At 72.7% G+C, this 56,599-nt stretch carries 53 protein-coding genes; 31 read left to right on the forward strand and 22 right to left on the reverse strand.

The genetic code is table 11. The features are described 5' to 3' along the window. The 3 genes from BBH68_RS20035 to BBH68_RS20045 form a co-directional block, all read left to right on the forward strand. The coding region (locus tag BBH68_RS20035; RefSeq protein ID WP_141713030.1) for a thioesterase domain-containing protein at positions 1–1,495 on the forward strand (1,495 nt) is incomplete at its 5' end. A gap of 54 nt (positions 1,496–1,549) precedes the next feature. Next, positions 1,550–2,503, forward strand: a complete 954-nt coding sequence (locus tag BBH68_RS20040; protein WP_065964431.1) for an NAD-dependent epimerase/dehydratase family protein — start codon at positions 1,550–1,552, stop codon at positions 2,501–2,503. 57 nt (positions 2,504–2,560) lie between these two features. Further along, positions 2,561–2,959 (forward strand): nuclear transport factor 2 family protein, encoded by a 399-nt coding sequence (locus BBH68_RS20045; protein ID WP_065964434.1) that lies wholly within the window; start codon positions 2,561–2,563, stop codon positions 2,957–2,959. 71 nt (positions 2,960–3,030) lie between these two features. On the opposite strand, the gene BBH68_RS20050 is transcribed toward BBH68_RS20045, so the two are convergent. After that, positions 3,031–3,651: a malonic semialdehyde reductase gene (locus BBH68_RS20050; RefSeq protein ID WP_065964436.1), complete on the reverse strand. Its 621-nt coding sequence runs from the start codon at positions 3,649–3,651 to the stop codon at positions 3,031–3,033. A 135-nt stretch (positions 3,652–3,786) separates the two neighbouring features. On the opposite strand from BBH68_RS20050, the gene BBH68_RS20055 reads away from it, so the two are divergent. The 5 genes from BBH68_RS20055 to BBH68_RS20075 all read left to right on the forward strand — a co-directional run bounded on the left by BBH68_RS20055 (position 3,787) and on the right by BBH68_RS20075 (position 8,802). Then, a complete protein-coding gene (locus BBH68_RS20055) occupies positions 3,787–4,518 on the forward strand; it encodes a TetR/AcrR family transcriptional regulator (RefSeq protein ID WP_065964437.1) in 732 nt (243 codons plus the stop codon). Positions 4,519–4,540: 22 nt separating this feature from the next. Then, positions 4,541–5,356 carry an AfsR/SARP family transcriptional regulator gene (locus BBH68_RS20060; protein WP_065964438.1) on the forward strand — a complete coding sequence of 272 codons (816 nt, stop codon included), beginning with the start codon at positions 4,541–4,543 and terminating at the stop codon, positions 5,354–5,356. Positions 5,357–5,406: 50 nt separating this feature from the next. Beyond that, the gene (locus BBH68_RS20065) at positions 5,407–6,162 is read left to right on the forward strand and encodes a nucleoside/nucleotide kinase family protein (protein ID WP_065964439.1); all 756 of its coding nucleotides are present in this window, start codon (positions 5,407–5,409) and stop codon (positions 6,160–6,162) included. A 4-nt stretch (positions 6,163–6,166) separates the two neighbouring features. Next, positions 6,167–6,409, forward strand: coding sequence for a hypothetical protein (locus BBH68_RS20070; RefSeq protein ID WP_065964440.1), 243 nt, complete (start codon positions 6,167–6,169; stop codon positions 6,407–6,409). Between the two features lie 170 nt (positions 6,410–6,579). Then, positions 6,580–8,802, forward strand: coding sequence for a hypothetical protein (locus BBH68_RS20075; RefSeq protein WP_065964442.1), 2,223 nt, complete (start codon positions 6,580–6,582; stop codon positions 8,800–8,802). A gap of 96 nt (positions 8,803–8,898) precedes the next feature. On the opposite strand, the gene BBH68_RS20080 is transcribed toward BBH68_RS20075, so the two are convergent. Then, positions 8,899–9,081 carry a DUF6104 family protein gene (locus BBH68_RS20080; protein ID WP_014176503.1) on the reverse strand — a complete coding sequence of 61 codons (183 nt, stop codon included), beginning with the start codon at positions 9,079–9,081 and terminating at the stop codon, positions 8,899–8,901. Positions 9,082–9,269: 188 nt separating this feature from the next. Between BBH68_RS20080 and BBH68_RS20085 the strand changes: the two genes are divergently transcribed. Next, entirely contained in the window at positions 9,270–10,328 is a 1,059-nt protein-coding gene (locus tag BBH68_RS20085) for a methyltransferase domain-containing protein (RefSeq protein ID WP_065964443.1), read from the forward strand. Positions 10,329–10,478: 150 nt separating this feature from the next. Then, on the forward strand, positions 10,479–10,946 hold the full coding sequence (locus BBH68_RS20090; RefSeq protein WP_065964446.1) for a Pycsar system effector family protein: 468 nt from the start codon (positions 10,479–10,481) through the stop codon (positions 10,944–10,946). On the opposite strand, the gene BBH68_RS20095 is transcribed toward BBH68_RS20090, so the two are convergent. Further along, positions 10,908–11,501 (reverse strand): NADPH-dependent FMN reductase, encoded by a 594-nt coding sequence (locus BBH68_RS20095; RefSeq protein WP_079151108.1) that lies wholly within the window; start codon positions 11,499–11,501, stop codon positions 10,908–10,910. The two genes, BBH68_RS20090 and BBH68_RS20095, sit on opposite strands and share 39 nt — an antisense overlap. Positions 11,502–11,533: 32 nt before the next feature. On the opposite strand from BBH68_RS20095, the gene BBH68_RS20100 reads away from it, so the two are divergent. The 4 genes from BBH68_RS20100 (at position 11,534) to BBH68_RS20115 (ending at position 15,476) form a co-directional block, all read left to right on the forward strand. Continuing rightward, complete coding sequence (locus tag BBH68_RS20100) at positions 11,534–12,346, forward strand: DUF4037 domain-containing protein (RefSeq protein ID WP_065964449.1); 813 nt, start codon at positions 11,534–11,536, stop codon at positions 12,344–12,346. A 199-nt stretch (positions 12,347–12,545) separates the two neighbouring features. Beyond that, positions 12,546–13,484 carry an ABC-three component system protein gene (locus BBH68_RS20105; protein ID WP_079151094.1) on the forward strand — a complete coding sequence of 313 codons (939 nt, stop codon included), beginning with the start codon at positions 12,546–12,548 and terminating at the stop codon, positions 13,482–13,484. Next, positions 13,481–13,747, forward strand: coding sequence for an ABC-three component system middle component 6 (locus tag BBH68_RS20110; protein WP_065964453.1), 267 nt, complete (start codon positions 13,481–13,483; stop codon positions 13,745–13,747). The genes BBH68_RS20105 and BBH68_RS20110 overlap by 4 nt, the downstream gene beginning before the upstream one ends. Next, on the forward strand, positions 13,725–15,476 hold the full coding sequence (locus BBH68_RS20115; protein ID WP_065964456.1) for an ABC-three component system protein: 1,752 nt from the start codon (positions 13,725–13,727) through the stop codon (positions 15,474–15,476). Before BBH68_RS20110 ends, BBH68_RS20115 begins: the two co-directional genes overlap by 23 nt. Before the next feature lie 120 nt (positions 15,477–15,596). On the opposite strand, the gene BBH68_RS20120 is transcribed toward BBH68_RS20115, so the two are convergent. Continuing rightward, positions 15,597–16,190 (reverse strand): hypothetical protein, encoded by a 594-nt coding sequence (locus BBH68_RS20120; RefSeq protein ID WP_065964462.1) that lies wholly within the window; start codon positions 16,188–16,190, stop codon positions 15,597–15,599. 387 nt (positions 16,191–16,577) lie between these two features. On the opposite strand from BBH68_RS20120, the gene fxsT reads away from it, so the two are divergent. Continuing rightward, positions 16,578–20,417, forward strand: a complete 3,840-nt coding sequence (fxsT, locus tag BBH68_RS20125; protein ID WP_079151095.1) for an FxSxx-COOH system tetratricopeptide repeat protein — start codon at positions 16,578–16,580, stop codon at positions 20,415–20,417. A gap of 76 nt (positions 20,418–20,493) precedes the next feature. Here fxsT and BBH68_RS20130 read toward each other — a convergent pair whose 3' ends face one another. From BBH68_RS20130 to BBH68_RS20145, 4 genes are all read right to left on the reverse strand, one after another. Then, positions 20,494–24,324, reverse strand: a complete 3,831-nt coding sequence (locus BBH68_RS20130; RefSeq protein ID WP_065964466.1) for a multifunctional oxoglutarate decarboxylase/oxoglutarate dehydrogenase thiamine pyrophosphate-binding subunit/dihydrolipoyllysine-residue succinyltransferase subunit — start codon at positions 24,322–24,324, stop codon at positions 20,494–20,496. A 276-nt stretch (positions 24,325–24,600) separates the two neighbouring features. Next, complete coding sequence (locus BBH68_RS20135) at positions 24,601–25,839, reverse strand: sensor histidine kinase (RefSeq protein WP_245738147.1); 1,239 nt, start codon at positions 25,837–25,839, stop codon at positions 24,601–24,603. After that, positions 25,836–26,576, reverse strand: a complete 741-nt coding sequence (locus BBH68_RS20140) for a response regulator transcription factor (RefSeq protein WP_065964469.1) — start codon at positions 26,574–26,576, stop codon at positions 25,836–25,838. The genes BBH68_RS20135 and BBH68_RS20140 overlap by 4 nt, the downstream gene beginning before the upstream one ends. A 101-nt stretch (positions 26,577–26,677) precedes the next feature. Beyond that, positions 26,678–27,424: a spermidine synthase family protein gene (locus tag BBH68_RS20145; RefSeq protein ID WP_065964475.1), complete on the reverse strand. Its 747-nt coding sequence runs from the start codon at positions 27,422–27,424 to the stop codon at positions 26,678–26,680. A 330-nt stretch (positions 27,425–27,754) separates the two neighbouring features. Here BBH68_RS20145 and BBH68_RS20150 point away from each other — a divergent pair, with 330 nt between their 5' ends. Continuing rightward, entirely contained in the window at positions 27,755–28,528 is a 774-nt protein-coding gene (locus BBH68_RS20150) for a rhomboid-like protein (RefSeq protein ID WP_342673142.1), read from the forward strand. Here BBH68_RS20150 and BBH68_RS20155 read toward each other — a convergent pair. From BBH68_RS20155 to BBH68_RS20175, 5 genes are read right to left on the reverse strand one after another with little or no spacing between them, the layout of a single operon-like run. After that, the gene (locus tag BBH68_RS20155; protein WP_065964477.1) at positions 28,480–29,124 is read right to left on the reverse strand and encodes a hypothetical protein; all 645 of its coding nucleotides are present in this window, start codon (positions 29,122–29,124) and stop codon (positions 28,480–28,482) included. The genes BBH68_RS20150 and BBH68_RS20155 overlap by 49 nt on opposite strands. Beyond that, positions 29,121–30,542, reverse strand: a complete 1,422-nt coding sequence (locus BBH68_RS20160; protein ID WP_141713031.1) for a hypothetical protein — start codon at positions 30,540–30,542, stop codon at positions 29,121–29,123. Before BBH68_RS20160 ends, BBH68_RS20155 begins: the two co-directional genes overlap by 4 nt. Continuing rightward, positions 30,539–31,348: an ABC transporter ATP-binding protein gene (locus tag BBH68_RS20165; RefSeq protein ID WP_174589059.1), complete on the reverse strand. Its 810-nt coding sequence runs from the start codon at positions 31,346–31,348 to the stop codon at positions 30,539–30,541. Before BBH68_RS20165 ends, BBH68_RS20160 begins: the two co-directional genes overlap by 4 nt. Further along, positions 31,345–32,547 (reverse strand): zf-HC2 domain-containing protein, encoded by a 1,203-nt coding sequence (locus BBH68_RS20170; protein ID WP_065964479.1) that lies wholly within the window; start codon positions 32,545–32,547, stop codon positions 31,345–31,347. Before BBH68_RS20170 ends, BBH68_RS20165 begins: the two co-directional genes overlap by 4 nt. Further along, a complete protein-coding gene (locus BBH68_RS20175) occupies positions 32,544–33,143 on the reverse strand; it encodes an RNA polymerase sigma factor (RefSeq protein ID WP_065964482.1) in 600 nt (199 codons plus the stop codon). Before BBH68_RS20175 ends, BBH68_RS20170 begins: the two co-directional genes overlap by 4 nt. 172 nt (positions 33,144–33,315) lie before the next feature. Between BBH68_RS20175 and lon the strand changes: the two genes are divergently transcribed. Both lon and BBH68_RS20185 read left to right on the forward strand, forming a co-directional pair. Next, a complete protein-coding gene (lon, locus tag BBH68_RS20180) occupies positions 33,316–35,736 on the forward strand; it encodes an endopeptidase La (RefSeq protein WP_065964487.1) in 2,421 nt (806 codons plus the stop codon). 134 nt (positions 35,737–35,870) lie between these two features. Further along, positions 35,871–36,464 (forward strand): Uma2 family endonuclease, encoded by a 594-nt coding sequence (locus BBH68_RS20185; protein ID WP_065964488.1) that lies wholly within the window; start codon positions 35,871–35,873, stop codon positions 36,462–36,464. A gap of 97 nt (positions 36,465–36,561) precedes the next feature. On the opposite strand, the gene BBH68_RS20190 is transcribed toward BBH68_RS20185, so the two are convergent. After that, positions 36,562–37,404 carry a lysozyme gene (locus BBH68_RS20190; protein ID WP_065964491.1) on the reverse strand — a complete coding sequence of 281 codons (843 nt, stop codon included), beginning with the start codon at positions 37,402–37,404 and terminating at the stop codon, positions 36,562–36,564. A gap of 256 nt (positions 37,405–37,660) precedes the next feature. On the opposite strand from BBH68_RS20190, the gene BBH68_RS20195 reads away from it, so the two are divergent. Further along, positions 37,661–38,143, forward strand: a complete 483-nt coding sequence (locus BBH68_RS20195) for a MarR family winged helix-turn-helix transcriptional regulator (protein WP_065964745.1) — start codon at positions 37,661–37,663, stop codon at positions 38,141–38,143. Positions 38,144–38,234: 91 nt separating this feature from the next. Here BBH68_RS20195 and BBH68_RS20200 read toward each other — a convergent pair whose 3' ends face one another. Then, the gene (locus tag BBH68_RS20200) at positions 38,235–39,023 is read right to left on the reverse strand and encodes a hypothetical protein (protein ID WP_065964492.1); all 789 of its coding nucleotides are present in this window, start codon (positions 39,021–39,023) and stop codon (positions 38,235–38,237) included. Positions 39,024–39,365: 342 nt separating this feature from the next. Between BBH68_RS20200 and BBH68_RS20205 the strand changes: the two genes are divergently transcribed. From BBH68_RS20205 to BBH68_RS20225, 5 genes are read left to right on the forward strand one after another with little or no spacing between them, the layout of a single operon-like run. Next, positions 39,366–42,431: a nitrate- and nitrite sensing domain-containing protein gene (locus BBH68_RS20205; RefSeq protein WP_065964493.1), complete on the forward strand. Its 3,066-nt coding sequence runs from the start codon at positions 39,366–39,368 to the stop codon at positions 42,429–42,431. Beyond that, on the forward strand, positions 42,428–42,916 hold the full coding sequence (locus BBH68_RS20210; protein WP_065964495.1) for a roadblock/LC7 domain-containing protein: 489 nt from the start codon (positions 42,428–42,430) through the stop codon (positions 42,914–42,916). The genes BBH68_RS20205 and BBH68_RS20210 overlap by 4 nt, the downstream gene beginning before the upstream one ends. Further along, a complete protein-coding gene (locus tag BBH68_RS20215) occupies positions 42,913–43,290 on the forward strand; it encodes a DUF742 domain-containing protein (protein ID WP_065964496.1) in 378 nt (125 codons plus the stop codon). The genes BBH68_RS20210 and BBH68_RS20215 overlap by 4 nt, the downstream gene beginning before the upstream one ends. A 4-nt stretch (positions 43,291–43,294) precedes the next feature. Continuing rightward, complete coding sequence (locus BBH68_RS20220; RefSeq protein WP_065964498.1) at positions 43,295–43,921, forward strand: GTP-binding protein; 627 nt, start codon at positions 43,295–43,297, stop codon at positions 43,919–43,921. Positions 43,922–43,933: 12 nt separating this feature from the next. Next, positions 43,934–45,265, forward strand: coding sequence for a styrene monooxygenase/indole monooxygenase family protein (locus BBH68_RS20225; RefSeq protein WP_065964500.1), 1,332 nt, complete (start codon positions 43,934–43,936; stop codon positions 45,263–45,265). Between the two features lie 12 nt (positions 45,266–45,277). Here BBH68_RS20225 and BBH68_RS43230 read toward each other — a convergent pair whose 3' ends face one another. From BBH68_RS43230 to BBH68_RS20245, 4 genes are all read right to left on the reverse strand, one after another. Next, positions 45,278–46,546 (reverse strand): C40 family peptidase, encoded by a 1,269-nt coding sequence (locus tag BBH68_RS43230; RefSeq protein ID WP_065964503.1) that lies wholly within the window; start codon positions 46,544–46,546, stop codon positions 45,278–45,280. Between the two features lie 172 nt (positions 46,547–46,718). After that, complete coding sequence (locus tag BBH68_RS20235; RefSeq protein ID WP_065964508.1) at positions 46,719–46,985, reverse strand: hypothetical protein; 267 nt, start codon at positions 46,983–46,985, stop codon at positions 46,719–46,721. A 36-nt stretch (positions 46,986–47,021) separates the two neighbouring features. Further along, entirely contained in the window at positions 47,022–47,855 is an 834-nt protein-coding gene (locus BBH68_RS20240) for a TetR/AcrR family transcriptional regulator (protein WP_245738148.1), read from the reverse strand. A gap of 111 nt (positions 47,856–47,966) precedes the next feature. Beyond that, positions 47,967–48,896: an AurF N-oxygenase family protein gene (locus BBH68_RS20245; RefSeq protein ID WP_245738150.1), complete on the reverse strand. Its 930-nt coding sequence runs from the start codon at positions 48,894–48,896 to the stop codon at positions 47,967–47,969. A 154-nt stretch (positions 48,897–49,050) separates the two neighbouring features. On the opposite strand from BBH68_RS20245, the gene BBH68_RS20250 reads away from it, so the two are divergent. Then, positions 49,051–49,980 carry an ADP-ribosylglycohydrolase family protein gene (locus BBH68_RS20250; RefSeq protein WP_079151098.1) on the forward strand — a complete coding sequence of 310 codons (930 nt, stop codon included), beginning with the start codon at positions 49,051–49,053 and terminating at the stop codon, positions 49,978–49,980. Positions 49,981–50,003: 23 nt separating this feature from the next. Here BBH68_RS20250 and BBH68_RS20255 read toward each other — a convergent pair whose 3' ends face one another. After that, complete coding sequence (locus tag BBH68_RS20255; RefSeq protein WP_065964512.1) at positions 50,004–50,708, reverse strand: hypothetical protein; 705 nt, start codon at positions 50,706–50,708, stop codon at positions 50,004–50,006. Positions 50,709–50,798: 90 nt separating this feature from the next. After that, on the reverse strand, positions 50,799–51,677 hold the full coding sequence (locus tag BBH68_RS20260) for a helix-turn-helix transcriptional regulator (protein WP_065964515.1): 879 nt from the start codon (positions 51,675–51,677) through the stop codon (positions 50,799–50,801). 135 nt (positions 51,678–51,812) lie between these two features. On the opposite strand from BBH68_RS20260, the gene BBH68_RS20265 reads away from it, so the two are divergent. From BBH68_RS20265 to BBH68_RS20290, 6 genes are all read left to right on the forward strand, one after another. After that, a complete protein-coding gene (locus BBH68_RS20265; protein ID WP_065964517.1) occupies positions 51,813–52,244 on the forward strand; it encodes a hypothetical protein in 432 nt (143 codons plus the stop codon). A gap of 31 nt (positions 52,245–52,275) precedes the next feature. Then, positions 52,276–52,800, forward strand: a complete 525-nt coding sequence (locus tag BBH68_RS20270) for an RNA polymerase sigma factor (RefSeq protein ID WP_065964519.1) — start codon at positions 52,276–52,278, stop codon at positions 52,798–52,800. Further along, complete coding sequence (locus BBH68_RS20275) at positions 52,797–53,426, forward strand: hypothetical protein (protein ID WP_065964520.1); 630 nt, start codon at positions 52,797–52,799, stop codon at positions 53,424–53,426. The genes BBH68_RS20270 and BBH68_RS20275 overlap by 4 nt, the downstream gene beginning before the upstream one ends. Before the next feature lie 71 nt (positions 53,427–53,497). Then, complete coding sequence (locus BBH68_RS20280; protein WP_245738152.1) at positions 53,498–54,298, forward strand: MerR family transcriptional regulator; 801 nt, start codon at positions 53,498–53,500, stop codon at positions 54,296–54,298. Beyond that, on the forward strand, positions 54,295–54,897 hold the full coding sequence (locus BBH68_RS20285; protein ID WP_079151099.1) for a GyrI-like domain-containing protein: 603 nt from the start codon (positions 54,295–54,297) through the stop codon (positions 54,895–54,897). The genes BBH68_RS20280 and BBH68_RS20285 overlap by 4 nt, the downstream gene beginning before the upstream one ends. 82 nt (positions 54,898–54,979) lie before the next feature. Next, complete coding sequence (locus BBH68_RS20290; RefSeq protein ID WP_065964524.1) at positions 54,980–55,492, forward strand: GNAT family N-acetyltransferase; 513 nt, start codon at positions 54,980–54,982, stop codon at positions 55,490–55,492. 96 nt (positions 55,493–55,588) lie between these two features. Here BBH68_RS20290 and BBH68_RS20295 read toward each other — a convergent pair whose 3' ends face one another. Then, positions 55,589–56,545, reverse strand: coding sequence for a LysR family transcriptional regulator (locus tag BBH68_RS20295; RefSeq protein ID WP_245738154.1), 957 nt, complete (start codon positions 56,543–56,545; stop codon positions 55,589–55,591). Positions 56,546–56,599: the final 54 nt, after the last annotated feature.

Raw genomic sequence — 56,599 nt, forward strand, 5'->3', positions numbered from 1 at the left:
GGGCGCAGCAAGCATCATCGTCAACGGCGTCAACTACTTCAGCCATGAGCTGGAGGCCGTGCTGGAGCAGCTCGACGGCGTGGCCGGCGGCTATGTCGCGGCCTTCCCCACCCGGCGGCCCGGCAGCGACACCGAGCAGCTGGTCGTCGCGGTCGCCCCCGAGACGGCCGAGGACGACGAGGCGGGCCTGTACCGACTGCTCACCGCCGTGCGCTCCACCGTGGTGATGCACTGGGGGTTCCGGCCCTCCCTCATCCTGCCGCTGCCCAAGGAGGCGTTCCCCAAGACCAGCCTGGGCAAGACGCTGCGCCAGCGGATGCGGACGCGCCTGGAGTCCGGCGGCTTCGACGAGGTCATCGCGCGCGTCGCCGAGCTGACCACCCGCAGGCTCGGCGGGTACTCGGCGCCTGAGGGCGAGCGGGAGCGGGTGCTCGCCGAGATCTACGCCGAGATGTTCGAGCTGGCCCCGGACGAGGTCAGCGTCACCGCGAGCTTCTTCGACCTGGGCGGGACCTCGCTGGACATCCTGCGGCTGCGACGCCAGGTGGCACGCCGCCTGGGCGTCGCGGACCTGCCGGTCATCACCGTGCTCACCGCCCCCTCGGTGCGGCAGCTCGCCGCCCGGCTCGGCGAGGGCGGCACGCCCACCGCCCGGGCGTACGACCCGGTCGTCCCGCTGCAACCCCGTGGTGACAAGACGCCGCTGTTCTGTGTCCACCCGGGGGTCGGCGAGGTCCTGGTCTTCGTCAACCTCGCCAAGTACTTCGTCGGCGACCGGCCCTTCTACGCCCTGCGCGCCCGGGGGTTCAACGAGGGCGAGAAGCCGTTCGAGAGCTTCGAGGAGATGGTCGGCACCTACGTCGACGCCATCCGCGCCACCCAGCCGCACGGCCCGTACGCGGTCGCCGGCTACTCGTACGGCGGCGCGGTGGCCTTCGAGATCGCCAAGGCGCTGGAGGCCCAGGGCGAGCGCGTCGACTTCGTCGGGAGCTTCAACCTGCCCCCGCATATCAAGTACCGCATGGACGAGCTGGACTTCGTCGAGACCGCCACCAACCTGGCCTTCTTCCTCGACCTGATCAACAAGAAGCAGTCCCTCGACCTCCCCGGGCAACTGCGCGGGCTGCCCAAGGAGGAGCAGCTCGCGCACCTCCTGGAGATCGCCCCGCCCGGCCGGCTGGCCGAGCTGGACCTGGACCTGGCCAAGTTCACCGCCTGGGCCGAGCTGGCGGGCGGGCTCACCGATCTCGGCCGCACCTACACGCCCACCGGCACCACCCGGTCGATGACCGTCTTCTACGCCATCCCCCTGCGCGGCACCAAGGAGGACTGGCTGAACAACGAGCTGCGCAGGTGGGACGAGCACACCACCGAGGCCAACCGCTACATCGACGTGCCGGGCGAGCACTACACCCTGATGGGGCCCCAGCACGTCGCGGCCTTCCAGGCCATCCTGCGCCGGGAACTCGACCGCGCGCTGGGCGACGGCAAGTAGGCGTGCGTGCAAGGCGAGCGAGGCGTGCACGGCGAGCAAGAGGAGAAGAGCAGGTTGGAAGGCAAGAAGATCCTGGTCACCGGCGGCAGCGGACAGGTCGGCCGCCCGGTCGCCGAGGCCCTGGCCGAGCACAACGAGGTGTGGTGCCTGGGCCGGTTCGGCACCCCGGGCGTCGAGGAGGAGCTGACCGCCCGCGGGATCAGGACGTACCGCTGGGACATGAACGACCTCGGCGGGGCCGCGTACGAGGGGCTCCCCGACGACTTCACCCACGTCATCCACTCGGCGGTGCGGCGCGGCGAGGACGGTGACTTCAACGCCGCGATCGAGGTCAACTCCGTCGCCTCCGGCCGGCTGATGAGCCACTGCCGCGGCGCGGAGGCGTTCCTGTACGTCTCCACGGGCGCGCTCTACAAGCGGCAGACCCTGGACCACGCGTACGCCGAGGACGACCCGGTCGACGGGGTCGCCGACTGGCTGCCCCCCTACCCCGTGGGCAAGATCGCCGCCGAGGGCACCGTACGGGCCTTCGCGAGCGTGCTGAACCTGCCGACCACCATCGCCCGGCTCAACATCGCGTACGGGCCCGGCGGCTATGGCGGGGTGCCGATGCTCTACTTCAAGCGGATGCTGGCCGGCGAGCCGATACCGGTGCCGCTGGAGGGCCAGAACTGGTGCTCCCTGCTGCACACCGACGACCTGGTCGACCAGGTGCCCAAGCTGTGGGCGGCCGCGTCGGTGCCCGCCACGCTGGTCAACTGGGGCGGCGACGAGCCGGTCGGCATGACCGACTGCGTCCGCTACCTGGAGGAGCTCAGCGGCGTCGAGGCCAAGCTGGTGCCCAGCGAGGTCACCCGGGAGACCTACCAGTTCGACCCCGCGCGGCGGCTGGAGATCACCGGCCCCTGCCGGGTGCCGTGGCGCGAGGGGGTGCGGCAGACCCTCGAGGCGCTGTACCCCGAGCACGTCAAGCCGCGCCCGGCCGGGCCCGCCGCGCCCGTCGCCTGACCCCCCTGCCTGACCCCCCGCCTGATCCGCTGCCTGATGCGAGGAGATACGACAACCGTGGCGTCACAGAACATCGAGGCCATCCGGGCGTGCTACGCGGGCTTCCGCGACCGGGACGTCGAAGGGATCCTCTCCGGGATGCACCCCGACGTGGAGTGGGTGCACCCGGACGGGATGGCCAAGTACGGCCTCGGCGGCACCAAGCTCGGCCATGCGGGGATCAAGGAGTTCCTCGCGCACGTCCCGAGCGTGCTCGGCGGGATGAGGCTCAACCCCCGGGAGTTCATCGAGCAGGGCGACCGGGTCGTGGTCTTCGGCACCCGCGAGGTGACCTCCCGCACCGGCACCACCGCGACCCTGGACTTCGTCCACTCCTGGACGATGCGGGACGGCAAGGCGACGAGGATGGAGGACATCTTCGACACCGTCGCGTTCCATGAACTGATCGAGAGCTGAGCCGCGGCAACGAGGAGCGCCTGTGCCCCGCCGTCGGGGCACAGGCGCTCCGTATGTGGTGCAGGGCCGGGTCAGACCGTGGTGACGACCTCGTCGTACTCCAGGCGCGGCAGCCGGCCCATCCAGGCGTCGGGCCCCGGCTTGCCGATGTTGACGACGCACAGCGCCTGGTGCCGGCCGTCCTTGAAGAACTCCTTCGACACCGCCTCGTGGTCGAAGCCGATCATCGGCCCGGCGGCCAGCCCCGCCGCCCGCACGCCCAGGATGAAGTAGCCCACCTGAAGAGCCGTGTTGAACCGCGCGGACCCCTCGCGGACGCCCGGGTCGGCGAAGATGTCCTGCGGGTTCTCCATGAACGGGACCAGCCGGGGCAGCTCCTCGTGGAAGTCCAGGTCCGCCGCGAGGACCGCCACCAGCGGCGCCTTCGCCGTCTTCTCCTGGTTGCGCCCCGTCATGTGCGACACCAGCCGGGCGCGGGCCTCCTCCGAGCGCACCAGGACCACGCGCAGCGGCTGCTGGTTCATCGAGGTGGGCGCGTACTTGACCAGTTCGTAGATGGCGCGGACCTGCTCGTCCGTGACCGGCTCGTCGGTGAACGTGTTGGCCGTACGGGCCTCCAGGAACAGCTGGTTCTGCGCCTCCGGCGCCAGGGTGAGGTGGCGCAGGACGTCGCTGTTCTCCGGTGCGCTCATGGAGCTCTCTCCTCGGGGGTGGGCCTTGGGGCCTTAATTAATTGGACTGGACCGACTAGTCCAGTGCGGTGAAGGAAGGCTAGACTCGCAAGTCCATTGGGGGCAAGAGCGCATCGCAGTCAGGAGGTCGCAGCCTTGCGGACGGACAGCGTGCCGCGGCGCGGCGCGGTGGGCCGGCCGGCGGGCCCTCAGCCCGCCAAGCGCCAGGCCATATTGGAGGCGGCCGTCGCCGTCTTCCTGCGCGAGGGATACACCCGGGCGAGCGTGGACGTCATAGCCGACGAGGCCCGCGTGTCCAAACAGACCGTCTACAACCACTTCGGCGACAAGCAGCGGCTGTTCCTCGCGGCCGTCGAGGGCGAACGGGAGCGGGTCGCCGCCCACTTCACCCCCGACCTCGAACCCGATCTCGAACCCGACACCGACGCCCAACCCGATCCCGACCCTGGCTCCGGCCCCGGTCACGGCTCAGGCCCCGGAGGCGGGGCCGGGGGAGCGGGGGATGTCCGGGCCGCCCTCGTCGTCTTCGGCCACCGGGTGCTCCGGGTGCTGCTCGACGAGCGCGCCTCCGCCCTGCGCCGGCTGGTCATCTCCGAGGTGGCCCGCCACCCCTCGCTGCGCCCCGCCTGCGCGGACGGCGAACCCCAGCAGCTCGTGTCCCACCTCGTCGCCCTCCTCACCCGCCGCACCGAGCGCGGCGAGCTGGACGTCGACGACCCGGCCACCGTGGCCCGCCAGTTCGTCGCCCTGCTCGTCCAGCAGGGCCTGCACCAGTCGATGTACGGCACCCGCCCGCTCCCCGGGCACGAAGCCGCGGCCATCTGCGAGAAGGCCGCCGACCTGTTCGTACGCGCGTACCGCAGGTGAAGTGTGAGGAGGTGCACCACCCATGGACGTGAGCGTCCTCGGGCCGCTGACCCTGCGCCAGGGCGACCAGTCGGCGGTGCCCAGCGCGATGAAGCCGCGCAAGGTCCTGTCCCTGCTGCTGCTCCACGACGGCCGGATGGTGCCCGTACAGTCCCTGATGGCCGAGCTGTGGGGGGAGGGGCCGCCGCGCACCGGGCTGACCACGCTCCAGACCTACGTCCTGCACCTGCGCAAGCTGCTCGCCCAGGCGCTCGGCGTCCCCCCGGCCGCGGTCGCCCGGGACGTCCTCCAGACCAGGCCCGGCGGCTACGCCCTGGTGCTGCGCTACGGCCAGCTCGACGTGCACCGCTACCGCGACCTCGTCGCCGCCGGGGAACACGCCCTGGAGGTCGGCGACGAGCGGGCCGCGGACGCGGCGTTCCGGCGGGCGCTGTCGATCTGGCAGGGGCCGGCCCTGGTCGACGTCACGCCGCACGGGCGTCCCCTTCAGGCCGAGGTCGCGCGCCTCGAACAGTCCCGGCTCACGGTCACCGAGCGCAGCATCGAGACCCGGCTGCGGCTCGGCGGCCACCAGGAGGCGCTGAGCGACCTGGCCTCCCTCGTCGTCGAGCACCGCTTCCACGAGGGCATGCACGGCCAGTACATGCTCGCCCTGCACCGCTCCGGCCAGCGCACCCGTGCGCTCGCGGTCTACCAGCGGCTGCGGCTCGCCATGACGGAGGAGCTGGGGCTCGAACCGTCCGCCAAGCTGCAGCGCCTTCAGCAGGCCGTGCTGGCCTCCGACCCCCGGCTGGACTACGAGGCGGGCGCGCCGGGGCGGGGGCCGGTGGTGGCGTGAGGCACCAGGGCGACAGGCCGCGTGGCGGAGGGCCGGGCGGCCCCGGTGTCGTGGACCCCGCGCACGGCGTCCACGCCGGCCTGATCCCGGACGCCGCGCTGACCGTGTGCCGGCTGCGCGCCGGACACGACGAGCTGACACGGCGGCTCCTCGGGCGCGCGGGATCGACGGTGGCCCTGGCGGACGCGCTGCGGAACGCCGAGGCCATGGACGCGGGCGATCGCGCGGACGGGTGCGTGGACACCAGCGGCCTTTCGGTGGCCGAGGTGGTGGAGCGGGTGCGGGAGGAGACCGGCGGGTGGCCCGCCCTCCCGACCACCGAAAAGCCCTCCCGGGCCTCGTTCCCGGACCTTTCCCCGGGCCCGTCTCCGGACCTCTCCCCGGACCCGTCTCCGCTGACCTCCCCGGTGCCGGTGCCGGTGCCGGCGCCGCTGACCTCCCCGGCACCGGACGCGGGCTCGGCGAGCGCCGCCGGCGGCTCGGTGCTGTGGCTGTGCGGGGCGACCGGCGTGGGGAAGTCGACGGTCGGCTTCCAGCTCTTCCGGAAGGCCCTGGGCGACGGCCGTACGGCGGCGTACCTCGACCTCGACCAGATCGGCTTCTGCGGCCCCACCCCGGCCGACGACCCCCGCAACCACCGGGTGAAGTCCCGCAACCTGGCCGTCCTGTGGGCGGGCGTACCGCGCGGTGGGGGCCCGGTGCCTCACCGTGGTCGGCCATGTCGAGGACGAGTCCGTACTCCAGGCGTACACGGACGCGCTCGCCCCGGCCACCGTGACCCTCTGCCGACTGCACGCCGGGCGTGAGGAGTTGACGCGCCGGATCCTCGGCCGTGGGCGGGGCGGCAGCTGGCCGCAGCCGGGCGACCCGTTGCGGGGGCGGCCCGCCGAGCGGCTGCTCCAAGCGGCCGACGCGGCGGTGGCCGACGCCGCCGCCCTGGAGCGGGCGGCCCTGGGCAGCCGCGTCGACACCGACGGGCGCACCGTGGAAGAGGTCGCGGAAGAGGTCGCCGAGGCGGTCGCGATCCGAGCCCCCTGGCCGCCCCTTACCTAACTGCGGCCGCCCATCGTGGGCGTGCTAGCTTCACCGGCAATCGCTTTATGCGATCTGCCACTTGGTAACTGTGCCACGGGGGAATTCATGCCTGCTCGTCCCGTTCATTCCCTATCCGTAAGACATATCGCTCCGGGCTCGCGTCTCGGCATATCGCTGAAGGGGGAATCATGCTCACGTACCACCAGGTCATGACCATCGATCTGTCCCTCCTCGAGACCGCCGCCAAGCAGTGGGACGAGGCGGCCAAGAAGTTCGAGGCGGTGCGGAAGGCCTACGACAGCCAGGTCAAGTCGGTCGGGCTCGACGGGACCTGGAACGGTCAGGCGCTCTTGGTGGCGCGCCCCGACATGCAGAAGACCGGAGAGCAGTTCGGCGCCGCGCCGAAGGAGGCGCGTGCGATCGCCTCGCTCCTGCGGGACGCGCATACGCAGTTCGTGGAGCTGCGCGGGAAGGTGAAGTCCGCGGTCGCGGACGCGGTGAAGGCCGGGATGAAGGTCTCGGAGGAGGGCAGGGCGACGTACGACTTCTCCAAGGTCAGCCAGGAGGAGGCCTTCTCCCTCAAGCACGACCCGGACCTGCACGCCACCGAGCTTTCATGGACGGAACACATCGCCGCCGCCGTGAAGGCGGTCGATGACGCCGACCAGGGCGTGAAGCTCGCGCTCAAGGCAGCCGCACAGGATCCCGACATCTTCGATGGTGCCGTCAACGGGTTCAACGGCGAGGCCGAAGGCGATATCGAGAAGGTCGAGGCCGAGGAGGCGCAGGAACTCTCGACCAAGCTCAACTCCGGCGAGAAGCTCAGCGCCAAGGAGATGGCCGAGTACCAGCGGCTGTTCCGGGACAACCAGCACGACAAGACGTTCAGCCAGACCTTCCTGGCGGGCATGGGCCCCAAGGGCACCATCGAACTCGCCAACAAGTACTTCGATCTCGCCAAGGGCGACGACAAGGAGAACTTCCGCGCCCTGGAAAAGGGCCTGGCCACCACTCTGGCCACCGCTACCAAGTCCCCCTCCGACCCCTTCTACGACAAGTGGCGGGAGGGGCTCAAAAAGGCGGGCGTCGAGAAGTACGACCTGGACGCGGTGGGCGACAAGATCAGCGTGGGCTACGGGCACGGCCAGCAGGCCCGTGGCTACCAGAGCCTGGTCACCCTCATGAAGCAGGGCGGGGGTTATTCCAGGCAGTTCCTCTCCGATGTGACCGACGACATGATCGCGGCGGAGCGGAAGGACAAGAACATCTGGGACCTCTACGGAGAGTTCAGCGGCAAGGACGACGGCTGGTTCGCCAACGACCCCGTCGACGGCGCCCTCGACATCATGAGCCGTGATCCCAAGATCGCCACCTCGTATCTCGACCCGACGTCGGACGGTGGCAACGACCGGCTGAAGTACCTGCTGCGGGAACGCGACTGGGACGTCAGGAACACCGTGAACTCGACCGGTAAGGTCGAGATCCCGGGCAACGACGCCCCCGACGCGGATGTGCGCAGCGGATTCGGCCGGGCGCTCGAGGTGGCCGCCACGGGTAATGCGCCGGGCACCGACCACGTTCTCGGCTACCACACCGATGCCGAGGCGCGGGTGATGCGCGAAACCATCAAGGTCCTCGACGACGGCCGGAACGGGGCCCATATTCCCGACCAGCTGCGGAAGCCCCTGGCCCATATGCTCGTCGACTACACGCCCGATGTCCATGAGACATTGAAAGGCCGGGGCCTGTACATGGACAAGGACGACGTGTGGAACGACACGGGTGACCCCAAGGGCGCCCATATGGCCGTCGGGAAGGACAGCCTGGCCCGCATCCTGCGCGGTGTGGCGGAGGACGGCGACGCGTTTCGCCAGGTGCACGACGCCGAGAAGTTCTACGCCGCAGGGACGCTTTCCACGACGGACTTCCAGAAGCCTGACGACCGTGCTGCGGTCATCGAGGAAGCATCGCATGTCTTCGGTGTCTACGACGGCATCGGCGCAGACATCGTGAGTGACAACAAGGACCACAGAGTGTCCTGGGTCAACCACTTCCAGACGGGGGAATTCGTCGCCACTGGCGGCATGCAGGCCGGTGTCAGCGCCACTGCGTCCCTGGCAGGAAAGTCCTCTGTCTACGGATTTTCGGCGGACGTCGTCTACCGCATTCTTTACGGGGGCTTCTACGACTGGAAGGAGGACGAGATCGCCGCGGCGAACGCCAAGGCCGCCAAAATCACCGAGGGCCAGTTCACCCTCGGCCAGCAGCACGTGAACCATATGGTCGCGGGGTGGGCCAAGGAGAACGGATACGGTCTGGAGACCGGGCTGTCCAGGCATCTTGTCGGCTCCGGCCAGGAGGAATACGACAGAGGGCGGCGCGAGGCGCTCGACATTTACCTGAAAGGCTGAGCCGCGGGCCCGGCGCGTCCCCGCCGAGTGGGGCGAGGGCGCGCAGGGCGGCGTCGACGGCGGTTACGCGTTCCGGATCACTGCCCGGCTGCCCGGCTACTCGTCCTCGTCCTCGTCGTCGAGCCGGGCCAGCCAGGTCGCGAGCCGCTCCACCGGGACCTCGAAGTCCGGGTTCAGGTCCACGAAGGTGCGCAGCTGCTCGGCGAGCCACTCAAAGGTGATCTCCTCCTCGCCGCGCCGCTTCTCCAGCTCCTCGATGCCGCGGTCGGTGAAGTACAAGGGGGTGCTCCGGGTCGGGTCGGTTCGGGTCAGGTCGGGTCGCGTCGGGTCGACGGCCGTACGGGTGCGTACGGGCCCAGGATAGAGCGGCCTGCGGCCTGTTTCCCGAATACTACGCCTCGCGTACTACGCGCCGCGTAGCATGGAGGGCGAGGCCCTGCCGTTCCCACGGAGACGAGGACAGCCCCATGCGCACCCACGACGCCCAGATGCTGGTGCTCAGCGCCCTGGCCGACGGCCCCCTCCACGGCTACGCCATCAACGCGGCCGTCGAGAAGCTGTCGGGCGAACGCCTCGGCCCCGGCAGCCTCTACGGCGCCCTGGCGCGCCTGGAGGCCAAGGAACTGGTCGAGCCCCTGCCCGGGGCGGGCCGCCAGCGCCCGGTGCGCCTCACGGACAAGGGGCGCGCGGCGCTGGAGCGGGAGCTGCGGTCCCTGGCCGAGGTCACGGAGCGGATGTTCGAGGCCGCCGTGCCCGATCGGATCGGCTATCTGGACCGGCTCGCCGGGACCGCCGCCGCCCGCTCGTACAAGCAGGTCATGCGGGACGCGCTGGCGGCCCGCCCCGGCCACACCGCCCTCGACCTGGGCTGCGGCCCCGGCACCGACCTGGCCGCCCTCGCCGAGGCGGTCACCCCCTCCGGCACCGTGATCGGCGTCGACACCGACCCCGAGGCGGTGGACCGGGCCCGCGAGCGTACGGCGGACCTCCCCGCGGTGGACGTACGGCTCGCGGACGCCCACGCCCTCCCCCTCGCGGACGCGAGCGTCGACCGCGCCCGCACCGACCGCGTCCTGCAGCACGTGGCGGACCCCGCCCGGGTCCTCACCGAGGCGCGGCGCGTGCTGCGCCCCGGCGGACGGCTGGTCATGGGCGAGCCCGACTGGGACTCGCTCGCCATCGACCACCCCGAGCCCGAGCTGTCCCGCGCCTACACCCGCCACATCGCCGACCGGATCGTCCGCAACGGCGTCATCGGCCGCCAACTGCCCCGGCTCGCGGCCGGGGCCGGATTCACCGCCCCCTCCGTCGTCCCGGTCACCTCCGTCTTCCGGGACGCCCGCGCGGCCGACCGGATCCTCGGCTTCCAGCGCAACGCGGAACGCGCGGCCGCGGCCGGATACTTCAGCGAGGAGGCGGCGCGGCGGTTCCTCGACCACCTCGCCACCGGGCCGTTCCTCGCGGCGGTGACGCTCTACGTCGTGGTGGCCGAGGTGCCCGGGCCCGAGGCGAAGTCCGGGTCCTAGCCCGAAGCGTCCGGGCCCGAAGAGTCCGAGCCCGAAGCGTCCGAGCCCGAAGAGTCCGAGCCCGAGCCCGAAACGGAGCGGCGGGACGGGGCGTCCTAACTCCCGACAGGCCGCGAAGGGCCTGCTGAAGCGCACGGGAGGACGCACCCCATGGCCACCACCGCCCCCGACCCGCGACCGGACGCCGCGCGGGAGAGCATCAGCGCGACCGTGGCGTCCCTCCAGGCCGACCTCGCCCGCTCCGAGTCCAAGGCGAGCCTGTTACTGGCCCTGGCCGGGGCCGCGCTGGTGGCGCTGGGCTCCACCGCCCCGGGCCTCCACCCGCGCGTGCCGACCGCCGTGGCCGGCTCCCTCGGCGCCGCCGCGCTGCTGGTCGCGACCGTCCTCCTGCTGCTCGCGGTGCGCCCGAACCTCAGCGGCGACGGCTGGACGAGCTGGAGCCGGATGAGCCACGACCGGTTGCGCGAGCGGCTGGCCTCCGGCTACCAGGTGGAACACGTGAGGTTCATGGCCGAACTCGCCGTGCGGAAGTTCCGTCTCATCCGGATCGCGGTTGACTGCATGCTCGCCGGGCTCGGCCTACTGGCCCTCGCCGCCGTCCTCGCCGTCGCGGACTGAGTCCCGGCGTTTCAGGCCGGCGTCGATCAGCGTCCGGGCGGCCTCGCCGATGCCCTCGCGCACGGCCGGGTCGGTGATCCTCCCCGACTCCGGGTCCACGGCGGCCCGCGGCACCGGCACCCGGACACAGGCCGCCTCGACGATCTCCGCGCCGGTGTACCCGAGGACCGTACGCAGGGCCCGGTGGGCCCCCTCGGCTCCGGTCGGGGACGACGACGCGTTGATCCAGCCCACGGGCTTGTCGACGATCTCCATCCCGCCGACGGTCCAGTCCAGCAGGTTCTTGAACGAGCCGGGCAGGTCCCCCGCGTACTCCGGGGTGCAGAACAGCACCGCGTCGGCCTCCGCGATGATGCCCCGGAGCCTGACGACTTCCGCGGGCAGCGGCTCGACATCGTCGTCCGGGTTGAAGTGCGGCAGCTTCGCCAGGTCCAGATAGGGCACGGGGCGCGTCGTGTCGCCCAGGAGCTCGACCAGCGACAGCACCACCGCCGTGTTGGTGGAGCCATGGCGCGTACTGCCGCTGATCAGCGCGAGATTCGCGGTTCGGGTCACGGCCGCCATGCTACGACCGCGATGATGGGCCGATGAACGAGATCCAGGAGATGGCCGCCCGCCTGGTGGAGGTGGACGGCGTGGTCGGGGTGATGCTCGGCGGCAGCCGGGCGCGGGACGAACACGCGCCGGACTCCGACTGGGACCTCGGCGTGTACTACCGGGGCCCGCTCGACGTGGCGGCACTGCGGGCGCTGGCCGCCGAGGTGACCGGCGGGCCGGTGGAGGTCGCGGGCCCGGGGGAATGGGGGCCGTGGGTGAACGGCGGGGCGTGGCTGGACGTGCGCGGGCAGGCGGTGGACTGGATCCTGCGGGACGCCGACCGGGTGCGCGCGGTGTGGCAGGACTGCCGCGCCGGGCGGCACGAGGTGGGCGTGCAGGCCGGGCACCCGCTGGGGTTCTGGTCGCCCTGCTACGCGGGCGAGGTGGCCCTGGGGCGGGTGCTGGCCGACCCCTCGGGGGAGTTGGGCACGCTGCGCGCCGAGGCCGGGACCTATCCCGAGCCGCTGCGGGAAGCGCTGACCGGGGCGGCGTGGGAGGCGGGTTTCCTGGTCTCGAACGCCGCCAAGTCGGCCCGGCGCGGCGATGTCCTGCACGTCTCGCTGAGCCTCTCCCGGGCCGTCGGCGTCCTCGTCCAGGCCCTCTTCGCCCACCACCGCCGCTGGTGCCTCAACGAGAAGGGCGCGCTGGCGGCGGTGGCCACGATGCCGGACACGCCCCCCGGGTTCGGCGACCGGGCCGGGGCGCTGCTGGGGGCGCTCGGCGGTGGCCCGCCCGAGCTGGTGGCCCGGGTGGCCCTGGCGGGCGGGCTGGTCGACGAGGTGCGGGCGGTGCTGGGCGGGTAGCGGGACGTCGCACGCATGCTCCTGCGAGCCGCGGCGCGGCAGGCCGCCGCGAGTCGCCGGCTCGGGGCGCGGGCCGACTGCTTCCGGGGGCCCCAGGGGCCCAGCCCCCTGCCCCTCGCCTGTCTCATTTCCGATGCCTACTTCTTGTGTGGTGTTGATCACTGCGCGCTAGGCTCTCCGGCGAGACCAAGGGGGGTCGATGCAGTTCGAGCAGCGTATGTACGCTCGCCTGAAGTTCCTGGGGCTGATGGCCGAGTTATATGAGACGGCGTTTGAGGACTTTTTCCACCGGTTGATGTGTGCGCGCTATCCGGACTTCCTCGACGTGCGCACCCATGGCAGGCTCGGTGACCAAGGGGCTGACGGCCTGGCGCTGCATGAGCGCAAGCTGTACGCCTGTTATGCGCCGCAGACGGTGGATGTCGTACAGGTCAAGCAAAAGCTGATGTCCGACCTGGCCAAGGCGTTGGAGAAAAGATCCGGCCAATTCGACACGTTCGTATTCGTCCACAACGACCGGCGGGGTATGCATCCGCGGATCGCGACACTGCTGTCAGAGACGGACGCAGGGCATCCGGACGTGAAGTTCGAGCAGATGGGCACGCGCCGTCTGTGGTACGAGTGCATGCGCCTGGACCAGGAAGCTGCCGAGGAGGTGCTGGGCTGCCAGATTCCGATCCAGCCGGTCATTCACGGCGTGGGGATGGACGATCTGGCGCCCCTGCTGAAGCACCTGCGAGACCAGCGGGTCGCGGCGGACCCTTTGATGCCATTGCCTGATGTGGAGCCGGGCAAGCTCGACTTCAACCGGCTGCACGGCGATGCTCGGCAGGACCTGGTGCGGGGCATGCGCCACAGCCACCTCGTGGACGCCTTCTACGAAGGAGGTATCCGTGCGGTGGAACACGACGAGGTGGCCCAGGGCTTCCGGCTGTATTACGAGCAGGTCCGACAGGAATGGACCGAGCCGGAAGATGTGCTGTGGCAGCTTGAGATGTACGTACTCGGCAACGGTAGCCAGCAGCCACGAGTGCAGCGGGCCGCCTGGGTGATATTGGCGCACTTCTTCGAACGTTGTGACATCTTCGATGCGCCTCCGCCCGGATGGGCCGGCTCCGGCGTCGAGGTGTCGGCATGATCACGCCCACGAAGGGCATTGCACCGGACCGATGTCTGCTTGCCGTGGGAGCGCAGGTGCTGCTTCAGCTCGACGAGCCGCGCTCGGTCAGTCAGGCGTGGGCCCGGCTGAAGGCGTGGCGGTCCGAGCACGGGCATTACGCGCCGGTATCGTTCGCCTGGTTCGTGTTGGCCCTTGATGTGCTGTACAGCATGGGCGCGGTGGAACTGCGCCGTGATGTTCTCGTAGCGAGGAGTGCCGATGCTGCAGCGCTTGAGCGCTGATTACCCGGGCTTCAAGACCGCAACCTTCACTCCCGGGATGAACCTGGTGGTGGCGGACACCACGGCGGGCTCAGCGGATACCGACAGCCGCAACAGCGCCGGCAAATCCAGCCTGATCGAGCTGATCCATTTCATGCTCGGTTCTCGGGTCGACAAGCGCTCACTGATCACAAAGAAAGCCTTACGGAACTTCACTTTCTCCCTGCTGATGAGCTGGCCCCGCGTCGATGAACTGCAAGTCAGACGTAGTGGCCTTCGCCCCGGGGTGGTCGACATCACGCCGGACATCACCGCCCCCGACGAGCCGGGGACGCTCGAGCTCCACCTCGGCGGATCCAGGGAGCTGAGCGCCGAGCGATGGACCCGGCTGATCGAGCGCGACCTGTTCGGTCTGCGTGAAGAACATCCGGGCGTCAGCGGGCGGACGATGCTTTCATTCCTGGCCCGTCGGGTGTCTGCACACGGTTTCAATGAAGCCACCCGCACCTTTTCCCGTCAGGCCGAAGCGGATGCCACCACCAACCTCGCCTACATGCTGGGGCTCGACTGGCAGCTCGCCGACGGGTATCGGCGGCTCGCAGCCCGCAAGGCCACCCGTACACAATTACGCAAAGCCATCAACGACCCGGTGTGGGGGCGTATCGTCGGCTCCCCCGCTGATTTGCGCGGGCAGATCACGCTTGCCCAGGCCCAGGTCGAGCGACTGCAGGCCCAGATCGCGGACTTTCAAGTGGTGCCCGAATACGAACGCGTCAAGGCAGAGGCGGACGGCCTTGCCCGTCGCATCAAGCAGCTCGCCCAGGACGACGTGATCGACCAGAGCAACCTGGAGGAACTGCGCCAGGCCGTCACCGAGGCCGCTGACGTCGAGGTCGACTATCTGGAACCCGTCTACCAAGAGCTTGGAGTCGTCCTCAACGACCAGGTCCGCCGCCGGTTCGAGGAGGTGCAAACCTTCCACCAGTCCGTGGTGCGCAACCGCCGACGTTTTCTCGAGGCGGAGATCGCCGACCTCACCGCTCGTCTGGAAGCGCGGCGCACCGAGCGCGCCCGACTCGGGGAGGAACAATCCCGGCTGTTGCGCGTTCTCAACGACGGTGGCGCGCTGGAGGCGCTGACCGCGCTGCAGCAGGCTCTGGCCCGTGAACAGGCCGCACTGGAGGCGCTGCGACACCGCTACGAAGCCGCCCAGGCCCTCGAAGCCAGTGCCCGACAGATCACCGCCCAGCGCCTGCAACTACAGGAGGCTGTCACGACCGACCTGGACGAGCGCGCCGAGCAGACCACCGAGGCGACTCTGCTGTTCTCCCAGTACGCCCAGCGTCTGTACGGCGAAGGCCGCGAGGCGTATCTCGCGATCGAAGCCGGACCCAGCAGCCTGCAGATCAGACCTCACATCCACAGCGATGACAGCCGTGGCATCGGCAACATGGTCATTTTCTGCTTCGACCTCACCATCGCAGTCCTCGCCCATCGTCATGGCCGTGGCCCGGACTTCCTCATCCATGACAGTCATCTCTTCGACGGAGTCGACGACCGGCAACTCGCGGCCGCACTCACCCTGGCCGCCGACGTGGCCCGTGATGAGGGCATGCAGTACATTGCCACCCTCAATAGCGATGACCTGGACAAAGCGATTCGCCGCAGCTTCGACCCCACGCCGTACCTGCGTGAACCACGACTGACCGACGCGCTCGACAGCGGTGGTCTGTTCGGCTTCCGCTTCTGAGGAATCCGCGCCGTCATTCCCAGCGCGGCCGCGTCACCGACCGGGTGGAACTACGCAGCAGGTTCGGACGGCACCGGGGGCTGGGGCTGCCTGGCTGGCGCGGTGTTCGGGCCGAGAGGCTCAGAAGAGATCCGGGATGTCGTCCAGGCGGCTCAGGAAGCGGCCCGGCCAGGAGTACAGCGCGCCGCCGAACGAGAGGTTGCGGGTGTAGACCCCCTCCATCAGGATCGCCAGCCCGATGTCCAGCCCGTCGAAGCCGCCCTGCGCGGCACCCGTGATGGTGCGCGGGTGCCGCCACGTCGAGCGGGACATCGTGACGACGGCCCCCTCGCGCCACAGTTCGTGGCGGAGTTTGTCGCCGAGCACCCGGTAGCGGTAGGAGCGTCCGGCGAGGGCGATCCGCAGCGCACGGCGGTGCGCCGTCACCGCCAGGTGGCGGCGCTTCAGATCCGCGGTCCAGCCGTCGGCGGTCAGCGTCATCCAGGCGAGGCGGGGGCGGTCGCGGAAGTCGATGCCGGAGAAGGACATGGGGGGAATGCCCTGCCCCGACACCCAGGAGACGAGAGTGTCCCGGACGAGGTCCTCCTCCGCCGGACACGTCAGCTCGACCGGCCCGAAGCCGGGCACCGTCCCGGCCCAGGTGTGGCGGGGCCTCTTCAGGAGACGGCCGGGGGTCGAGCCCTGGTGGACGAGTTCGAAGTGGATGGTGTTCACGCGGTGTTCCCCCTTGCCGGATGTCCTGGTGAGGCTACCTTCCGGTGACTTCGTCCGGTCCGCCGCTCATGGTGACGGAGCGATGCCGGCCACGGCTGATCCGCAAGGGCAGGAGACAGCGCGCCGCGTGAGATGACCGCGCGCTCAGCCCGCTCAGCCCCCCGCACGGTCCAGCAGCCAGCCCACCAGAGCGCGTACGGCGCCGGAGACCGCGGCGGCGGCGAGGGCGAGGAGCGGGCGGGGGGCGGGGCGGTTCGCGGGAGGCACGGTGGCGGGTCCTTTCGGTGCGGCCGGTCGGTTTGCCGGGTACGTTCACCCTGCGCGGGGCGCCGGGTGTTGCGGCAGGTGTCACGCGTTGCCTGTTGCCGCAACGGGGGAGGGGCGCGCGTGGACGACGACGAGGAACTGAGCGGGGAGCTGGTGCCGCGGACCGGCGACGGCGGGCGGGTCGGGGACCTCAAGCCGATACCCGACCGCGTGCCCCCGGCGTGCGCCGAGCTGGCGGCCGGGCTGCGGGGGCTGTTCGGGGCGGTCGGGGTGTCCTTGCGGGTGTTCGCGCTGCGGGTGCACTGCGACCCGGGCACCGTCTCCCGCTATCTCAGCGGAACGGGGGTCGCCCCGGCCGAGTTCGTGGACACGCTGCTGACCCACGCCGCCAAGGCCACCGGACGGCCGTCCTCCCCCGAGGTCGTCGCCCATGTGCACGGCCTGCAACGGCGGGCGTTGCAGGCCACCAACAGGACCCGCTGGGAGCTGCAGAACCTGCGTGACCAGCTCGCCGACGCCGACCGCAGGCGCCAGCAGGCCGAGGTGCGGGCGGAGGCGCTGACCGAGGCGTTGCAGGCGCGGAAACAGCGGATCGCCGAGATGGAGGTCGAGCAGCGGCAGCTCGCCGTGGCGATGTCGGTCGAGCGCGACGGACGCGGCACCGAGGTGGAGCTGCTGCGGGACGAGCGGGAGCGGTTACGCGGTGAGCGCGACCGGCTGAAGGAGGAAGTCGTCCGGCTCCAGAGCGAGCTGGACCAGGCGCGGCGGCAGGCGCTGGAGGCCGAGCGGCGCTGCGAGGAGCTGGAACACCAGCTCCAGGCCGGGGAGGAGGCGGCGGCCGAACAGGCCGAGGCCGAGGACCCGGTGGCGCACCGGCTCTGGCTCGCGGAGGAACAGGCCGGCGCCGCGGAGGACCGGGCCCGGCGGCTGGAGCGGGAGCTGGCGCGGTTGCGGGCGGAGGAGGGCGGGCGGGGCGCGCCTGCCCCCTCCTCAGGGGGCAGGTTGATCGCGGGGGCGCGTCTGCACCCGCCGTCGCCCCCGAGCCCGTCCGGCCGGCTGCCCGGCGGCCTGCCCGCCCGTCTGCCCGTCACCGTGACGTACGCCGGCCCCCACCGCCCCTGGGCGACCTGGGTCGCCCGGCGCCTGGAGGCCGCGGGCGTCGTGCGCGAGGCGATCACCCTCCGGCGCTGGGACCCCACGGACGAGCCGTCCCTGGACCGCGCCCTGGCCGAGCTGCTCGGCCCCGACGCCTTCCATCTGCTGCTGCTCAGCGAGCACTTCTTCGCCCTCGGGCCGCACCGTACGGAGGCGGACTGGGAGGCGGTCCTCGGGAGCCCCCACATACGCCGAAGCACGGACCGAGTCGCGGCCTTCAACGTCAGCGGCCGCCCGATGCCGTTCCTCGCCGCCCTGCTGGACGCCGTCGAACTGTGGGGGGTCGAGGAGGAGGAGTGCGAGCGGCGGCTGCTGCGCGCGCTCGGCGTGGCCCCCGCCACCGTCGGCGGCCCCCGGCAGCGGTCCGGGCTGCCCGGGAACCCGCCCGAGCTGTGGGACGGGGTGCCGCGCCGCAACCCCCGTTTCACCGGCCGGGATGTCCTCCTGGAGCGGATCAACGACTTCCTGCGGAACGCCCCCGCCGAGGCCGCCGTCTGCGCCCTGGTGGGCCTGCCGGGCATCGGCAAGACCCAGCTCGCCGCCGAGTACGCCTACCGTTTCGCCGCCGAGTACGACGTGGTGTGGTGGGCCGAGGCGCATGGGCGTGGGGTGCTGGAGTCGCGGCTCGCCGGGCATCTGGCCCACCTCGGCAAGGACGTCCAGGGGTACACCCGGCGGGCCCGGGCCGAGGCCGCCCTGGACAATCTGCGCCGGGGCGTGCCGTCCGACCGCTGGCTCCTCGTCCTCGACGGGGCCGACTACCCGGCCGCCGTGGCCGATCTGCTGCCGGGCGGGCGCGGCCATGTGCTGATCACCTCGGAGATCCGCGACTGGGCCGACCACTACGTCGAGGTGCTGGACGTCCCGCCCTTCAGCCGGCGGGAAAGTGTGGCGTTCGTACGGGCCCGCGCCCCCCGGCTCAGCGGCGAGGAGGCCGACGCCCTCGCCGCCGCCGTGGGAGACCTGCCGCTGCCGCTCGACCAGACGGCGGGCTGGCTGGACGGCTCGACGATGCCGGCCGAGGAGTACATCCGCAGGCTGCGCGAGGGCGAGCCGGTGCCCGTGAAGTCCGGAGCGGCGTACGGGGAGCCCTATCCCACGGTGTTCAAGGAATTGATCCGGCGGTTGCAGACCCACTCGCAACTGGCCGTGGACCTGTTGCAGCTCTGCGCGGTGTTCGGGCCCGGCCCGGTCCCGCTCGCGCTGCTGCGGGCCGTTCCGGCGGAGCTGGTCTCCCCGGCGGTGGCGGCCCTGCTGGAGGACCCCACCCACTTCGAGGTGACGGTCGGGAAGCTGGTGCAGCACTCCGTGGTGCGGCGGGAGGGGGAGACGCTGCACCTGCACCGCTTCGTGCGCGACGCGGTCCGCAGAAGGACCCCCGAGGACCGTCGCGAGAAGGACGCCCAGGTCGTCTGGCGGGCCCTCGTCGCGGCGCGTCCGGGATGGCCCCAGGAACCGGCCACCTGGCCGCGCTACGCCGAACTCATGCCGTATCTCGACGTGTTGTGGGCGCTGGAGCGCCCGGAGCCCCGGGAGGGGACGCGTCCGCTGCGGCGCGACTGTGTGACGTACCTGACGCTGAGCGGCGATTACGCGACGGCCCTGCCCCTCGTCGACAAGGCCATGGACGTCACGGACTGGCAGCTGACCCTGTGCTGCACCGGCCTGCTGCGGGCGACCGGGGACTACGCCCGGGCCGAGCGGCTGGACCGGGCGCTCATGCGGCAGTTGAGCCATCCCAGCGCGCTCGCTGCGATGAACGCGCTCTCCGCCGACCTGCGGGGCCTGGGGCGCTACGCCGAGGCGTACGAGCTCTGCCGGCGCCAGGTCGACCTCCGCCCGGTGCTCGACCACCGTAAGGAACTTCAGGGCCAAGCCGAAGTGGCCGCCTCGCTGCGGGCGATCGGCGAATACGGACAAGCGCTGGAGCTGGACGAGAAGGTCCTGGGGAGCCGGAGGGAGCAGTTGGGGAGCGACCATCTCGAGACGCTGGCCTCCGAGACCGACCACGCCTGGGACCTGCTGCTGATGGGCCGCTATCGGGCGGCCCTGGCCGTCCAGTCCCGCAGCGTCGAGCGGCACCGCGCCGCCGTGGGGAGCGAGGCCCCGCCCACGCTGGCGGCCGAGTGTGCCCTGGCGATGTGCCGGCTTCACTGCGGGGAGGTGGAGACCGGGACCTCCCAGCTCGCCATGGTGCTGGACCGCGCGCGGCGGCTGGTGGGCGAGGCTGCGCCGCTGTCCCTGCTGATCGCCTCCCACTACTCGTGCGGGCTGAGGCGGATGGGCCGCCTCGAAGAGGCGGGGGCGCTCGGGGACTTCGTCACGGACGCCTACCGGGTGACCGTGGGAGAGCAGCACCCGTATGCCGTCGGGGCGGCGGTGAACAGCGCGCTCGTGCTGCTGGAGCGGGGTGAGGACGAGCCGGCGTGGGAGGTGCTGGAGAAGGCGCTGACCGATATGACGGCGGCGCTCGGCGAGGGCCACCCCTGGACGCTGGGGGTCGCCGTCAACACCGCCGCCGCCTACCAGACCATGGGCTACCGGACGGACGCCTGTGCCCTGAGCCGGGAGGTCGCGCTGCGGTCCGAGACCGCGCTGGGCAGGCGGCACCCGCTGACCCTGACGGCTCGGCTCGCGCTCGCCGCGGACCTGCGGGAGATCAAGGGCGGACGGGACGAGGCATCGGCGATCGAGCAGGGAGCCATCGGCGACCTGGAGGACATCCTGGGGCTGAGGCACCCCGCCGTGGTGGCGGCACAGCAACACGGCCGCCCTGTGTGGGACTTCGTGCCGCTGCCCATCTGAACGGCCGGAAGGCCCGGCCCCCGCGTCACGCGGGAGCCGGGCCTTCCGTACGGCTACAGCCGAACAGCTACCGGCGTCAGATCTCGAAGACCTCGCTGACCAGCGCCTGCTGCTCCACCTGGTGCCGCTTGTTCGACCCCACCGCCGGGGACGAGGAGTGCGGCCGGGAGACCCGGACGAGCCGCTCGGAGGCCGGCAGGTCGGCGCCCACCGAGAGCTCCAGGTGGTCGATCAGGTTCAGCGCGATGAACGGCCACGCACCCTGGTTCGCCGGCTCCTCCTGCGCCCAGACGTACTTCTGGACGCCGGAGTACTTGGCGATCTCGGCCTGCAGCTCCGCGCCCGGCAGCGGGTAGAGCCGCTCCACCCGGATGAGGGCGGTGTCCGTCGCGCCGCGCTTGTCCCGCTCGGCGGCCAGGTCGTAGTAGACCTTGCCGGAGCAGAAGACGACCTTGCGGACCGCGGCCGGGTCGACCTTCTCGTCGCCGATGACCGGGCGGAAGGAGCCGGTGGTGAACTCCTCCGTCTTGGAGGCCGCCGCCTTCAGACGCAGCATCGACTTCGGGGTGAAGACGACCAGCGGCTTGTGGTGCGGGTTGTGGACCTGCCAGCGCAGCAGGTGGAAGTAGTTCGACGGCAGCGTCGGCATGGCGACCGTCATGTTGTTCTGCGCGCACAGCTGGAGGAAGCGCTCGATGCGGGCCGAGGAGTGGTCCGGGCCCTGGCCCTCGTAGCCGTGCGGCAGCAGCAGGGTGACGCCGGAGGTCTGGCCCCACTTCTGCTCGGCCGAGGAGATGAACTCGTCGACGATCGTCTGCGCGCCGTTGACGAAGTCACCGAACTGCGCCTCCCACATGACCAGCGCGTCCGGGCGGGCCAGCGAGTAGCCGTACTCGAAGCCCATCGCCGCGTACTCGCTGAGCAGCGAGTCGTAGACGTTGTAGCGGGCCTGCTCGTCGGAGAGGTAGAGCAGCGGGGTGTAGTCCTCGCCGGTCTCCCGGTCCACCAGCACCGCGTGGCGCTGGCCGAAGGTGCCTCGGCGGGAGTCCTGGCCGGCCAGGCGGACGGGGGTGCCCTCCATCAGCAGCGAGCCGATGGCGAGGGTCTCGCCCATGCCCCAGTCGATCGTGTCGTCCTCGATCATCGCCGCGCGCCGCTGGAGCTGCGGGAGCAGCCGCGGGTGGACGGTGATCCGGTCGGGGATGTTGACCTGGGACTCGGCGACCCGCTTGATGACCTCCTGGTTGACGGCCGTGGAGACCGCCACCGGGAACTCCGGCTGGGGCTCGGGCAGCTCGGTCGGGGCCGGGTGCGAGGTGGCGTCGCGGACCTCGGTGAAGACCTTCTCCAGCTGGCCCTGGAAGTCCTGCAGCGCCTGCTCGGCCTCTTCCAGGGTGATGTCGCCGCGACCGATGAGCGACTCGGTGTAGAGCTTGCGCACCGAGCGCTTCTTGTCGATCAGGTCGTACATCAGCGGCTGGGTGAAGCCGGGGTTGTCGGTCTCGTTGTGACCGCGGCGGCGGTAGCAGATGAGGTCGATGACCACGTCCTTGTTGAACGCCTGGCGGAACTCGAAGGCGAGCCGCGCGACGCGCACCACGGCCTCCGGGTCGTCGCCGTTGACGTGGAAGATCGGCGCCTCGATCATGCGCGCCACATCGGTGGCGTACATGGAGGAGCGGGACGCGGCCGGGGCGGCGGTGAAGCCGACCTGGTTGTTGATGACGATGTGCACGGTGCCGCCGGTGCGGTAGCCGCGCAGCTGCGACATGTTGAGGGTCTCGGCGACCACGCCCTGGCCCGCGAAGGCGGCGTCGCCGTGCAGGGCGACGGGCAGGACGGTGAAGTCGGTGCCGGCCTTGCCGATGATGTCCTGCTTGGCGCGGACGACGCCCTCCAGGACCGGGTCCACCGCCTCCAGGTGGGAGGGGTTGGCGGTCAGCGAGACCTTGATCTGCTCGCCGTCCAGGCCGGTGAAGGTGCCCTCGGCGCCCAGGTGGTACTTCACGTCGCCGGATCCGTGCATCGACTTCGGGTCGAGGTTGCCCTCGAACTCGCGGAAGATCTGCGCGTACGACTTGCCGACGATGTTCGCCAGGACGTTGAGGCGGCCGCGGTGGGCCATGCCGATGACGACCTCGTCCAGGCGCGACTCGGCGGCCGCGTCCAGCACCGCGTCCAGCAGCGGGATGACGGACTCGCCGCCCTCCAGCGAGAAGCGCTTCTGGCCGACGTACTTCGTCTGCAGGAAGGTCTCGAACGCCTCGGCCGCGTTGAGCCGGCGCAGGATCCGCAGCTGCTCGTCGCGCTCCGGCTTGGAGTGCGGACGCTCCACGCGGTCCTGGATCCACTTGCGCTGCTTCGGGTCCTGGATGTGCATGAACTCGATGCCGGTGGTGCGGCAGTACGAGTCGCGCAGCACGCCCAGGATGTCGCGCAGGTTCATCATCGTCTTGCCGGCGAAGCCGCCGACCGCGAACTCGCGCTCCAGGTCCCACAGGGTGAGGCCGTGCTCGACGATGTCCAGGTCGGGGTGCTTGCGCTGGCGGTACTCCAGCGGGTCGGTGTCGGCCATGACATGGCCGCGGACCCGGTAGGAGTGGATCAGGTCGAAGACGCGCGCGGCCTTGGTGACGTCGTCGTCGTGCGAGACGTCGATGTCGCGCAGCCAGCGGACCGGCTCGTAGGGGATCCGCAGCGCCTTGAAGATCTCGTCGTAGAAGTCGTTCTCGCCGAGCAGCAGCTGGCTCATGATCCGCAGGAACTCGCCGGAGGCGGCGCCCTGGATCACCCGGTGGTCATAGGTGCTGGTCAGCGTCATGATCTTGGAGATGCCCAGCTTGTTCAGGGTGTCCTGGGACGTGCCCTGGAACTCGGCCGGGTACTCCATGGCGCCGACGCCGATGATCAGGCCCTGCCCGGGCATCAGGCGCGGCACGGAGTGCACGGTGCCGATGCCGCCCGGGTTGGTCAGCGAGGCCGTGACGCCGGTGAAGTCCTCCATCGTCAGCTTGTTCGCGCGGGCGCGGCGGACGATGTCCTCGTACGCCTGCCAGAACTCGAAGAAGTTGAGCGTCTCGGCCTTCTTGATCGCCGCGACGACGAGCTGGCGGTCGCCGTTGGGCTTGACCAGGTCGATGGCGAGGCCGAGGTTGACGTGCTCCGGCTTGACCAGGGTCGGCTTGCCGTCCTTCTCGGTGAACGAGTGGTTCATCGAGGGCATCGCCTTCAGCGCCTGCACCATGGCGTAGCCGATCAGGTGCGTGAAGGACACCTTGCCGCCGCGGGCGCGCTTGAGGTGGTTGTTGATGACGATGCGGTTGTCGAACAGCAGCTTGACCGGGACGGCGCGCACGGAGGTGGCCGTCGGCAGCTCGAGGCTGGCGTTCATGTTCTTCGCGACGGCGGCGGCCGGGCCGCGCAGCGTGACGTACTCCGGGCCGGCGGCCGGAGCGGCCGGCTCGGCGGCCTTGGCGGGCGCGGCCTTGGCCGGAGCCGCGGCGGCCGGAGCCTGGGCGGCGGGCTTGGCCTCGGCCGCGGGCTTCGCCGCGGCCGGGGCGGCCTGCGGCGCGGCCTGGGCGGCGGGCTTCGCGGGCGCCGGGGCCGGCGCTGAGCCGTTGCTCACCGCCGTCGGCCGGTCGGCGCCGGGACCGGCCGCCCCCGCGGCGGACGGGCCCGGCGGAGCCGCGGCGGACTCGGCCACCGCGGAGCCGGTGTCCTGGCCCGGCTTGTAGTCGGCGAAGAAGTCCCACCAGGCTCGGTCGACCGAGTTCGGGTCCTGGAGGTACTGCTGGTAGATCTCGTCGACGAGCCACTCGTTGGGACCGAACGCGGCGGCAGGGTTACTCCCCTGCCCGTCCTGCTGGTCGGTCGAGACGCTCGAACTGTTGGGGGACTGTGGCGACACGGCGGCAACCGCCCTCTTCCGCTTCCTAAGGTGGTGGACAGCGGGAATAAAGGCTACGCCTCTTGGCCCCTTACGTGCAGGCCGCACTGGTCATCGTCGCGCAAGTCACATTGATCGGCTGGTTTCGCCGCTTCGAGTGGCGGGAATCACCGCATGTTCTGCCCGGGTACGGGAACGCGAAAACGCGCCCACACCCCCTGGGGATGTGCGCGTCCCGGGCCCTCATCCGCTCGGATGTGCGCGACCCTCGACGTCTGTGCGCCGTTGGCGACGACTTTACGTCAATTTTGATTTACCCGGCAGGCTGACCTTGATCCGGCAGCCCCGCGGCGACTCGGCCACACCGATGCGCCCCCCGTGCAGATCGACCGCCCACCACGCGATGGCCAGACCCAGCCCCGTACCGCCGTCGCTGCCCTGCCCCGACCGGCGGCGCGCCCCCGGCTCCCCGCCCTGCGCGGACGGGCCGCCCCGGTTGAAGCGTTCGAAGACCCGGTGCCGCTCGGCCTCCGGGATCCCCGGGCCCTCGTCCAGCACCTCCAGCTCCAGGCTGTCCGGGCCCTCGCCGCGCCGCGCCCGCACCGTCACCCGGCCGTGCGCCGGGGAGTGCTTCATCGCGTTGTCGATCAGATTCGCGACCACCTGGTGGAGCCGCTCCGCGTCGGCGTACGCCGCCAGGTCGGACGGGAACACGTCCAGATTCAGGTGGACGTCCTTGCGGGCGTGCGAGCCGGAGCTGCCGTCCGCGTACGCGCCCTTGGCCATGCTGGCCTCCTTGATGATCCCGGCCAGATACGGCCAGACCTCGAAGCGCCGCGCGTACAGCGGCACCACACCCTTGTCCAGCCGGGACAGGTCCAGCAGCTGCTCCACCAGCCGGCCCAGCCGCTCGGTCTGGCGCAGCGCGACCCGCATCGTCTCCGGATCGGCCTCCGAGACCCCGTCCACCACGTTCTCCAGGACCGCCCGGAGCGCCGCGATCGGGGTGCGCAGCTCATGGGAGACATTGGCCACCATCTCCTTGCGCTGGGTGTCCACCGCCTCCAGGTCGGCGGCCATCCGGTTGAAGGAGGTCGCCAGGGCGCCGAACTCGTCCCGCCGCTGGGCGGCGCTCACCCGCCGCGTGTAGTCGCCGTGCGCCATCGCCCGCGTGACCTCGGTCATCTCGTCCAGCGGGGCGGTCAGACCGTGCGCCACGAACTGGGTGATCAGCAGCGAGGCGATGATCGAGAAGATGGTGATCACGCGCAGCTCGGTGTTCGAGTGCATCGCCGCGAACACCAGCAGCGTGGTGATGATCACCGAGCCGATGACCAGCGCGCCGAGCGCCGCCTTCACCGACCGGTACGGGTCGAAGGGCTTCAGCGCCTCCCACAGCCGGTCCCAGTGGCGGTCCCAGCGGCGATTCCAGTGCCGGTCCCAGGCGGCGCGCAAGGTCGCCCGCCAGCTCGCCCGCCGGCTCGCCCATCGGCCCGCGCGGCTCCATACGGCCGTCCAGCGGCCGGACGGCCTCATGCCGCCGGGGTCTCCAGGGCGTAGCCCACCCCGTGCACCGTACGGATCCGCTCCGCGCCGATCTTCCGGCGCAGCGCCTTGATGTGGCTGTCCACGGTCCGGGTGCCCGAGGCGTCGGCCCAGTCCCACACCTCCGCGAGCAGCTGCTCACGGGAGAGCACCGCGCGCGGCGTGTTGGCCAGGCACACCAGCAGGTCGAACTCGGTCGGGGTGAGGTGCACGTCCGTGCCGCGCACCCGCACCCGGCGCTGCGCGTGGTCGATCTCCAGCTCCCCCAGGCGCAGGATGCCGCTGCGCGGGGTGTGCGCGGCCAGGGCCGCCCGCTCCACCCGTCTGAGCAGCACATGCACCCGCGCCGCCAGCTCCCGCATGGAGAACGGCTTGGTCATGTAGTCGTCGGCGCCGACCCCCAGACCCACCAGCATGTCGGTCTCGTCGTCCCGCGCGGTGAGCATCAGCACCGGCACCGGGCGCCTGGCCTGCACCCGGCGGCACACCTCCAGGCCGTCGAACCCGGGCAGCATCACATCCAGCACGAGCAGATCCGGCTGCCACGCCTCGGCCGTGTCCACGGCCGCCGGGCCGTCCCCGGCCGTCTGCACCTGGAATCCCTCGGCGCGCAGCCGGGCCGCGATGGCGTCCACGATGGTCGGATCGTCCTCGACGACCAGGACCCGGCGCTGTGCCCCCGGAGTGGTCGTGGCGGCCCCGTTGTGGCTGCTGTGAGTCTGCTCCATGCGCCCGCCCCTGCTTTGTTCCGTAAACCGCGGCCCCCGGCTGGTCGATCGCCCGGCCGCGTGCGCTGGCAAGCAGCGTAAAGGCAGCGTACGCGGCTCGGCTACGCGCCCCGAACCGCGAGGTGAACCACGTCGGGGACACCTCGGGCAACGCTGATCTCTTCCGTCCGCACCCCCGTGAATCCGGCAATCCGTAGCGCTTCCTCGAAGGCCGGGGAGGGCTGGGCGGACCACACGGCGAGGACCCCGCCCGGCGAGAGGCGGTCCCGGCAGGCGGCGAGGCCGGCGGGGGAGTACAGGCCGCCGTTGTCCTCGGTGACCGTCCAGTCCGGGCCGTTGTCGATGTCCAGGCACAGCGCGTCGTAGGTGGCCGCGGACCCGCCCGGGCGCAGATGGGCGACCAGATCGGCCCGGACCACCTCCGTGCGCGGGTCGGCGAGCGCGGCCCCGGAGATCCGCCCCAGCGGGCCCGAGCGGTGCCAGTCGATGACCGCCTCCTCGCGCTCCACCACTACGATCCGGCCCCACCGCGGCTCGGCCGCCGCCTCCGCCAGCGAGAAGCCGACGCCCAGCCCGCCGATCAGCAGCGCGGGCGCCGGCCGGGCGGCGGGCAGCGCGTCCAGCGCGGCGCGGATCAGGAGGCGCTCGGAGCGGCCGTCGGAGGTGTCCATCAGGAAGCACCCATTGGCGATGATCTCGAAGACGGGCGCCCCGGCGGCCGCCTCACCCTCCCGGCCCGCCCCGTCCCCGCCGCGCCGGCGCAGCACCACCTCGCCGTACGGACCCTCGCGGCGGTCGAGGGTCACGGGGCGGTCCCGGTCGGCGGCGGTGTCGTACGGCGGGTGCACGGGTCTCGAGGTCCTTCCGGTGCGCTGGGTCGGGCTCGTGGCCCCGAATCTATCTCTTCCGGACTCCTTCGCCTCCGGGGCGCCTCAGCCCCTGTCGACGGTCGACCGTGCTCGGCCCTTCGTTCCTCAGGGCCTGCGCGCGCTCTCCCTTTCGACAGGGTCGCGCCCCTTCGGCGCCGGGCGGGACGGCCGCGCTCCCCGGGCACCTCGGTCGCGGCTGTGGTGCCATTCACACATGCGGCGCCGGTGACATGGAGCGAGGCCCGGCCGTTGTTGGGGCCATAAGCGGGCAGAAGAGCGGCGGGGGGCCGACGAGGAAGGAGCCACGGCGTGACGTGGACGCGAGCGGTCGGCACGGGTGCCGCGGCCGGCGCCGACCCGGCGGCGGTGCGGCCTTCCCAGGTGGCGGAAGGCAGCCGCGCCGGGCGGGGCGGGCGCGCGGGGTGGTTGCCGGCCAGGGGGCCGGCGCGGGTGGTGCCCGGCCCGCGGGCGACGCCGTTCACCCTCTGCTACGCCCTGGTGCTGCTGGGCACCGGACTGTTCTCCCACCTCGCCGATCCCGACCTGGTACGCGACCTGCTGGCCCACTCCAGCACCGACGTCGTGAACCTCGCCCACCGCCCGCTGCTGTCGCTCGTCGCCAGCGGGGTGTGGGTCGCGGGCGGGCTGCTGTCGCCCTACATCGTCGCGTTCCTCGTCGTCGTCGGCGCGCTGGAGCGGCGGCTGGGCGGGCTGCGGACCGCCGGGATCTTCCTGCTCGGCCACGTCCTGGCGACCCTGATGACCGAGCTGCCCGTGGCCGCCTCCGTGGCTGCCGGGCAACTACCCGACAGCTCACTCCGGCGGCTCGACTACGGCATCAGCTACGGGCTGCTCGCGTGCGCCGGCGCGCTCGCCGGGCTGGTCCGGCCCTGGCTGCGCTGGACGCTGCTCGGCGGGGTCACGGCGGCGCTCCTCGCCGACCTGGCGGAGTTCACCGATCCGCTCACCGACTGGGGCCACCTGCTCGCCCTCGCCATCGGCGTCCTCGCCTGGCCGTACGTCCGGCGGGCCGCTCAGCGGCGCGAGCCCGGGCCCTCCGGGCGGGCGCCGCGCAGCGCGTAGAGGCAGGTGCCCGCGGCGAACAGCGCGACCGCCGTCCCCCACGCCGCCCGCTGCGCCCCCGGCTGCACCGACCAGGCCCACACCGCGCCGGAGCCGCCGGGCTCGGCCTGCCCGGCGAGGAACACCGCGCTGGTGTGCACCAGCATCGGCAGCCAGCTCAGCCGGGCCCCGATGAGCGCGGCGCCGAGCGCCGTCACCCCCACGGCGCCCAGGACGTTACGGGCCATGGCGGCCGCCCCGTACGCCTGCGGCTCGCCCGGGACGGCCACCGCGAGCAGCCCGGCCGCCAGCGCGGTGAGCAGCAGCAGATGCCAGCCGCGCCGGGGCCACCAGGGGCGTACGGCGGTCCGGTCCAGCTCGTCGCCGTGGCTGTACAGGCCCACCCCGATCGCGGCGGCAACGAGCACCGGCGCGAGGACGAGGACCGGCAGCCGGGCCCGCGGCCCGGGGTCGGACCGGGTCAGGAGCCAGTCGGCGCACCAGGCGGTGGCGGGCGCGGCGGCGACCAGGACGGCGATCGTCATGGGCAGGGCGCGGGAGCGCGCGTACAGCAGCAGGTTCGAGTTCAGGGGGCTGTTCGAGTTCAGGGGACTCATGGGGCCGTCACCCGCTCCGGGTGGCAGGAGCGCGTGGCGGCGAAGTAGCCGCCGAGCCAGCGGGTGCGTTCGCCGTCGGGCATGGCTTTCAGCCTCTTCAGGACGCGAGTGTAGCCGGGTTCGGTCTGGTCACCGGGCATGTTCTTGGGCCTGGGTATCGGCGCCAGCCAGTCGGCCACGGCCTCGTTGAGGTCGCTGTAGCGGTCGGCGTCCGCGACGTTCGGGCAGTACGGCTCCGTCACGCCGATGGCGGCGTTGGCCGCGAACATCTCCGGCTCGGCGATCCGGTTGCGCCGGAAGTACATGTCCCAGCCGGTGAGCGCCGCGTCGGTGCGGCTCGCCCGGCTGTCGACCGGGGCTTCGACGATGCGGGCCGGGGCGTTCGGTATGCCACGCAGCTTCGCGGTCAGCCCGGCCAGCGCGCGGGACGCGTCCGGCAGCATCCGGCTGTGCACCCGTGTCGCGCACACGCGCGGCGTCCCCTCGTCGCAGACCAGCGCCGCGCTCGCCGGGTCCGGGCGCCACAGGCCGTCGCCGGTCTGCGCGAGCAGGACGGCGGCGGTGACCGCCGCCGCCAGCGGCGCGAGGGCCAGGGCGCGGGCGCGGCGGCGGGCGGCGTAGGCCAGCAGCGCGGCGGCGGCGAGGCCGGCCGTCCAGACCATCGAGACGGGCCCGAACCACCACACCGGCCGGTCCCAGGAGGAGATGTGCTCCTTGCCGGGACTGAGCCAGGAGATGCCGGACTCCTGGTTGGCGAGGAGGAGTTCGATGTTGTACATGACCAGGGCGACCACGGGCGGGGCGAGACGCCAGGGCACGACCCGGCCCACGACGAACCCCAGCGCGGCGAGCGAACCGATTCCCGTCGCGTCGGCGACGATCAGCGACACGTGGGGGCCGTCGCCGCCCGCGTACTGCCAGGTCCACGCCAGGCACACCACGGCCGTGAGCAGATACCCGACCACCGGCCACACGACGGCGGGGGCCGCGGCCAGCAGGGCCTGCCGGAGCGGCGGGCGCGCCACGGTGGCCAGCAGCTCCTCCGTCCGCCGGCGCCGCTCCCGCCCGCCCTGCCAGCAGGCGACCGCGGCCGCCAGCGGCGCGCCGAGCACCAGCCCCGCGACGCGCAGCATGTCGGTGGTCTCCGTCCAGTCCGACAGCCATTCATCGGCCTTCGTGAACATGGCGAACAGCAGGACGGCCAGGGTCGCGGCGCCGGCGGGCAGACCGGCGCCGCGGCGGAGTTCGGTGAGCAGGGGGCCGGCGCGGCGCGGGGAGTGTGCATGGCCCGGCTGCCATGGCGCGCCGGCCGGGCTCAAGGGCTCGGCGGCTCGGCCCGTACGGCCTGCGGCATGACCCGCCCGGTCGGCGGAGCGGCTCATACGGCCGGCGGCGTGGCTCATACGGTGGGTGCTCATCGGCCGGCCCCCCATCCGGCGGAGCCGCCCAGCCCGGACCGGTGGTGGCGCAGCGCCACGGCGTAGCCGCGCTCGATCGGGTTGTCGCCGAAGTCCTCCGCCCCCGCCTCGGCGGCGAGCGCGGCCAGCGCGTGCGGGGTGCCCCGGTAGGCCACCCGGCCCCCGCCGATGACCGTGACCTCGCTGCACGCCGCGGCGACGTCCTCCACCAGGTGGGTGGAGACGATCACCGTCGCGGTACGGCCCAGCTCCCGCAGCAGCGCCCGGAAGTCCACCCGCTGCTCCGGGTCGAGACCGGCCGTCGGCTCGTCCAGGAGCAGCAGCTCCGGGTCGTTGACGATCGCCTGGGCGATGCCGGCGCGCCGCACCATGCCGCCCGACAGGGTGCGGACCTTCGCGTCGATGCGGTCCGCGAGCCCGACCCGCGCGACCGCCCGTTCGACGGCGGCGGGGGCCTTGGCGCGCGGCACTTCCTTCAGCCACGCCATGTAGGCGACGAATTCGCGGACCGTGAAGCCGGGGTAGTAGCCGAACTCCTGCGGCAGATAGCCCAGCCTGCGGCGCACGGAGGTCCGGTGCGTGGGCGCCGAGATGTCCCCGCCGAGCAGTTCCACCCGCCCGGCGGTCGGCGGGGCGACCGTCGCCAGGACGCGGATCAGGGAGGTCTTGCCCGCCCCGTTCGGGCCGAGCAGGCCGTGGACGCCGGTGCCGAAGGAGAGGTCGACGGCGTCGAGGGCGGTGGTCCTGCGGTGCCGGACCGTCAGCCCGTGGATGGATACGGAGTGGACGGAGACGGCGCTGGTCATATGCGCTCCAGGTGGTCGAAGGACGTACGGCGCAAGGCCAGCAGCCCCGCGCAGACGGCCGCCGCGGCGGCCCAGCAGCTCTGGGCGGCGGGGCCGGAGAGGACGGTGGCGAGGGAGTCGGACAGGGCGTCCGCGAGCGAGGACTCCCCGCTCTCGCCCGCGCCCGCGAGCAGCGCGGGGCCGCCGACGGCCAGCAGCCAGCCCGCGGTGACCGCGCAGGTGGCGATCCGGCAGCCGACGTACGAGGCGAGGGCGAGCGCGGCGAGCGTGAGCGCGAGCCCCGGCAAGAGCCACGCCGGGGTGGCGGGCGCCCCGGCGGCCGCGGGCAGGAGCTGCCCGGCGAGGGTCAGCAGCGGCACGGACACGGCGAGCACCGACGCGGTACGGGTCAGCAGCAGCCGCAGCCCCCCGGACGGGGTGGACGCGGCGAGCTCGTGCATCGGGTCGGCGTGCCGCCCGTACGAGACGGCCACCCCGGCCGACGGCAGCACGGGCGCGAGCGCCAGCAGCAGCGGCCGCACGCCGGACATCCCGGCGGCCCGCGCGGCCCCGGCCGCGACCAGGCCCGTCACAAGCAGCGCGACCAGCCAAGGCCCCCGCACCGCGGGCCCCGCGGCCCACACCATCCACGCCCGGGGGTCCCGGAACGCCCCGCGGCGGCGTGCGCAGACACCGCCCGCGCCGCCGGGTTCCGGCCCGGCGTGCCGTGCCGCGACGGCTGTGCGGCCGTCGGCCGCCGGGGCGGGGGTTGGTCCGCTGTGCCGGGCCGCGGGCGTGTCGGCGTGCGCGGTCGGGGCCGGGGACAGGTCCCCGGCCAACTGGGGGGCAGGGGCTCGCCCGGCACGCCCGGCCGCCGCCGTGTCGGCGGGCGCTGCCGGGGCCGGGGACACACCCGGGAGCAGGTCGCCGGCCGCTCGGGGCGCCCCGGCCTCCGCGGGTGCCGTCGCCTCCGCCGGGGCGTCCGCCGTCGCGAAGGCGAGCAGTGCCGCGCGGACGTCCGCGAGGGCCGGGGCCGCCGCGCCTGCGCGTACGGCCGCGGAGACGCGGGCCGCGCAGGGCGCGCAGGCCTCGACGTGCTTCTCGACCGACCACGCGTCGGTCTCCGGCAGCGAGCCGTCGGCGTACGCGGCCGCCTGCGGCTCGGTCACGTGCCAGGCGGCGGCGGGACCGCCGCGCCGGGTGGGTCGGGGGCGCTTCATGCGGTGCCTCCGAGGGCGTCCAGGAGGTGCGGGGGTGTGGCGCGGAGCTGGGTGAGCGCGGCGCGGAGTTCCCGGCGGGCCCGCTGGGCGCGGGTCTTGACCGTGCCTTCGGGGATGCCGAGGAGCTGCGCGGCCTCGCGGGTGGTGAGCCCGTCGACGACCGTGGCGCGCAGGACGGCGCGCAGCTCGGGGGAGAGCCGGTCGAGGGCCGAGCCGACGTCGCCGTACTCCAGCGCGTCGAGCGCCCGCTCCTCCGCGGAGGGGGCGGTGGCGCGGGCCGGGTCCGGCTGGTGGCGGGCGTGGGCGGCCTGGGCCTCGGCGGCGCGGGCGGCGGCGCGCTGGGCGTCGACGAGGCGCCGGGCCGCGATGGTCCACAGCCAGCCGCCCGCCTCGCCGCCGCGGTGCGCGCCGGCCGTCCGCCAGGCCGTCACGAAGGTGTCCTGGAGGACCTCCCGTACCGTCTCGGGGTCCTGGCAGCGGCGCGTGAGGCGGGCGTGCAGCCAGCCGGCGTGCCGGTCGTAGAGCGCGGCGAGCGCCTGCGCGTCTCCCGTCGCGACGGCGCGCAGCAGCTCGCCGTCGCTTGGGTCTGCCCCCATGGGGCGGAACAGTCTCACGCCCCTCTATCGCTTACCGAGGGGGTGTCGGTTCGCGTTCCCGCGAAATCCCCGCCGACGGCTGATCGCTCAGAGCGAACACGGGCCCGGGAACATCCGCAGGCGCTCGTGCATTGAGCCTGTACAGCTCAACTTGCCTGCCGAAGGGGAGATCATGGCTTCGACGTCCACACCGCTCACCCTGCCCGTGCTGCCTCTCGATGACGAGGTGGTACTGCCCGGCATGGTGGTGCCGCTGGACCTGTCCGACAGCGAGGTACGGGCCGCGGTGGAGGCCGCCCAGGCCGCCGCGCGATCAAGCGGGAGCGGCGGCGGGAAGCCGCGGGTGCTGCTGGTGCCGCGCATCGACGGGACGTACGCGGGCATCGGCACGCTCGGCACCGTCGAGCAGGTGGGCCGGCTCTCCGACGGCGACCCGGGCGCGCTGATCCGCGGTGTGCGCCGGGTGCGCATAGGGGCCGGGACGACCGGCCCGGGGGCCGCTCTGTGGGTGGAGGGCACCCAGGTCGAGGAGATCGCCCCCGACCCGCTGCCCGGTGCCGTCACCGAGCTGGTCAAGGAGTACAAGGCGCTGGCCACGAGCTGGCTGCGCAAGCGCGGCGCCTGGCAGGTCGTGGACCGGGTGCAGCAGATCGACGACGTCGGCCAGCTGGCCGACAACTCCGGCTACTCGCCCTTCCTGACCGTCAAGCAGCGCGTGGAGCTGCTGGAGACGGCCGACCCGGTGGCGCGGCTGAAGCTGGCCGTGGGCTGGCTCAGCGACCACCTCGCCGAGCAGGACGTCGCCGAGGCGATCGCCAAGGACGTCCAGGAGGGCGTGGACAAGCAGCAGCGCGAGTTCCTGCTGCGGCGGCAGCTCGAGGCGGTCCGCAAGGAGCTGGCCGAGCTCAACGGCGACCCGGAGGACGAGAGCGACGACTACCGGGCCCGGGTGGAGGCCGCCGACCTGCCGGAAAAGGTGCGCGAGGCCGCGCTCAAGGAGGTCGACAAGCTGGAGCGGGCCTCCGACCAGAGCCCCGAGGGCAGCTGGATCCGCACCTGGCTGGACACCGTCCTGGAGCTTCCCTGGAACGAGCGCACCGAGGACGCGTACGACATCGCCGGCGCCAAGGCCGTGCTGGACGCCGACCACGCGGGCCTGGAGGACGTCAAGGAACGGATCACCGAATACCTCGCGGTCCGCAAGCGCCGCGCCGACCGCGGCCTGGGCGTGATCGGCGGCCGCCGGGGCGGCGCGGTGCTGGCCCTGGTAGGGCCGCCGGGGGTCGGAAAGACCTCGCTCGGGGAATCGGTCGCCCGCGCGATGGGGCGGAAGTTCGTGCGCGTCGCGCTCGGCGGCGTCCGCGACGAGGCGGAGATCCGCGGCCACCGCCGCACGTACGTCGGCGCGCTGCCGGGCCGGATCGTCCGGGCGATCAAGGAGGCGGGCTCGATGAACCCGGTCGTCCTCCTCGACGAGATCGACAAGGTCGGCTCCGACTTCCGCGGCGACCCGGCCGCGGCCCTGCTCGAGGTCCTGGACCCGGCGCAGAACCACACCTTCCGCGACCACTACCTGGAGGTCGAGCTCGACCTGAGCGACGTGGTCTTCCTCGCCACGGCCAACGTCCTGGAGGCCATCCCCGAGGCGCTGCTTGACCGCATGGAGCTGGTGCGCCTGGACGGCTACACCGAGGACGAGAAGGTCACCATCGCCCGTGACCACCTGCTGCCCCGCCAGCTGGAGCGGGCCGGCCTGGAGCCGGGCGAGGTGGTCCTGGAGGAGGACGCGCTGCGCAAGCTGGCCGGGGAGTACACCCGGGAGGCGGGCGTGCGGACCCTGGAGCGGTCCCTCGCCCGGCTGCTGCGCAAGGTCGCGGCCCAGCACGAGCTGGGCGAGCGGAAGCTGCCGTTCACGGTCGGCGTGGATGAGCTGCGGCCGCTGATCGGCCGCCCGCACCACACCCCCGAGTCCGCCCAGGACCCGGCCGAGCGGCGCACCGCCGTGCCGGGCGTGGCGACCGGGCTCGCGGTCACCGGCGCGGGCGGGGACGTGCTGTTCGTCGAGGCGTCCCTGGCCGACCCGGAGACGGGCGGCGCGGGGCTGACCCTCACCGGGCAGCTGGGCGACGTCATGAAGGAGTCCGCCCAGATCGCGCTCTCCTTCCTGCGCTCGCACGGCGCGGAGCTGGAGCTGCCGGTCGGTGACCTGAAGGAGCGCGGCATCCACCTGCACGTCCCGGCGGGCGCGGTCCCGAAGGACGGCCCGAGCGCGGGCATCACCATGACCACGGCCCTGGCCTCGCTGCTCTCCGGCCGCCAGGTGCGCCCAGATGTGGCGATGACCGGCGAGGTCTCGCTGACCGGGCGGGTGCTGCCCATCGGCGGCGTCAAGCAGAAGCTGCTGGCGGCGCACCGGGCCGGGGTGACCACGGTGATCATCCCCAAGCGCAACGAGCCCGACCTCGACGACGTCCCCGCCGAGGTCCTGGAGAAGCTGGAGGTCCACCCGGTCTCGGACGTCCGCCGCGTCCTGGAACTGGCCCTCACCCCGGCGGCCGCCCCGGCCGCCCCGGAGGTCCCCCTGGCGGCGTGACGGACGCCATCGGGGCGATGGCCCGGGGCTCCCGTTCGCACGGGAGTTCCGGGCCACGCGTGTCCTGGGTGCCGTGCATATCGTTGCACCAACCGGTCGCGTGCATTCGAGTCGCGGCGGGGAGGAGCGGCACGGTGACCGTCATGGAGATTGACGGGGTCGAGATGGCCGACAGCAACGACGAGCTGACCTTGGACATGATGTTCGAGGCGCTCGAGAAGATGCCTGTCCCCGACGGAATCAAGGTCGAGATTGTCGAGGGGAACATCTTCATGTCGCCGAGTCGGGATACCCGCTGGGAGATCATCCGGAGGATCGTGCGGGCTCTCGAAGACCGCTTCGGGATGAACGTGAAGGTGCTGTCGGATGTGCGCATCGACTTTCCCGGGTACAACAACGGCCTCGTGCCGGATGTCGTCAGGATTGCGCAGGATGCCCAGAAGACCGCGGGAGGCCGCTGGCGTTGTGAGGACGCCGAGTTCGTGGCCGAAGTGATTTCCAAGGGCACGGCGGCGAACGACTTCGGACTCAAAAAGCGGGCCTACGCGGTGGCCGGTGTCCCGGTCTACCTGATCGTCGATCCGTACAACGGCAAGTGCCACGTCTTCACCGAGCCCAAGGGCGAGGAATACCGCGTCAAGACGACCCTCAAGTTCGGTCTGCCGGTCGATCTGACCGGCACGGCGGCCGACCTGATCCTGGCCACCGACGAATTCCCCCGGGACTGAGCGGCCCGCCCGAACGCCCGACGCCCCCCGCCGTACGGACAGCCGGATCCGTACGGCGGGGGGGCGAAGCGCCAAGAGGGTGACGCGGTGGGGGGCGTCAGCCGTTGGCGAGGGCCTGGACCCGGTCCAGGGCGCCGTTGAACTTGTTGTGGTCGCCGACGGTCGCGCCCGAGGAGGTGTACTGCCAGATGGTGTGGAAGCCCCAGCCGGCCGGGAGTTCACCGACGGAGTCGCCGTAGCGCGGGATCCACAGCGGGTTGATGCTGCCGAAGGCGCTGGAGTTGCCCGTGCAGCTCTTCCACCAGCTCGTGGAGGTGTAGATCACCGGGTCGCGGCCGGTCAGTGACTTGTAGGTGTTGGTGAAGTCCTTGATCCAGCTCACCATCGAGCTGGCGCTCTTGCCGTAGCAGGTCGAGCCGTAGGGGTTGTACTCCATGTCGAGCGCGCCGGGGAGCGTCTTGCCGTCCCGCGACCAGCCGCCGCCGTGGTTGACGAAGTACGTGGCCTGTGCGGCGCCGCTGGAGTTGTCCGGCAGGGCGAAGTGGTACGAGCCGCGGATCATGCCGACGTTGTACGACCCGGTGTACTGCTGCGAGAAGTACGGGTTGGTGTAGCTGGTGCCCTCCGTCGCCTTGACGTAGGCGAAGCGGACCCCGCTGTTCCAGAGCGTCGACCAGGCGACATTGCCCTGGTGGCTGCTGACGTCCACGCCCTCCGTCGTGGCGAGCAGCCCGGGCGGCTCGTCGCCGGTCGTGGAACCGCCTTCGTGCTTGAGTATCTGGGAGCCCGCCCAGTGGTCCTCCGGGTGGGGGACTTTCTTCCCGCTCTCGGCGGCCGAAGCCGTACCGGAGAGCGAGAAGCTCATGGTGAGGAGACCGGTGAGAATGCCGATGAGCGCGGTGAGGGCGCGCCGGGTCGTGCCGGGTCTGTGCTTGGGCATGGCTGCCTCCGAGGGCCTCGTGTGGGGAGAGGTGCACATGTCATTGGTATGGCCATGTCATGCATGACGCTACGGGCGTAGATACGCGGCGCGGAAGGGGGATGGGTTGCCGCCGTTGGTCTAATCCTGCGAAATACTGACGGAGCTGCGGCGACGAGCGCGCCTGGCAGAAACTTTCACGCCGTGAAAATCCGGAGAGGGCTCTGACGTGCACGACAACGGGGCATTGCCCCCCGAGGGGGGTGAGGGACGCACCATGGGCGGAATTGGTGTAGACCATGCATTCCTGGCTCTGGAGCGCGAATTGGCGGTTTTCCTGCGCCGAGCCCGCGCCTCTTCGGGCGAATTGGCCCGGGAAGTCCACCCGGACCTGGAATCCGCCGCGTACGGGCTGCTGATGCGGCTGGAAGACGCCGGCCGACAGCGCGCCACGGATCTCGCGGCCTACTTCGGGGTCGGCAAGGCGACGATGAGCCGCCAGCTGCGCGCGCTGGAGGACCTGGGTCTGGTGGCGCGCACCCCCGACCCCGCCGACGGGCGGGCCTTCCTGGTTCAGTTGACGGACGAGGGGCGGGCCCGGTTCCGTCGGGTGCGGGGCGCCCGACGGGCGCGGTACGCGCGCCGCCTCGCGGCGTGGGAGCGCAGCGAGGTGGCCGAACTCGCCCGGCTGCTGCACCGGTTGAACTCGGTACAGCTCGCCGAGGAGCCCGGCCAGGGCGCACGTCCGCCGCAGGAGTAGGGCTCTCATGTACGTCAGGATCGGCGAGCCGGGCCGATCCGGCGACGCGGGTGTGGCGACCGTGGTACGCGGCCCGGGTCCGGCCTGGACGTCACCGGCATGGGGCCTGGAACTCCGCGAAGACGACCGCCGCGTCGTCGTGCGTCTTGCCGCGCGGGAAGGCGGCCCGCTCCGGGTCGGCGTCCTCCGCCGCCCGCACCCGGTCGATCAGCTCCTGCGGGCCCTCCTTGCGCAGCAGTGCGAAGCACTCGGTCCAGTCGCCCTCGCGGAACACCTCCACCCAGCGCGCCGCCCCGTCGCTGAGCGCGGCCACCGCCCGGATCCCCGCGCGGGGGAGGGTGCCGGTCACGGCCCGGCCGGAGACGGCGGGGTCGGCGGCGGCGGTGAAGAAGCCGCCCTCGACATTGCGCAGGGCGGCCAGCGGGCGCCGTCCCGCGGCGCGCAGCCGGTCGATCCGGTCGTCGAGCACCGGCGTCACCGTGCCGTCCGTCCGCTCGATCAGCAACGCGGAGTCGGAGAGCACCAGATGCTCGACCCGCTCCGCGTCCCAGCGCACCGCGACCACCGTCGCCTGGGGCGTTCTCACGTGAGAAAGGTCACATGTGGTGCCGTGCGCGCCGGCGGTGCGCTCGATCGCCTCGGAGAGGCAGCCTGTCAGCGGAATGTCCCAGCGCGAACCGGACAGTTCGAGCAGCGCCCCGCCCAGGCGGGCGGTGAACCAGGGCACGCCGTGGGCGCATCCGTAGTCCTCCTCGGGGGGTGTCACCCCGTCCAGGAGCACCAGCGCGCCGCCCTGGCCTGACGCGGGCAGCGCTACTGACGCGTAGTCCTCGTTGGGGACTTGATGATCACCAGGCGCGGTGGCGAGTTCGATGCGCATCCGGCCAGTCTGCCGGATCGGTCCCCGTCACCCCTGGCCCGTCAATTGCCGGATTCGCCGGAATTGACGGTTAAGGGAAGTGGTGAGGGAGTATCTTGCCAGGGGGTCGGGCGATTTCCAACCCGTGAAAGGTTGGAGAAGGGTATGGCCCGCGGCCGAAGTTTGGTGGTCAACTACGCAATGCGGTTCACTCGTTCGGGTGGCGGGGTGGGTGATGCATGCCCGTCCCAAAGCCGTCCTGAAAGGGTCGGGACCCCTGCCAGAGGTGGGGAAACACAATTGTTGAACCGTCGTCACCTCTGGAACCACAGCGGGTCGGGCGAGAAAAGATTGTGAGCACCGGTGCGGAAGAAGCGGCTTCGGGGCGGCAACCACGAGCAGGGCGGCGAGCCACGCGCGCAGCAGGCGGCGCCGCAGCGCAGCACCGCACGCGTCCGTAACCGGCTGGCCGTGTCCGTCGCCGTCGTCTCCCTCGCCGTCCTCGGCGCCGGAGCCCCGGCCGTGCTGGGCGCGCTGGACGACACCACCGACGCCCAGGAACTCGTCGACCTCGCCAAGACCAACCGCGGCGCGGTGACCCTCGCCCACGCCCTCGCCGACGAGCGCGACGCCATGACCGAGTACGTCGCGGCCGGGCGCGACTCCTCCTCCGGCGCCGGAGTCTCCGAGAGCCAGCGGGCCCGGGTGGACCGCCAGGTCAAGGAGGTCGGCCCGGGCACCCCGGCCGAGGTGCGGCGGCTGCTGGACACGCTGCCCAAGGTCCGGCAGCAGGCGCTGACCGGCCACGGCTCGGCGCTGGATGTGTACGAGAGCTACACCGAGACCATCCAGGCCCTCGGCGGCCTCGCCGACACCCTGGCCCGCAGGCTCCGGGCGGGCGCCGACGACGGCTCCGCCGCCGCCCTGGCCCCGCTCGGCCGCGCCACCGAAGAGGCCTCCGCCACCCGTGGACTGCTGCTCGGCGCGCTCGCCGCGGGCGGCGCCCAGCCCAAGCTGACCTCGGCCGCCCAGCGCACCAACGTCAGCGAGCAGTCCGCGCTCGCCGACTTCAACCAGCTCGCCCCCGGCTCCGTACGCGACCGCTTCGCCCGCACGGTCAACGGCACCGAGGTCACCACCGCCGAGCGCTACATCGCCCGCCTCACCGACCAGCCCCAGCTCTCCGACACCGACCTGTTCCTCGACGACGAACGGGTCGAGTCCAGCCTCTCCGCCCGCATCGACCGGATGCGCGGCGTCGAGTCCTCCCTGGCCACCGCCGAGATCGCGCACCTGGAGCAGCTGCGCGACGACGAGGTCACCGACCTCGAGGTGGGCCTCGGCATTCTCGGGGCCTGCCTGCTGGTGGCCATCGGCGCCGGCGTCCAGGCCGCCCGCTCGATGACCCGGCCGCTGGCCGCGCTGCGGCTCGGCGCGCGGCGGGTGGCCGCCGACCCGCTGGCCGAGGAGCCGATCGCCTTCAAGGGACGGAACGACGAGTTCGCGGAGGCCGTACGGTCCGTCAACCAGGTGCACCAGGCCGCGGTGCGCGAGCACGAGCGCGCCGTGAAACTGGAGGCGGAACGGGTCCGCCTGGTCGAGGAACGGCGGAAGCTGGCCGACGAGCGGTCCGAGCTGCGCCGCGAGCGGGACGAGGTCGCCACCCGCCTCGACGGTCTGCGGGCCCGCGTCCACGGCAGCTTCGTCAGCCTGGCGCTGCGCACCCTCGGCCTGATCGAGCGCCAGCTGACCATCATCGAGCAGATGGAGGAGCGGGAGCAGGACCCGGACCGCCTGCAAACCCTCTTCCAGCTCGACCACCTGGCCACCGGAATGCGCCGCTACGGCGAGAACCTGCTGGTCATCGCGGGCTCCGAGAACAAGGCCGCGCACCCGGGACCGGTGCCGCTGCTGGATGTGCTGCGCGCCTCGATCAGCGAGGTCGAGCGGTACGACCGGGTGCAGATCCAGGCCCTGCCGCAGCACGCCCAGGTCGCCGGGTACGCCGCGGACAGCATCAGCCACCTGGTCGCCGAGCTGCTGGAGAACGCGACCACCTTCTCCCCGCCGGACACCATGGTGCAGATCTCCGGCTGGCTGCTGGAGAGCGGCGAGGTCATGCTCTCCGTCCAGGACGAGGGCATCGGTATGACGCCCGAGCGCTTCGCCGAGCTCAACAACCGGCTGGCCGACCCGGTGCCGGAGTACTGCCAGGGCCCGCAGCCCGAGGACCCGCTGGGACTCGGTCTGTACGTGGTGACCCGGCTGGCCGCGCGCCACGGCGTCCGGGTGCAGCTGCGCGAGCAGAAGCCGGGCGGGGTCGCGGCCGTGGTGGTCCTCCCGACGAAGATCCTGCCCGCCGGCCCGCCCGGCGCCGGGCTGCCGCCCGCCGCGCCCGCCGGCGCCTCGTACGGCGGCACCTCGGTCCCGTCCTTCCCCGGCTCGGAGGCCGAGGCCAACTCCAACGCGCTCCCGGCGCAGTCCCGCCCGGCCCTCGCCGGCGGATACCCCGCGCCCTCCGCCGCCGGGGCCTCCTCCGCGACCGCCTCCGGGGCGTCGTCCACGCCCGCCTCCGCGACCTCCGCCGCCGACCTGGAGTCGCCCCGTACGCTCTCGCACCGGCGCGGCGGGCGCATGGGCCTGCCGCGCCCGGGCGCGGAGGAAGGCTCCACCGGCCCCGCCCGTACGGCCGCGACCCCCGGGTCGTCCGCGCCCGGCATCGAGCAGGCCCACGAGCCGACCCCGCCGCGGGGCCACCCGGCCCCCACCGACGGCGGGACGCTGCCCATGCTTCCGCGGCGCACCCCGAAGCAGGCCGCCGACCCGCTGGTGGAGGCCGCCGAGCGGACCATCCAACTCTCCGGGCAGCGGGGCGAGTCGGTCCCCGACCCGCGCCGGCCGGCCGGTGGCGAGACGATCGGCGGCGAGACGATCGGCGGCCACGGCATGCGTCCGGTCGGCGCCGACGCCTGGGGCCCGGCCGGCGGCCCGGCACCGGCGGGCGGCCTCACACCGGCGGGCGGTCCCACACCGGCCGGCGGCTCGGCCCCGGCCGGAGGCCTGGCACCCGCCGAGCCCGCCGACGACACGCGGTCGGTCACCGGTCCGTATTCGACCGAGCCCGCCGAACACACGCGGCCCGCCGCGGCGGGCGAGGGGCGCCTCACCGAAAGGCGCCTCACCGACAAGGGACTTCCCAAGCGCACCCCGAAGAACGTGGCCCTGCCGGAGACCGACCCCCAGGAGCGCACGGGCGCGGTGAACGCCGAGGAACTGCGGCGCAGGCTCGGCGGTTTCCAGAAGGGCGCACGCGACGGGCGCCGCGACGCCGAGGCCGAGATCGCGAATCGCCGCGCGGCGGGGGAGCGGCAGCGGGGACAATCGGGGGCGCAGGACGAGGGTGGCACGGTTGAGGAGGCACGCAGGTGAAGGCGCCCACTAGTACCTATGGGTTGAGTTCCGAGGCCCGCAATCTGCATTGGCTGCTGTCGAACCTGGTCGAGGAGGTGCCCGGCGTCCGCTCGGTCGCCGTCGTCTCCTCCGACGGGCTGATGCTGCTGTCCTCGGACGCGCGGCACCACACCGCGGCGGCCGCCGACCCCACGAGCCAGGACGGCCCGAAGGGGTCGAGCGCGGACCTGGCCACCATCGTCTCCGGCCTCGGCAGCCTCACGCTGGGCGCGGCCAAGCTGATGGACGGCGGTACGGTCAAGCAGACGATGGTCGCGATGGACCAGGGCAGCCTGTTCGTCATGTCGATCAGCGACGGCTCGCTGCTGGGCGTGCACGCCACGCCGGACTGCGACATGACCGTGGTCGCCTACCACATGGCGCTGTTCGTCGGCCGGGCCGGGCATGTGCTCACCCCTGAACTCCGTACCGAGCTGCGCCGGTCCCTGGAGTCCGCACAGTGACGTCCGCGTCCCCCAAGGCCGCCCGCGTACGCCCGTATTCGCTCACCGGCGGCCGGACCCGCTCCGGCCATGTGCTGCTGGTCGAGACCTTCGTGGCCACGCTGGAGACCCCGGACGGGGCGGTCGAGCCCGCGCTGAGCGGGCCGGCCTCCCGGATGGTGCCGGAGATCCGCGCCATCATCGACCTCTGCCGTCGGATGCGTTCGGTCGCGGAGGTCTCCGCGCTGCTCAAGATTCCGCTCGGTGTGGTGCGCGTGCTGCTCAGCGACCTCGCGGACCAGGGAAAGATCCGCGTGTACGGCACCGGGCGCGGTCCCGGACAGCCGGATCGCGCGTTGCTCGAAAGGGTGCTCAGTGGACTTCGCAGACTCTGAGACGATGACGGCGGCACCGGTGCGGGTGCCGGAGATACCGGGCGCCGACGAGGGGCTCCAGGGGTGGCAGGAGGACCGTTCGCGGGCGCCCATCGCCACCAAGATCGTCGTCGCGGGGGGTTTCGGCGTCGGCAAGACGACATTCGTCGGCTCGGTCTCGGAGATCACACCGCTGCAGACCGAGGCGCTGATGACCCGGGCCAGCGAGGCCGTGGACGACCTCGCCGCGACCCCGCAGAAGCTGACCACGACGGTCGCCATGGACTTCGGCCGGATCACGCTCGACTCCGACCTGGTCCTGTATCTGTTCGGCACGCCGGGCCAGCAGCGGTTCTGGTTCATGTGGGACGACCTGATGCGCGGCGCGATCGGCGCGGTGGTGATGGTCGACACCCGCCGCCTGGAGGACAGCTTCCCGGCGCTGGACTACTTCGAGAGCTGCGGGCTGCCGTACGTCATCGCGGTCAACCACTTCCAGGGCACCCCGCTGTACGAGCCGGAGGACGTGCGGGACGCGCTGTCCGTGCCGGCGAAGGTGCCCGTGGTGATCATGGACGCCCGCGACCGCATCTCGGTGGTCGACGCACTGCTCGCGCTGGTGAGGTTCGCCGTGGACGTCTCGCCCGAGTGAGTCGGGCCGGCCATGCGCAGGATGCTCATCGTCGGGGCCGGCCAGTCCGGCCTCCAGCTCGCCCTGGGGCTCCAGACCCACGGGTACGACGTCACCTTGATGTCCAACCGTACGGCCGACGAGATCCGCACCGGCCGGGTCATGTCCACCCAGTGCATGTTCCGCACCGCGCTGCAGCACGAGCGTGATCTGGAGATCAACTTCTGGGAGGAGCAGGCCCCGCGCATCCAGGGCCTCGGCGTCTCGGTCGCCGGCCCCGTCACCCCGCTGGGGCACCCGCGCCTGGTCGACTGGCTGGGCCGGCTGAACGGCTACGCCCAGTCCGTCGACCAGCGGCTGAAGATGGCCGGCTGGATGGAGGCCTTCGAGCGGCGCGGCGGCCGGCTGGTCGTCCACGGCGCGGCCGTCTCCGACCTGAACTTCCTCGCCGAGCGGTACGACCTGGTGCTGGTCGCCGCGGGCAAGGGCGAGCTGGGCTCCCTCTTCAGGCGCGACGCGGCCCGCTCCCCGTACACCACCCCGCAGCGCGCCCTCGCCGTCGCCTACGTCCACGGCCTCGCCCCCCGGCTGGAACACCCCGACATCGAGGCGGTGCGCTGCAATCTGGTGCCCGGCGTGGGCGAGCTGTACATCATGCCCGCCCTCACCACCTCCGGGCGCGCCGACATCCTCTTCTGGGAGGCCATCCCGGGCGGCCCGGCCGATGTCTTCCAGGGCGTCACCGACCCCTCCGAACACCTCGCGCTCACCCTCGAGCTGATGGAGTGGTTCACGCCCTGGGAGTACGGACGGGCCACCCGGGTCGAGCTGACGGACGCGGGCGGCACCCTGTCCGGGCGGTACGCCCCGACCGTCCGCGACCCCGTCGGCCGGCTGCCGGGCGGCGGGCTGGTCCTCGGCGTCGCCGATGTGGTGGTCACCAACGACCCGCTCACCGGCCAGGGCTCCAACTCCGCAGCGAAGTGCGCCGCCTCGTACCTGGCGAGCATCGTCGAGCACGGCGACCGGCCCTTCGACGAGGCGTGGATGCGGCGGGCGTTCCAGCGCTTCTGGGCCATGGCGCGGCATGTGACGAAGTGGACCAACGCGATGCTGGCCCCGCCGCCCGAACACATCGTGCGGCTCCTGGGCGCGGCGGGCCAACTGCCCGCGGTCGCCCACCGCTTCGTCAACGGCTTCGACGACCCGGCCGACTTCGAGAACTACTTCTACGAGCCGGACAAGACCGCGGCGTTTCTCGAGGAGGCGGAGGCCGGCGCGGCCGGGAACCCCGAGGCCCCCGAGGCCCTGGGGACCGACCCGGCCGAGGAGACGGCCGGCGAGGCCGCCGAGCAGGTGGGCTAGCCACGGAGCGCGTCAGCCCTTGGTCGGGCGCACGGCGCCGCGCAGCGGGTTGGACGCGAGCGGCGACAGCTTGACCCGGGTGCCCGGGCGCGGGGCCTGCACCACCATGCCGTTGCCCGCGTAGATCGCCACATGGCTCGCGCCCTTGAAGTAGACCACCAGGTCGCCGGGGCGCAGCCGGTTGAGCTTCACATGCGGCAGCCGGCGCCACTGCTCCTGGCTGGTGCGCGGAATGGGCCGCCCCGCGTGCGCCCACGCCTGGGAGGTCAGCCCCGAGCAGTCGAAGGAGCCCGGCCCCTCCGCACCCCAGACGTACGGCTTGCCGATCTGGTTCATCGCGTACCGCAGCGCCCGCTGCCCGGCCGCGGCGGAAGCGAGGGGGCGGCGGGGGGCACGGTGGGGGGCGGCCGTGGTCCGGGGGGTGGGCTCCTTGGGCCGCGGCGACACGTGCTCCGGTTCCTCGGGCTCGGCGGTACCCGTGCCGGTGGCTTCCGGGTCGGGGGCGGAGGTGTCGCGCGCCTCGGGCGAGGGGCCCTCGCCACCGGTGCCGTGGTCCGAATCGGTGGCGGCATCGGGTCCGGCGTGGGCGCGGGCCGCCGGGGGGTCGAGGGCGCCGGAGGCGAGCAGATCGCGCTGCGCCTTCTCGGTGTCCCGGCGCTCCCGCTCCTCGATCGCCCTGAGCTGACGCCGACTCAGCGAGGCCAGGGTCCTCTCGATGGCGGTGAGCCGTTTCTCGACCTTGTCCCGCTGTTTCTTCCGTTTCATGGCGAGGGCCAGCTGTTTCCTGAGCGCGGCCCGGGCCCGTTTGGCGAGCCCTTCCGCGTACGCCTCCCCTCTGGTCAGCCGTTCCACCACGATCGCCTGGCGGTCGGCGGCCCGGCTCAGCTCGCGCGACTGCTCGGCCGCCTGGTCGGGGCTGGGGGCCAGCAGCGCCAGCAGGAAGGAGTACGAGGACAGCGGGGTGCGGTCCTGGTACTGCTCTCGGGCGAGCCGCCCCGCGTCGTCGTGGCTGATGGCGAGCCGGCCGCGGGTGCGGGCCAGGGCGACGGTCAGCGCCCGGGTCCTGGCGCGCTGTCTGCGCAGCTTCTCCTCGGTGGCGTTGTACTCCTCGGTCGACTCCTCGGCCTTGCGGTACAGCGTCTTGAGCTGCGTCAGCAGCTCCGCGACGGACCGCTCGGCGGGGGGAGCGGCGGCCGCGGGCGCCGACGGAACGGGCGTTGCCAGCGCGGCGGCCGCGGTCAGCGCCACCGCGCAGACCGATCCCACGATACGTCCTGACACGGTCTCACCTCCGGGCTCGACGACCTCGGGGCGATCGTGACATGGCCAGTCGTATATTCAGGAGAATTATCCGCGAGTCGGGCCAATACGGTCACCCGTCCGGCGGCCGTCCGCCCGCCCGTTCTGTCGCATGTCCGTACGAGCCGTACGGGCTCGCTGTCCTGCCGTACCGTCAGCCGGGCTTCGACCAGGGCCACTTCGGCCCGGTGTGCGCCCGGCCCTCCGGGTCGTACTCGTACCGCCACCCGCGCACCAGCCCCAGCCGGCGCGAGGTGGCGGCCGGAACCCGGCGGTAGACGTACACCGTCGGCGGCCCTCCGCTCTCGTCCGGGACCGGCACCTCGTACGTCTTCGGCGGCTGCCCGGTCAGCCCGACCAGCACCGGCAGCACCCGGCCGTCCAGCGGCCCGCCCACGAAGGGCGTCTCCTCGCTTCTCACCGCACCAGTGTCACAGCGCTTCTCGCCGCAGCGGCGTCACAGCAGGTGGGAGGCGTCGCCGAGCACCGGCAGCAGACGCCGCGCCAGCGCCCCCACCTGGCCCTCCGCGGTCTCCAGCGCCAGTGCCGCCCGCAGCACCCGCGCCGTTCGCGGGTCGCCCGCGGCGGTGGCGGCCATCAGCGCGACGAAGTGGTCGACGAGCCAGTCGCGCAGCTCGGCCACCGGCGGCTGCTTCTCCTCGTCCAGCCACATCAGCGAGGCGGCCTCGACCGCGGTGATCCACGTGCGCACCATCATCCGCAGCCGCGGGCCCGGTTCCGCCACCTCCAGGTGGAGCAGGATCTGATCGGCCGCGGCCCGCCGCACCTCGTCCACGATCGCGTTGGTCCGCGAGGTCTCCGCGACGCTGCCGCTCTGCAACAGCGCGCTGAACCCCGCGGCGTGCTCGTCCACGAACGCGAGATAGCGGTCGAGACCCCGGCGCAGCCGTACGGTGAGCGGGCCGCTCCGCGGCTCGGCGAAGCACAGCTCCAGCTCGTCGGCGGCGCTGCGCAGCGCGGCCTCGTACAACTGCTGCTTGCCGCCGGGGAAGTAGCGGTAGACCAGCGGGCGGGAGGCCCCGGCGGCGGTGGCCACATCGTCCAGCGAGACGTCCTCCGGCGCGCGGTGGGCGAACAGCGTGAGCGCGGCGGCGATCAGCTGCGCGCGCCGCTCCTCCACGCTCAGCCTGCGGTAGGCGCCGCGGCGCGCGGGGCGCGTGGCGGCGCCCGCCGCGGTGGCGGCCACCGGCGCGGCGGGTGCCGCGGGGGACGCCACGGCGCGGGTCGCTGCCGCCGGCTGCGCCGGGGCGGTGCCGCTGCCTGTCGTCATGCCTGGCAGCGTAACCGGCCCTGCGTTCGGTTTGCTCCCAGGGGCCCGCGCACCCTCGCTCCCGGCGGCGGCGTGCCGCTTCGGCCACTCCCCGGCAGGCCCGCCCCGCGGCTACGCCAGCAGGCCGGAGCTCTGCCACAACCGGCGCCCCGCGCCGCGCAGCACGCCGATGTCGTCGAGGAAGTCCGTCAGCCGCTTCGCGCCCGCCCGCATCACCTCGCGCCGGTGGCCGCTCGCCCGCACCTGCTCGACCGCCGCCCGCCGGTCGAGCCCCACCTCCGTGTACACGCGCGGGTTGACGAAGGCGCGCGCGAAGATCCGGGCGAACTCGCCCGAGCCGATCCGGGTCAGCTCCGCCTCCCAGCGCGGCGCCGACACCATCTGGCGGCGCAACTCCTCGCGCGCGTACCGCACATGCCGCGCCTCCTCCACGACATGGATCCGGGTGACCCCGCGCACCAGCGGCTGGACCCGCTCGTCGGGGAAGGTCAGCCGCTGCATCCAGTCCAGGACCTCCTCGCCGAGGAGGGTCGCGGTGAACGAGCCGGGGGTCGTGGAGACCGTCTTGAAGAAGCGGCCGAGGTTGTGGTGCAGCCGGGCGGGCGGGTAGGCGGGGGTGCCGCCCTTGGCGATCAGCCGGGCGAACATCTTCGAGTGGCGGCACTCGTCGGCGATTTCGGTGAGCGCGTAGCGCACATGCGCGCTGGTCGCGGGCTTGTCGTAGATATGGCGGGTGAGCAGCTGGATCAGGATGACCTCGAACCATATGCCGAGCGAGGCCAGCGCCGCCGCCTCGTGCCGCGACAGCAGCACGCGCTGCTCCTCGGACATCCGCCGCCACATGGGCGTGTCGTAGAGGGAGACCAGCTCCGGCGGCCAGAACCACTTGCCCGGCTCGTACGGCGCGTCCCAGTCGAGTTCGGTGTCCGGGTCGAAGGAGTGCCGGGCGGAGGACTTCAGCAGCCGCTCGGCCACCGCCTCGCGGTCCTTGAGCGGCCCGAGCGCGTCGCGCGGCGCGGTGGGCCGGATGGTCGTCGTCATGCTTGGCACCTCGGTCATGGCGGGGCCGCCGGGGGGTTACCGGCGGATACATCTTATGAGACGACGTGTCAGCAAGCGCGTCAATCCCCCGCGTACGACCGCCCGACCCGCACCCGGGAAAACCGCGATGCGCACACCTCCCCCCACTGGCACGATGCCCACCATGACCGCGACCCCCGTCCCGAACCCCTCGGCCGCCCGCCGCAGCATGGAGGCCCTCGCCCTCGGCGACGCCTTCGGCGAGCGCTGGTTCCCGCTCTTCCGCGACCGCCGGCGGGCGCACGCCGAGATCCGGGCGCGGGCGGTCCCGGAGGAGTCGCCGTGGCCCTGGACGGACGACACGGCGATGGCGCTCGGCGTGCTGAGCGTGCTGGGCGACCACGGGCGGATCGACCAGACCCGCCTGGCCCGGACCCTGGCCGACACCTTCCTGTCCGACCCCGGCCGCGGCTACGGCAGCGGCATGCACGAACTCCTGCCCTCGCTCGCCGCCGCCCCCGCCTCCTGGCCCACCGCCACCCGCGCCCTCTTCCGCGGCGAGGGCAGCCTCGGCAACGGCGCGGCGATGCGGGTCGCCCCGCTCGGCGCCTGGTTCAGCGCGGACCCGGACCACGCCGCCGAACAGGCCCGCCGCTCGGCCGAGGTCACCCACGCCCACCCCCAGGGCATCGCCGGCGCGATAGCGGTCGCCGTCGCCGCGGCCCTCACCGCCCGCCGCGCCCCCATCCCCGACCTCCTGCGCGAGGTCGCCGACCGCACCCCGCCCGGCCCGGTCCACGACGGTCTCACCCACGCCACCTCCCTGCCCCCCGCCACCACCCCACGCCAAGCCGCCGACCTGCTGGGCAGCGGCCGCCGCATCCGCGCCGACGACACCGTCCCCTTCGCCCTGTGGTGCGCCGCCCGCCACCAGGACGACCTGATCGCCGCCCTGTGGATCACGGCGGAGGGCCTCGGCGACGTCGACACCACCTGCGCCATCGTGGGCGGCGTCGTCGGAGCCGCCACCGGCGTGTCGGCCGTCCCCCCGTCCTGGCTCGACCGCCGCGAACCCCTGCCCGCGTGGGTGGCGGCGCTGCCCTGACGCACGGGATGGAGAGGGCCTGTTTACGGGATGGAGAGGGGCCTGCCGCCCAGGCCGCCCACCTTGTCGAGCAGGCCACCCGCGTTTCCGAGCTTGTCCAGGCCCGGCAGCTTGTCCAGGCCGGGAAGCTTGTCCAGCTGATTCAGGGGGGACAGCGCGGGTGCCTGGGGCGAGAGGCCATCGTCGATCCGCAGGTCGAACTGTGCCCACGCCTTGTCGGTCATCCTCGGGTCGGTGGTGCCGGGCTGGGCGTCGTTGAGCAGCTCGGCCGTCTGCTGCAGAGGCCGGCCGGGAGCGAGGAAGTAGTCCCTGTCCACCTCGCCCTTCTTGCCCATCGTCTGCGCGGTCTCGCCCTCGAACAGCACTCCGTGGACGTGGACATTGACCTGGTTCTCCCGGGCGCCGGCCAGGTTGGAGTTCTGCGCCGGGCTCACATACCGGTAGGTGACGTACCACTCGACGCGCATGGACTCGCCGCAGCGGTCGACGTACTGGCGCTCCAGGGGCGGCGTGTCCAGGACGAGCGTCAGGTCGATCGGGTGGTTCATCATCGGGCAGTCGACGTAGCTGCCGCCGCCCTTGTAGTCGGCGGACCACAGGCTGAGCGTCCCGGCCACATGCCCGGGCGTGGCGGCCGGTGCGGGGGCCGCCGAGGCGGTTCCGACTGTCGCCGTGCAGAGGCCGAACAGGATGGCGGTACAGGCTGTCAGCAGACGCGGTCGACGCACGGCGAACTCCGATCACTCCAACGCCAGGACAACCACCTTGAGCGATTCACGGGGGAGGGAAGAGCTGTACGCGGCGGGGATGCGATGGATTCACCCGATTGACGGGCTTGGTGCGAGGGGGCCGGACGTGGACCCCGGCGCGCGCAGAGCCTTGGTCGTGAACTCGTCGAGCGGGTAGAACAGCTCGATCGCCAGCTCGGAGAGCGTCACATCCGCCGGCGCCCCGAACGTGGCCATCGTGCTGAACATCGACAGCTCGCCCATCGGGGTGCGCACCCGCAGCGGCACCTGGAAGGGGCCAGGCCGCGTGGCCGGGGTGTCGGGACCGGGGCCGGGGGCGAGGGCCGGGGCCGGAGCCGGGGCGTCCTCGGGCGGGGGCGCGGGCGCCGGGTAGTCGCGCACCTCCTCGTACAGCGCCCGCAGCTCCGCGTCGCCGGTGGCGTCGGCCTGGCGGCGCAGCCGTTGGAGGGCGAGGGCGCGGAACTGGCCGAGGTTGACCAGGCGGGGGGCCAGGCCGTCGGGGTGGAGGGTCAGGCGGTAGACGTTGGGGCGGGAGTCCAGCAGATGGGGCGGTACGCCGTCGGTCAGGACCGCCATGGCGCGGTTGCCCGTGACCACGTTCCACAGCCGGTCCACCACGACGGCCGGATACGGCTCGTGGGCGGACAGCATCGTGTCGAGCGCGGCGCGTACGGACGCCATCTCCTCGTCGTCCAGGCTGCTCTCCCGGTACGCCGGGGCGTAGTCGGCGGCCAGCAGAAGCGTGTTGCGCTCGCGCAGGGGCACGTCCAGGGCGGTGGACAGGCGCAGCACCATCGCCCGGCTGGGGCGGGCGCGTCCGGTCTCCACGCAGGACAGGTGGCGCGCGGAGGTGTCCGCGAGCAGCGCGAGTTCGAGCTGGCTGAGCCTGCGGCGCCGGCGCCACTCCCGGAGCAGGGCGCCGACCCGGGAGGGCTGGTCCACATCCATGGGCCCGAGCCTGGCCGCGGGCGGATCAGCGCGGCCATGACCTCGGAGGTCATTGAGTCCATGACCGCGCGATGTCACGGTTTCCGCACACCAGGGGCCGGGCCGGGCCCGGCCACGCACACGGAGGGGACCCGTATGAGCATTCAGGCCACGCACCACTCCACGACCGCGACCCCGGACCTGCTGCGCACCAGCCTGCGCGTGGACAGCTGGGCCACCGCCGCCTTCGGGGCCGTCATGCTGGCCGGGGCCACGTGGCTCAGGGATCCGCTGGGGCTGCCGGTGGCCCTGTCGGTCGTGCTCGGGATCGTCATGCTGGCCGGGGGCGCCGTGCTCGCGCTGATCGCCAGGTATCCGCGGATCCCGGTGGGGGCGGCGGCGGCCGTGGTCGTGGTCAACTCCCTGTCCTGCCTGGGGATGGTGGCGCTGGCCTGCACGGACGTGGTGGCGCTCACCGGGTTCGGGCGGGCGTTCATGGTCGTCGGGGCGGTGGCGGTCGCGGTGTTCGGCGAGTTGGAGTTCGTGGGCCTGCGGCGGGCGCGGCGCATGAGTGGCCGGCCCGCGTAAGGATCCGAGGGGCCCGGGACATAGAGCGGGTGTGGAGAAGATACACACGGGGGACGAGCGCGGGCGCTCGGCTCGGTTCACCGACCTGTACGCCCGCGAACACCCACGCGTCGTCGCCTTCGTGCACCGGCGGGTGGGCGTTCGCGGCGCGGCCGAGGAACTGGCCGCGGAGGTGTTCCGCATCGCGTGGGAGCACACCCTCACCAAGGAAGGCGAGGTCACGGCCGGCTGGCTGTTCGTCACCGCCCGCAATCTCGTACGCAACCACTACCGCGCCGAGGCCCGCCTGAGCGAGTTGCACCGGCGGATCACGGACGAGCTGGGCCGCGCGGCGGCGACCGGCCAGGACTCAGCGGTGCTCGACACGCTCGACCGGCTGCCCGCCCACCACCGCGAGGTGCTGGTGCTGAGCTACTGGGACGGGCTGAGCGCGGCCGAGGCCGGCGCGGTACTGGGGTGTGGTGCCCCGGCGGTGTGGGTGCGGCTGCACCGCGCCCGCAAAGCGTTCCGTGACCTGTACCGGACCCCGGCCCCCTCGACCATGGAGTCAGCATGATCCGCGTGAAGTCCCTGATCCAGCAGGCCAATCCGGTCCCGGACCCGGCCTCGGACCCGGCCCAGCACACGACCCCGGCCACCCCGGGAGCGCCGGCCCGGTGGCGGGCGCGCCGCGCCGGGCTGGCCCTGGGCGGGCTCGCCGCCCTCGCCGCCGCCGTCGTCGCCGTACCCGCGGTGTTCGGCCCCGGGGGCGAGGGGTCCGGCGGCGACCCCGCCCCGCCACCCGCCGCCGACGAGCCGTACTACACGACCACCGCGGACCTGGAGCGGTCCGCCGACCTGATCGTCCGCGCGCGCCTCGACGCCACCCGCGAGACCGAGGAGGACGGGATCCAGGAAACCGTCGCCACGGTGAGCGTGGCGGCCACCGCCCGGGGCGAGACCCCCGACCGCACCCTCCAGGTGTCGTACCCCGCCCCCGGGAGCGGGCAGCCCGACGGGCCGGGGCTCACCGTCTCGCACGAGTACGTCCTGCTCCTGGACCGCACGGACGACGGCGGCTACACCCTGGTGAACACCGACCAGGGCTACTACGGCATCGACGCCGGCCACGCCGAGGCCGGCCCCGACAACGACGTGGCCCTCAGCGGCGGGGTGCTGGCGGCGCTCGGCCTGAAGCGGTGAGGACCGACGGCGGTAACGGCTCGAGGTGACGGCTGGACTCTCCCCCCGTGGGAGAGGCCATGCTGAGGCGCGTGAACGACGACGACCCGCTGTCCATCGGACAGTTCGCCCGCCTGGTGCGACTCAGCGTGAAACAGCTGCGCCACTACGCCGACCTCGGCCTGCTGCCACCCGCCTGGGTGGACCCCGACACCGGATACCGGTACTACCGCGCGCACCAGGCGCGGGACGCCATGTCCATCGGTCTGCTGCGCTCGCTCGACGTGCCGCTGACCGCCATCAAGGACGTGCTCTCCGGGCAGGACCCCGCCCGCGCCCTGGGCGACGTACGCGACCGGCTCGACGACGAACTCGCCCGGCGCCGCCGGTCCCTCGCCGCCCTGGAGCGGATCCTGGCGCGCGGGCTGCCCACCGCCGAGGTGACGCTGTGGCGGGAGGAGCCGCAACGGGCGGCCGTCGTCCGCGATGTGGCCGACTCGCCGCAGGACATCGGGCGGGTCACGAGCGCGGGTATGCGCAGGCTGCTGGAGCTGGCGGGGCCGCCGGGGGAGGGCGTCCGGCTGATCGGGCTCTTCCCGGCCGACCTGGGCGAGTACGTCCCGATCACCCTCGCGGCCACGCTCCCCGACGGCCGCCCCGCGCCGCCCGGCACCACCCTGGACCTGCTCCCCGGCGGCACGTTCGCCCGGGCGGTCCACACGGGCCCGTACGACCAGATCTCCCTGACCGCCCACGCCCTCCTGGCCTGGTGCGTCGAACGCGGCCACACCGCCGCCGGACCCATCCGGGAGGTCTACATCGACGACCCCGCCACCACGGCCCCCGACGACCTGGTCACCCATCTGCTGATCCCCCTGGAGGAGACGTCGTGAATCCCACCGACCCCGGGTACACCGACGCCGGGCACACCGACCCCGGGCACACCGACGCCTGGTACACCGCCGCCGACACGCCCGAGCTCGCCACCTTCGGACCGGTCCACGTCCTGTGCGCGAGCGGGCGGGGCGAACCGGGCGGGGCCGAGTACGGCGTCAGTGTCGCGGCCCTGTACGCCGTCGCCGGCGCGCTGCCCACGCCCCACCTGGCGCCGCTGGAGGGCCGCTGGTGGGTGGAGGACTCCCGCCCGTACCTGGACGTGCCGCGTGACCAGTGGCACTGGCACCTGTTCCTCCGGCTGCCGGACGACCTGGATCCGGCCGCCGTCGACCGAGCCCGCGAAACCGCCCGGCCGTCGGGCGCGGCGGTGGACCGGGTGCAGCGGGTCGTCCTCACCGAGGGGCAGTGCGTGCAGATGACCCACCACGGCCACTACGCCGACGAGCCCGCGTCCCTCGCCCTGCTGGACGCATACATGGCCGAGCGGGGCCTGGCGCGGGCCGGCACGCACCACGAGATCTATCTCTCCGACGTCCGCGAGACCGACCCGGCGAAGATGCGCACGATCCTGCGGCAGCCCGTACGCCCCGCCTGAGGCCCGTGCGTCCCGCCTGACGCGCGCGCGTCCCGCGTGAGGTCCGTGTGTTCCCGGGAGGCCTCGGGAGGATGATGGACGCGTGCGGATACGACAGAGCACCATCGAAGAGCTTCCCGTGCTGCAGGACATCGAGCGGGCCGCGGGCCTGTGCTTCCGGGACATCGGCATGGACGAGATCGCCGACGACGAGCCGCTGAGCCTGGAGGAGCTGGCCGGGTACCAGCGCGCCGGACGGGCGTGGGTCGCGGTGAACGGCGACGACCGGGCCGTGGCCTATCTGATCACCGACCCGGTGGACGGCAACATGCACATCGAACAGGTCTCCGTGCACCCCGACAGCGCCCGGCGCGGCCTCGGCCGGGCGCTGATCGAACACGCGGCGGGGCGGGCGGCCGCCGAGGGCGCGCGGGCGCTGACGCTGACCACGTTCGTCGACGTGGCCTGGAACGCCCCCTACTACGCGGCGCGGTGCGGCTTCCGGACCCTGCGAGAGGACGAACTCACCCCCGGACTGCGGGAGATCCGGCGGCACGAGGCCGCGCACGGGCTGGACCGCTGGCCGAGGGTGTGCATGCGGCGCGACCTGGGCTGACGGCCCCCGCCCCAGCGGATTTGCGGTGAGTATGGGACAGCGACACGCCGTTGTGTCGGCGTGTCGCTGTCCCATACTCACCGCAAATCCCGCTGATCATCCGGAGGCGTACAGCTCGGCCACGGCCCGGCCGAACGCCCGTACCCGCGCGGTGTCCCCGCCCCGCCGCCACACCAGCCCGAGGGCCGAGTCCGGCAGGCCCTCGACCGGTACGAAGGCGATGTCGCGGCGGCCGTGGAGCGCGGCGGTGGGCGCGCACAGCAGCATCGCCCCCCGGCCCGCCGCCGTCGCCACCAGGCCCTCCTGGAGGGTGGACACGCGCGGGCCGCGCGGGACCGGACGGCCGCCGGGGGTGGCGGCGGGCGCCATGACGTCCCGCCAGTAGCGCGGCGCGGGCTCGCCGGGCCCGATGACCGCGCAGCCGGCCAGCTCCTCGGCCCCGACCACCGCGCCGGTGGCGGCCCGTCGCGCGAGCGGATGCCGGGCGGACACCGCGAGCGTCAGCGGCTGACGGGAGAAGACCGGGCCGAGGGCGAGGTCGGGTTCGGCCATCGGCAGGCAGACGATCGCGGCGTCCACCTCGCCGCCGCGCACCGCGCCGAACGGGTCCGCCAGCGGGATTTCCACGGTCTCCAGCTCACAACCGGGGTGCCGGTCCCGGAAGGCGGCGACCGCGTCCATCACCCGCTCGTCGGCGGTCCCCTGGAAGCCGATCCGCAGGAGACCGTCGAGCCCCCGCGCGGCGTCGCGCGCCGCCGCGAGGGCGCCGTGCAGCGAGGCGTACGCGGGCTGTACGTCGGCCAGGAACCGCTCGCCGAGCGGGGTCAGCCGCACCCGGCGGCTGGTGCGCTCCAGCAGCCGGGCGCCGATGCGCCCCTCGAGCGAGCGCAGGAGTTGGCTCACCCGGCTCTGGGACACGTACAGCCGCTCCGCCGCCCGGCCGAAGTGCAACTCCTCGCTGAGCGCCAGGAAACACTCCACCTCGCGGATGTCCAGACCGCCCGTCCCCAGCCCCACCCCCGCACTCGTCCTCAACCCTGCGCTCGTCCTCACCCTCCGGCCGCCTCCTCGCTCACGTGCGTCGATAAGCCCGGCTCATAAAAGGGT

This window comes from Streptomyces sparsogenes (assembly GCF_001704635.1).
In the GTDB taxonomy this organism is placed as follows: Bacteria; Actinomycetota; Actinomycetes; order Streptomycetales; family Streptomycetaceae; genus Streptomyces; species Streptomyces sparsogenes.

Excerpts from the sequence above, each read along its gene's own strand:
- BBH68_RS20050 (WP_065964436.1), bottom strand. The coding sequence starts at position 3,651 with ATGAGCGCACCGGAGAACAGCGACGTCCTGCGCCACCTCACCCTGGCG.
- BBH68_RS20060 (WP_065964438.1), top strand. The coding sequence starts at position 4,541 with ATGGACGTGAGCGTCCTCGGGCCGCTGACCCTGCGCCAGGGCGACCAG.
- BBH68_RS20075 (WP_065964442.1), top strand. The coding sequence starts at position 6,580 with ATGCTCACGTACCACCAGGTCATGACCATCGATCTGTCCCTCCTCGAG.
- BBH68_RS20085 (WP_065964443.1), top strand. The coding sequence starts at position 9,270 with ATGCGCACCCACGACGCCCAGATGCTGGTGCTCAGCGCCCTGGCCGAC.
- BBH68_RS20090 (WP_065964446.1), top strand. The coding sequence starts at position 10,479 with ATGGCCACCACCGCCCCCGACCCGCGACCGGACGCCGCGCGGGAGAGC.
- BBH68_RS20100 (WP_065964449.1), top strand. The coding sequence starts at position 11,534 with ATGAACGAGATCCAGGAGATGGCCGCCCGCCTGGTGGAGGTGGACGGC.
- BBH68_RS20105 (WP_079151094.1), top strand. The coding sequence starts at position 12,546 with ATGCAGTTCGAGCAGCGTATGTACGCTCGCCTGAAGTTCCTGGGGCTG.
- BBH68_RS20110 (WP_065964453.1), top strand. The coding sequence starts at position 13,481 with ATGATCACGCCCACGAAGGGCATTGCACCGGACCGATGTCTGCTTGCC.
- BBH68_RS20115 (WP_065964456.1), top strand. The coding sequence starts at position 13,725 with ATGCTGCAGCGCTTGAGCGCTGATTACCCGGGCTTCAAGACCGCAACC.
- BBH68_RS20135 (WP_245738147.1), bottom strand. The coding sequence starts at position 25,839 with ATGAGGCCGTCCGGCCGCTGGACGGCCGTATGGAGCCGCGCGGGCCGA.
- BBH68_RS20140 (WP_065964469.1), bottom strand. The coding sequence starts at position 26,576 with ATGGAGCAGACTCACAGCAGCCACAACGGGGCCGCCACGACCACTCCG.
- BBH68_RS20155 (WP_065964477.1), bottom strand. The coding sequence starts at position 29,124 with ATGAGTCCCCTGAACTCGAACAGCCCCCTGAACTCGAACCTGCTGCTG.
- BBH68_RS20160 (WP_141713031.1), bottom strand. The coding sequence starts at position 30,542 with ATGAGCACCCACCGTATGAGCCACGCCGCCGGCCGTATGAGCCGCTCC.
- BBH68_RS20165 (WP_174589059.1), bottom strand. The coding sequence starts at position 31,348 with ATGACCAGCGCCGTCTCCGTCCACTCCGTATCCATCCACGGGCTGACG.
- BBH68_RS20170 (WP_065964479.1), bottom strand. The coding sequence starts at position 32,547 with ATGAAGCGCCCCCGACCCACCCGGCGCGGCGGTCCCGCCGCCGCCTGG.
- BBH68_RS20175 (WP_065964482.1), bottom strand. The coding sequence starts at position 33,143 with ATGGGGGCAGACCCAAGCGACGGCGAGCTGCTGCGCGCCGTCGCGACG.
- lon (WP_065964487.1), top strand. The coding sequence starts at position 33,316 with ATGGCTTCGACGTCCACACCGCTCACCCTGCCCGTGCTGCCTCTCGAT.
- BBH68_RS20190 (WP_065964491.1), bottom strand. The coding sequence starts at position 37,404 with ATGCCCAAGCACAGACCCGGCACGACCCGGCGCGCCCTCACCGCGCTC.
- BBH68_RS20195 (WP_065964745.1), top strand. The coding sequence starts at position 37,661 with ATGGGCGGAATTGGTGTAGACCATGCATTCCTGGCTCTGGAGCGCGAA.
- BBH68_RS20200 (WP_065964492.1), bottom strand. The coding sequence starts at position 39,023 with ATGCGCATCGAACTCGCCACCGCGCCTGGTGATCATCAAGTCCCCAAC.
- BBH68_RS20220 (WP_065964498.1), top strand. The coding sequence starts at position 43,295 with ATGACGGCGGCACCGGTGCGGGTGCCGGAGATACCGGGCGCCGACGAG.
- BBH68_RS20225 (WP_065964500.1), top strand. The coding sequence starts at position 43,934 with ATGCGCAGGATGCTCATCGTCGGGGCCGGCCAGTCCGGCCTCCAGCTC.
- BBH68_RS20240 (WP_245738148.1), bottom strand. The coding sequence starts at position 47,855 with ATGACGACAGGCAGCGGCACCGCCCCGGCGCAGCCGGCGGCAGCGACC.
- BBH68_RS20245 (WP_245738150.1), bottom strand. The coding sequence starts at position 48,896 with ATGACGACGACCATCCGGCCCACCGCGCCGCGCGACGCGCTCGGGCCG.
- BBH68_RS20250 (WP_079151098.1), top strand. The coding sequence starts at position 49,051 with ATGCCCACCATGACCGCGACCCCCGTCCCGAACCCCTCGGCCGCCCGC.
- BBH68_RS20260 (WP_065964515.1), bottom strand. The coding sequence starts at position 51,677 with ATGGATGTGGACCAGCCCTCCCGGGTCGGCGCCCTGCTCCGGGAGTGG.
- BBH68_RS20265 (WP_065964517.1), top strand. The coding sequence starts at position 51,813 with ATGAGCATTCAGGCCACGCACCACTCCACGACCGCGACCCCGGACCTG.
- BBH68_RS20275 (WP_065964520.1), top strand. The coding sequence starts at position 52,797 with ATGATCCGCGTGAAGTCCCTGATCCAGCAGGCCAATCCGGTCCCGGAC.